General features: G+C 66.6%; 56 protein-coding genes and 1 pseudogene (2 of these 57 only partly in view). 36 read left to right on the top strand and 21 right to left on the bottom strand.

The annotated features are described in order from the left end of the window. On the top strand, positions 1-274 hold the final stretch of the coding sequence (gene uvrA / locus U4Y91_RS26545; RefSeq protein ID WP_321807573.1) for an excinuclease ABC subunit UvrA. 5,621 nt of this gene lie to the left of the window's left edge; the window shows 274 of its 5,895 coding nt (coding positions 5,622-5,895); the start codon falls outside the window, past its left edge; its stop codon occupies positions 272-274. 256 nt (positions 275-530) lie between these two features. Here uvrA and U4Y91_RS26540 read toward each other — a convergent pair whose 3' ends face one another. The 4 genes from U4Y91_RS26540 to U4Y91_RS26525 form a co-directional block, all read right to left on the bottom strand. Continuing rightward, positions 531-1,472, bottom strand: coding sequence for an amino acid ABC transporter substrate-binding protein (locus U4Y91_RS26540; protein ID WP_321807572.1), 942 nt, complete (start codon positions 1,470-1,472; stop codon positions 531-533). A gap of 13 nt (positions 1,473-1,485) precedes the next feature. Next, positions 1,486-2,793 carry a dicarboxylate/amino acid:cation symporter gene (locus U4Y91_RS26535; RefSeq protein ID WP_321807571.1) on the bottom strand — a complete coding sequence of 436 codons (1,308 nt, stop codon included), beginning with the start codon at positions 2,791-2,793 and terminating at the stop codon, positions 1,486-1,488. A gap of 222 nt (positions 2,794-3,015) precedes the next feature. Next, the gene (locus tag U4Y91_RS26530; protein WP_321807570.1) at positions 3,016-3,705 is read right to left on the bottom strand and encodes a glutathione S-transferase family protein; all 690 of its coding nucleotides are present in this window, start codon (positions 3,703-3,705) and stop codon (positions 3,016-3,018) included. Next, entirely contained in the window at positions 3,702-3,830 is a 129-nt protein-coding gene (locus U4Y91_RS26525) for a hypothetical protein (RefSeq protein WP_321807569.1), read from the bottom strand. The genes U4Y91_RS26530 and U4Y91_RS26525 overlap by 4 nt, the downstream gene beginning before the upstream one ends. A gap of 120 nt (positions 3,831-3,950) precedes the next feature. Between U4Y91_RS26525 and U4Y91_RS26520 the strand changes: the two genes are divergently transcribed. Next, positions 3,951-4,823, top strand: coding sequence for a LysR family transcriptional regulator (locus U4Y91_RS26520; RefSeq protein ID WP_321807568.1), 873 nt, complete (start codon positions 3,951-3,953; stop codon positions 4,821-4,823). 66 nt (positions 4,824-4,889) lie between these two features. Here U4Y91_RS26520 and U4Y91_RS26515 read toward each other — a convergent pair whose 3' ends face one another. Further along, positions 4,890-5,807, bottom strand: coding sequence for a LysR family transcriptional regulator (locus tag U4Y91_RS26515; protein WP_321807567.1), 918 nt, complete (start codon positions 5,805-5,807; stop codon positions 4,890-4,892). Between the two features lie 174 nt (positions 5,808-5,981). On the opposite strand from U4Y91_RS26515, the gene gltP reads away from it, so the two are divergent. The 10 genes from gltP to U4Y91_RS26465 all read left to right on the top strand — a co-directional run bounded on the left by gltP (position 5,982) and on the right by U4Y91_RS26465 (position 13,537). Then, complete coding sequence (gene gltP / locus U4Y91_RS26510) at positions 5,982-7,310, top strand: glutamate/aspartate:proton symporter GltP (protein WP_321807566.1); 1,329 nt, start codon at positions 5,982-5,984, stop codon at positions 7,308-7,310. A gap of 53 nt (positions 7,311-7,363) precedes the next feature. Then, on the top strand, positions 7,364-8,641 hold the full coding sequence (locus tag U4Y91_RS26505; protein ID WP_321807565.1) for an aminotransferase class V-fold PLP-dependent enzyme: 1,278 nt from the start codon (positions 7,364-7,366) through the stop codon (positions 8,639-8,641). Positions 8,642-8,817: 176 nt separating this feature from the next. Then, positions 8,818-9,567: an electron transfer flavoprotein subunit beta/FixA family protein gene (locus U4Y91_RS26500; RefSeq protein ID WP_321807564.1), complete on the top strand. Its 750-nt coding sequence runs from the start codon at positions 8,818-8,820 to the stop codon at positions 9,565-9,567. Between the two features lie 16 nt (positions 9,568-9,583). After that, positions 9,584-10,516: an electron transfer flavoprotein subunit alpha/FixB family protein gene (locus tag U4Y91_RS26495; RefSeq protein WP_321807563.1), complete on the top strand. Its 933-nt coding sequence runs from the start codon at positions 9,584-9,586 to the stop codon at positions 10,514-10,516. After that, positions 10,506-11,381 carry a CoA ester lyase gene (locus tag U4Y91_RS26490; protein ID WP_321807562.1) on the top strand — a complete coding sequence of 292 codons (876 nt, stop codon included), beginning with the start codon at positions 10,506-10,508 and terminating at the stop codon, positions 11,379-11,381. Before U4Y91_RS26495 ends, U4Y91_RS26490 begins: the two co-directional genes overlap by 11 nt. A gap of 529 nt (positions 11,382-11,910) precedes the next feature. Further along, the gene (locus tag U4Y91_RS26485; protein ID WP_321807589.1) at positions 11,911-12,195 is read left to right on the top strand and encodes a hypothetical protein; all 285 of its coding nucleotides are present in this window, start codon (positions 11,911-11,913) and stop codon (positions 12,193-12,195) included. A 46-nt stretch (positions 12,196-12,241) separates the two neighbouring features. After that, the gene (locus U4Y91_RS26480; protein WP_321807561.1) at positions 12,242-12,451 is read left to right on the top strand and encodes a hypothetical protein; all 210 of its coding nucleotides are present in this window, start codon (positions 12,242-12,244) and stop codon (positions 12,449-12,451) included. A gap of 33 nt (positions 12,452-12,484) precedes the next feature. Next, positions 12,485-12,697: a 30S ribosomal protein S21 gene (gene rpsU, locus U4Y91_RS26475; protein WP_321807560.1), complete on the top strand. Its 213-nt coding sequence runs from the start codon at positions 12,485-12,487 to the stop codon at positions 12,695-12,697. A gap of 194 nt (positions 12,698-12,891) precedes the next feature. Beyond that, complete coding sequence (locus U4Y91_RS26470) at positions 12,892-13,128, top strand: hypothetical protein (protein WP_321807559.1); 237 nt, start codon at positions 12,892-12,894, stop codon at positions 13,126-13,128. 91 nt (positions 13,129-13,219) lie between these two features. Continuing rightward, positions 13,220-13,537, top strand: coding sequence for a hypothetical protein (locus U4Y91_RS26465; protein WP_321807558.1), 318 nt, complete (start codon positions 13,220-13,222; stop codon positions 13,535-13,537). 54 nt (positions 13,538-13,591) lie between these two features. Here U4Y91_RS26465 and U4Y91_RS26460 read toward each other — a convergent pair whose 3' ends face one another. After that, positions 13,592-13,807 carry a hypothetical protein gene (locus U4Y91_RS26460; RefSeq protein ID WP_321807557.1) on the bottom strand — a complete coding sequence of 72 codons (216 nt, stop codon included), beginning with the start codon at positions 13,805-13,807 and terminating at the stop codon, positions 13,592-13,594. Between the two features lie 176 nt (positions 13,808-13,983). Here U4Y91_RS26460 and U4Y91_RS26455 point away from each other — a divergent pair, with 176 nt between their 5' ends. Beyond that, the gene (locus tag U4Y91_RS26455) at positions 13,984-14,295 is read left to right on the top strand and encodes a hypothetical protein (RefSeq protein ID WP_415750500.1); all 312 of its coding nucleotides are present in this window, start codon (positions 13,984-13,986) and stop codon (positions 14,293-14,295) included. A gap of 408 nt (positions 14,296-14,703) precedes the next feature. Beyond that, positions 14,704-15,039, top strand: coding sequence for a hypothetical protein (locus U4Y91_RS26450; RefSeq protein ID WP_124920949.1), 336 nt, complete (start codon positions 14,704-14,706; stop codon positions 15,037-15,039). 142 nt (positions 15,040-15,181) lie between these two features. Here the strand turns inward: U4Y91_RS26450 and U4Y91_RS26445 are convergent, their stop codons facing one another. After that, on the bottom strand, positions 15,182-16,087 hold the full coding sequence (locus tag U4Y91_RS26445; RefSeq protein WP_321807556.1) for a LysR family transcriptional regulator: 906 nt from the start codon (positions 16,085-16,087) through the stop codon (positions 15,182-15,184). 118 nt (positions 16,088-16,205) lie between these two features. Here U4Y91_RS26445 and U4Y91_RS26440 point away from each other — a divergent pair. The 3 genes and pseudogenes from U4Y91_RS26440 to U4Y91_RS26430 form a co-directional block, all read left to right on the top strand. Next, positions 16,206-16,787: pseudogene (locus tag U4Y91_RS26440) on the top strand (flavodoxin family protein); the annotation flags it as partial. Between the two features lie 80 nt (positions 16,788-16,867). Beyond that, complete coding sequence (locus tag U4Y91_RS26435) at positions 16,868-17,932, top strand: aldo/keto reductase (RefSeq protein ID WP_321807555.1); 1,065 nt, start codon at positions 16,868-16,870, stop codon at positions 17,930-17,932. A gap of 91 nt (positions 17,933-18,023) precedes the next feature. Continuing rightward, complete coding sequence (locus U4Y91_RS26430) at positions 18,024-19,469, top strand: DEAD/DEAH box helicase (protein WP_321807554.1); 1,446 nt, start codon at positions 18,024-18,026, stop codon at positions 19,467-19,469. A gap of 57 nt (positions 19,470-19,526) precedes the next feature. On the opposite strand, the gene U4Y91_RS26425 is transcribed toward U4Y91_RS26430, so the two are convergent. Then, complete coding sequence (locus tag U4Y91_RS26425) at positions 19,527-20,264, bottom strand: hypothetical protein (RefSeq protein ID WP_321807587.1); 738 nt, start codon at positions 20,262-20,264, stop codon at positions 19,527-19,529. 402 nt (positions 20,265-20,666) lie between these two features. Here U4Y91_RS26425 and U4Y91_RS26420 point away from each other — a divergent pair, with 402 nt between their 5' ends. Then, positions 20,667-20,966, top strand: coding sequence for a hypothetical protein (locus U4Y91_RS26420; RefSeq protein ID WP_321807553.1), 300 nt, complete (start codon positions 20,667-20,669; stop codon positions 20,964-20,966). Positions 20,967-21,088: 122 nt separating this feature from the next. Here the strand turns inward: U4Y91_RS26420 and U4Y91_RS26415 are convergent, their stop codons facing one another. Next, entirely contained in the window at positions 21,089-21,475 is a 387-nt protein-coding gene (locus tag U4Y91_RS26415; protein ID WP_321807552.1) for a hypothetical protein, read from the bottom strand. A 110-nt stretch (positions 21,476-21,585) separates the two neighbouring features. Between U4Y91_RS26415 and U4Y91_RS26410 the strand changes: the two genes are divergently transcribed. After that, the gene (locus tag U4Y91_RS26410; protein ID WP_321807551.1) at positions 21,586-22,188 is read left to right on the top strand and encodes a hypothetical protein; all 603 of its coding nucleotides are present in this window, start codon (positions 21,586-21,588) and stop codon (positions 22,186-22,188) included. Between the two features lie 210 nt (positions 22,189-22,398). On the opposite strand, the gene U4Y91_RS26405 is transcribed toward U4Y91_RS26410, so the two are convergent. The 11 genes from U4Y91_RS26405 to U4Y91_RS26355 form a co-directional block, all read right to left on the bottom strand. Next, positions 22,399-22,740 carry a cytochrome C oxidase subunit IV family protein gene (locus U4Y91_RS26405; protein WP_044846931.1) on the bottom strand — a complete coding sequence of 114 codons (342 nt, stop codon included), beginning with the start codon at positions 22,738-22,740 and terminating at the stop codon, positions 22,399-22,401. Between the two features lie 8 nt (positions 22,741-22,748). Then, a complete protein-coding gene (locus U4Y91_RS26400) occupies positions 22,749-23,456 on the bottom strand; it encodes a heme-copper oxidase subunit III family protein (protein ID WP_321807550.1) in 708 nt (235 codons plus the stop codon). Continuing rightward, positions 23,453-24,067 carry a cytochrome c oxidase subunit 3 gene (locus U4Y91_RS26395; protein ID WP_321807549.1) on the bottom strand — a complete coding sequence of 205 codons (615 nt, stop codon included), beginning with the start codon at positions 24,065-24,067 and terminating at the stop codon, positions 23,453-23,455. Before U4Y91_RS26395 ends, U4Y91_RS26400 begins: the two co-directional genes overlap by 4 nt. Next, the gene (gene ctaD, locus U4Y91_RS26390; protein WP_321807548.1) at positions 24,064-25,824 is read right to left on the bottom strand and encodes a cytochrome c oxidase subunit I; all 1,761 of its coding nucleotides are present in this window, start codon (positions 25,822-25,824) and stop codon (positions 24,064-24,066) included. The genes U4Y91_RS26395 and ctaD overlap by 4 nt, the downstream gene beginning before the upstream one ends. 13 nt (positions 25,825-25,837) lie before the next feature. After that, positions 25,838-26,992, bottom strand: a complete 1,155-nt coding sequence (locus U4Y91_RS26385) for a c-type cytochrome (protein WP_321807547.1) — start codon at positions 26,990-26,992, stop codon at positions 25,838-25,840. A 315-nt stretch (positions 26,993-27,307) separates the two neighbouring features. Beyond that, on the bottom strand, positions 27,308-27,820 hold the full coding sequence (locus U4Y91_RS26380; protein WP_321807586.1) for a hypothetical protein: 513 nt from the start codon (positions 27,818-27,820) through the stop codon (positions 27,308-27,310). A 415-nt stretch (positions 27,821-28,235) separates the two neighbouring features. Next, positions 28,236-28,745: a DUF1269 domain-containing protein gene (locus U4Y91_RS26375; protein WP_321807546.1), complete on the bottom strand. Its 510-nt coding sequence runs from the start codon at positions 28,743-28,745 to the stop codon at positions 28,236-28,238. A gap of 315 nt (positions 28,746-29,060) precedes the next feature. Next, positions 29,061-30,449, bottom strand: a complete 1,389-nt coding sequence (locus U4Y91_RS26370; RefSeq protein ID WP_321807585.1) for an MFS transporter — start codon at positions 30,447-30,449, stop codon at positions 29,061-29,063. 101 nt (positions 30,450-30,550) lie between these two features. Further along, positions 30,551-31,729: a CaiB/BaiF CoA-transferase family protein gene (locus U4Y91_RS26365; protein WP_321807545.1), complete on the bottom strand. Its 1,179-nt coding sequence runs from the start codon at positions 31,727-31,729 to the stop codon at positions 30,551-30,553. 14 nt (positions 31,730-31,743) lie between these two features. Then, the gene (locus U4Y91_RS26360) at positions 31,744-32,901 is read right to left on the bottom strand and encodes an acyl-CoA dehydrogenase family protein (protein WP_321807544.1); all 1,158 of its coding nucleotides are present in this window, start codon (positions 32,899-32,901) and stop codon (positions 31,744-31,746) included. Between the two features lie 31 nt (positions 32,902-32,932). After that, positions 32,933-33,790 (bottom strand): MaoC family dehydratase N-terminal domain-containing protein, encoded by an 858-nt coding sequence (locus U4Y91_RS26355; protein WP_415750499.1) that lies wholly within the window; start codon positions 33,788-33,790, stop codon positions 32,933-32,935. Positions 33,791-33,918: 128 nt separating this feature from the next. On the opposite strand from U4Y91_RS26355, the gene U4Y91_RS26350 reads away from it, so the two are divergent. After that, positions 33,919-34,869 (top strand): LysR substrate-binding domain-containing protein, encoded by a 951-nt coding sequence (locus U4Y91_RS26350; protein ID WP_321807542.1) that lies wholly within the window; start codon positions 33,919-33,921, stop codon positions 34,867-34,869. An 18-nt stretch (positions 34,870-34,887) separates the two neighbouring features. On the opposite strand, the gene U4Y91_RS26345 is transcribed toward U4Y91_RS26350, so the two are convergent. Continuing rightward, positions 34,888-35,820 carry a LysR substrate-binding domain-containing protein gene (locus tag U4Y91_RS26345; protein WP_044846919.1) on the bottom strand — a complete coding sequence of 311 codons (933 nt, stop codon included), beginning with the start codon at positions 35,818-35,820 and terminating at the stop codon, positions 34,888-34,890. A gap of 96 nt (positions 35,821-35,916) precedes the next feature. Between U4Y91_RS26345 and U4Y91_RS26340 the strand changes: the two genes are divergently transcribed. The 16 genes from U4Y91_RS26340 to U4Y91_RS26265 all read left to right on the top strand — a co-directional run. Beyond that, positions 35,917-36,453 carry a thiamine pyrophosphate-binding protein gene (locus U4Y91_RS26340; protein ID WP_044846918.1) on the top strand — a complete coding sequence of 179 codons (537 nt, stop codon included), beginning with the start codon at positions 35,917-35,919 and terminating at the stop codon, positions 36,451-36,453. Then, positions 36,453-37,046: a thiamine pyrophosphate-dependent enzyme gene (locus tag U4Y91_RS26335; protein ID WP_044846917.1), complete on the top strand. Its 594-nt coding sequence runs from the start codon at positions 36,453-36,455 to the stop codon at positions 37,044-37,046. Before U4Y91_RS26340 ends, U4Y91_RS26335 begins: the two co-directional genes overlap by 1 nt. Positions 37,047-37,183: 137 nt before the next feature. Beyond that, positions 37,184-38,662 carry an aldehyde dehydrogenase gene (locus U4Y91_RS26330; RefSeq protein ID WP_321807541.1) on the top strand — a complete coding sequence of 493 codons (1,479 nt, stop codon included), beginning with the start codon at positions 37,184-37,186 and terminating at the stop codon, positions 38,660-38,662. A 74-nt stretch (positions 38,663-38,736) separates the two neighbouring features. Next, positions 38,737-40,041 carry an MFS family transporter gene (locus U4Y91_RS26325; RefSeq protein ID WP_321807584.1) on the top strand — a complete coding sequence of 435 codons (1,305 nt, stop codon included), beginning with the start codon at positions 38,737-38,739 and terminating at the stop codon, positions 40,039-40,041. 523 nt (positions 40,042-40,564) lie between these two features. Further along, positions 40,565-41,527, top strand: coding sequence for a sigma-54 dependent transcriptional regulator (locus U4Y91_RS26320; protein ID WP_321807540.1), 963 nt, complete (start codon positions 40,565-40,567; stop codon positions 41,525-41,527). Between the two features lie 161 nt (positions 41,528-41,688). After that, positions 41,689-42,087 carry a DUF3467 domain-containing protein gene (locus tag U4Y91_RS26315; protein WP_321801916.1) on the top strand — a complete coding sequence of 133 codons (399 nt, stop codon included), beginning with the start codon at positions 41,689-41,691 and terminating at the stop codon, positions 42,085-42,087. A gap of 9 nt (positions 42,088-42,096) precedes the next feature. After that, the gene (locus U4Y91_RS26310) at positions 42,097-45,912 is read left to right on the top strand and encodes an N-acetylmuramoyl-L-alanine amidase (protein ID WP_321807539.1); all 3,816 of its coding nucleotides are present in this window, start codon (positions 42,097-42,099) and stop codon (positions 45,910-45,912) included. 69 nt (positions 45,913-45,981) lie between these two features. Further along, entirely contained in the window at positions 45,982-47,109 is a 1,128-nt protein-coding gene (locus tag U4Y91_RS26305; RefSeq protein WP_321807538.1) for a hypothetical protein, read from the top strand. Then, positions 47,106-47,369 carry a hypothetical protein gene (locus U4Y91_RS26300; RefSeq protein ID WP_321807537.1) on the top strand — a complete coding sequence of 88 codons (264 nt, stop codon included), beginning with the start codon at positions 47,106-47,108 and terminating at the stop codon, positions 47,367-47,369. Before U4Y91_RS26305 ends, U4Y91_RS26300 begins: the two co-directional genes overlap by 4 nt. Beyond that, positions 47,366-48,187 carry a hypothetical protein gene (locus U4Y91_RS26295; protein WP_321807536.1) on the top strand — a complete coding sequence of 274 codons (822 nt, stop codon included), beginning with the start codon at positions 47,366-47,368 and terminating at the stop codon, positions 48,185-48,187. Before U4Y91_RS26300 ends, U4Y91_RS26295 begins: the two co-directional genes overlap by 4 nt. Then, the gene (locus tag U4Y91_RS26290) at positions 48,184-49,656 is read left to right on the top strand and encodes a S8 family peptidase (RefSeq protein ID WP_321807535.1); all 1,473 of its coding nucleotides are present in this window, start codon (positions 48,184-48,186) and stop codon (positions 49,654-49,656) included. Before U4Y91_RS26295 ends, U4Y91_RS26290 begins: the two co-directional genes overlap by 4 nt. A gap of 58 nt (positions 49,657-49,714) precedes the next feature. Next, entirely contained in the window at positions 49,715-51,517 is a 1,803-nt protein-coding gene (locus tag U4Y91_RS26285; protein ID WP_321807534.1) for a hypothetical protein, read from the top strand. A 50-nt stretch (positions 51,518-51,567) separates the two neighbouring features. Continuing rightward, positions 51,568-52,620: a hypothetical protein gene (locus U4Y91_RS26280; protein ID WP_321807533.1), complete on the top strand. Its 1,053-nt coding sequence runs from the start codon at positions 51,568-51,570 to the stop codon at positions 52,618-52,620. A 33-nt stretch (positions 52,621-52,653) separates the two neighbouring features. Further along, positions 52,654-54,045 (top strand): hypothetical protein, encoded by a 1,392-nt coding sequence (locus tag U4Y91_RS26275; protein WP_321807532.1) that lies wholly within the window; start codon positions 52,654-52,656, stop codon positions 54,043-54,045. Between the two features lie 3 nt (positions 54,046-54,048). Next, positions 54,049-55,350 (top strand): hypothetical protein, encoded by a 1,302-nt coding sequence (locus tag U4Y91_RS26270; protein WP_321807531.1) that lies wholly within the window; start codon positions 54,049-54,051, stop codon positions 55,348-55,350. Positions 55,351-55,353: 3 nt separating this feature from the next. After that, positions 55,354-55,993 carry the 5' portion of a hypothetical protein gene (locus U4Y91_RS26265; protein ID WP_321807530.1) on the top strand. Its footprint extends 356 nt past the window's final position, so 640 of the gene's 996 nt are visible here — the first part of the coding sequence; its start codon is at positions 55,354-55,356; its stop codon lies off the right edge, out of view.

The raw sequence follows: 55,993 nt of genomic DNA, 5'->3' as shown, positions 1-55,993 counted from the left end.
GAAGCTGATCCGCGTGCTGCACCGGCTGGTCGACGGCGGGCATAGCGTCGTCGTGATCGAACACGACCTCGACGTGATCGCGGAAGCCGACTGGATCATCGATCTCGGTCCGGAAGGCGGCGTGGGCGGCGGCACGATCGTCGCGGCGGCGCCGCCGGAAGGGCTCGCGCAGGTGAAGGCGAGCCATACCGGGCACGCGCTGAAGCCCGTGCTGGCGCGAACGGCGGCGCAAGATGGTGAAGCGGAGCGGCAGGGAGAAGCGCGGGTCGGTTGAATGCGGTGCTGCCGGTGAGCGGCCCCGGTGTCTGGGCAGGCACCGGGGCCGCTTTTGCATTCGTCCGTGCGATCAGCCGGTACGACATCCCGTCAACCGGGCGCACGGCATGAACACATGGCTGCCCCGGATAGCGTGGCGGGATGCGTCGCGGCTGCCGCACAACGCCGGTGACGCCCGTGATGCCCGTGATGCCGCCGCATCACGCGCGACAGGAACGGCTCGTCCGGGTCGAGCGGAAGACGGCGGCGCCCTCTCATTCTCCCTTGACGCCGATCGTCTCGATGATGGTCTCCAGCTGCGGGCTCATCGGCAGGTTGAGGCTCATGCCCGACGGAAGCGGGCGCAGGAACCAGCGCTTGTACTGGCGCGTGATCTCGCCGTCGACGGCCAGCTCCTCGAACGTGCTCTTCACGACCTGCGCGAGCTGCGGGTCGTCCTTGCGGAACATGATGCCGTACGGGTCGTATGACAGGAAGTCGCCGACCACGTCGTACTGGCCGCCCTTGCCCGCATTCACGGCAATCAGGCCGTACAGCAGCACGTCGTCCGTCGCGAACGCATCGGCGCGGCCATTCGCGACGAGCGCGAAGCCCTGCGCATGGTCCGGCACCACCTGCAGCTGGATCCCGAGCCTGAACCGTGCGTCCAGGTCGCGCAGCGCCTTCTCGTTGGTCGTGCCGGCCGTCACCGCGACCTGCTTGCCCGCGAGATCGCGGAACGAGCGGATCGGCGAGCCGCGTTTCACCATCACCTTCGTGCCGGCCACGAAGATGATCGGCGAGAACGCCACGCGCTTCTGGCGCTCCAGGTTGCTCGTCGTGGAGCCGCATTCCAGGTCGACCGTGCCGCTGACCACCGCGTCGATGCGGTTCTCGGACGTGACCGGCACCCAGCGGATCGTCAGGTTCCGGTTGACCGCATCCTCGATCGACGACACGAGCGCCTTGCAGAGCTCGATCGAATAGCCGATCGGCTGGTTGCGCGCGTTCAGATACGAGAACGGGATCGACGCGTCGCGATAGCCGAGCGCGATCGTGCCGCTGCTGCGCACCTTCGCGAGCGTGCCGGTCAGTCGGGCCGGCGCGAACGGCTCGACGCGCGGCGGCGTGGACGGCGCATCTTCCGCGCGCGCGGTTGCACCCGCGGCAAGCAGGCCCGCGAGCGCGAGCGCACGCCAGAATCGCTGCATCTTCATCGCCGGGCCTCCGTCAAACGTCCGTCGGATGCGCAATCGTCGCTTCCTGTTCCGCTTCGATGCGCGCCACGTTGGCTTCGGCTTCCGCTTCCGACATGAGCTGGTTTTCCCACTTCGCGACCACCGCGCTCGCAATCGAGTTGCCCACCGCATTGGTGGCCGAGCGGCCCATGTCGAGGAACGTATCGACGCCCAGAATCAGCAGCAGCCCGGCCTCCGGAAGCCCGAACTGGTGCAGCGTGGCGGCGATCACGACGAGCGATGCGCGCGGCACGCCGGCCATTCCCTTCGACGTGAGCATCAGGACCAGCAGCATCGTGATCTGCGTGCCGATCGACAGGTGGATGTTGTACGCCTGCGCGATGAACAGCGACGCGAACGTGCAGTACATCATCGAGCCGTCGAGGTTGAACGAATAGCCCATCGGCATCACGAAGCTCGAAATCCTGCGTCGCACGCCGAACCGGTCGAGCGCATCGAGGATCTTCGGATACGCGGCTTCGGAGCTGGCCGTCGCGAACGACAGCATGAACGCTTCCTTGATCAGCACCAGCAACTTGAATACGCGCGGCCCGAGGAACAACAGCCCGGCACAGACGAGCAATGTCCAGAGCAGGAACAGGCTGACATAGAAGTCGCCCATGAACACCGCGAACTTCAGCAGCACCGACAGCCCGTTGACCGCGACGGTGGCGGCCATCGCGGCCATCACCGCGAGCGGCGCGAGCTTCATCACGTAGCCGGTGATCTTGAGCATCACGTGCGACAGCTGGTCGATCGCGGCGACGAGGATCTTGCCGCGCTCGCCGAGCGCGGCGAGCGCGACGCCGAAGAACATCGAGAACACGACGATCTGCAGGATTTCGTTGTTGCTCATCGCCTCGGCGAACGACCTCGGCACCATGTGGCCGACGAAATCCTTGAGCGTGAACTTGGAGGTCGCGAGGTTCGCCGATGCGCCGATGTCCGGCAGCGGCAGGCCGAGGTTCTCGCCGGGCCGCAGCAGGTTCGCCATGAACAGCCCGAGCAGCAGCGAGATCAGCGACGCGGTGACGAACCAGCCGATCGATTTCGCGAACACGCGCCCGACCGATGCCGCGTCGCCCATGTGCGCGATGCCGACGACGAGCGTCGAGAACACCAGCGGGCCGATCACCATCTTGATCAGCCGCAGGAACACGTCGGACACGAGCGAGATGTATCCGGCGATTTCGGTGGTGGCCTTTTTGTCGGGAAAGCTCGTGAAGATCATGTAGCCGATCAGGATGCCTGCCACCATCGCGACCAGGATCCAGACGGCTGCAGCATTTTTTTTCTGCATCGTGAGCCTCCCATGCACCGGTTCCGCAACCGGGGATGGAAGGACAATACAGGACCCGAACGGCGATGAACAGTGCAACCGGGGGCGGGTTTGTGCTAGCGCCGTGTCGCGACCGATCACGCGACGGCGATTGCGCCGGTGGCGCTTCGTGCCCGCGGCCGGTGCAACCCGATACGGGTCGCCAGCACGTAAGGCACGTAAGGTACGTAAAAGTGGTTCAGTTCAATCCCGGATGCGCAAAACGTGATCGCGGACACGCGTCGATAGCATCGAGCCGCGCTTGAGCAGGAAGTCCATCAGCAGCTGCGGATAGTCGGCCCGGACCGCTGCGCGCACGGACGGCCGTTCGGCGAGCCGTTGCCGCCATGCAGTGACCTTGGGCAGGCCCGCGAAGAACCCGAAGTCGTCGATCTGCTCGAACACGTCGAAGTAGCGAAACACCGGCCCGAATGCCGCGTCCACGATGCTGAAGTGCGCGCCGCCAAAATACGGGCCGGCGCCGAGCGTGTCTTCGAGCTGCTCGAATCGTGCGCGGATGTCACGGGTTGTCGCGGCCAGCGCCGTTTCGTCCGCAGCCGTGTAGAACCCCCACACGGCGTTCAGCAGTGCCGATGCGAACTCGACCCAGGCGCGATGCCGCGCCCGCTCGAGCGGCGCATCGGGATGCAGCCGCGGCGCGAGCGTCTCGTCGAGGTAGTCGCAGATCACGGCCGATTCGAAGATGGGCGTGCCATCGACGACCAGCACAGGGGTCTTGCCGAGCGGGGAAATCCTGCGAAACCAGTCCGGCTTGTTGCCCAGGTCGACGTCCGTCCGTTCGAACGGCACGCCTTTTTCGGTCAGCACGATGACTGCGCGCTGGACGTACGGGCAAAGCACGTGGCTGACGAGGTGGTATTGGGGCGTGCTCATGTCGTCGTCTCGCCGTGGCAGGCCACGTCAGGCGCGAAGCGCTGGCTGCGCCGGCCCAATGCCACGCGGAGCGGCAACGCGCCATAGGCGGCGGCATTGTCACTCGTCGAAATCGATTGATTCATATCGGCACCCGTTGGGAGAGTTGGCAAGGCGGCACCGAATTTGACATTGCGGAAGTGCTTGAGAAATACGCATGATTACAATGAAGGATTGCAGAAATGCAATGCACGGGGGATAACCGGATGTCGTACAAGCTCAGCGCAGCAGACCTCGAAACGATACTGGCGCTGTCCCGCTCGGGCACGCTGGTTCAGGCGGGCGAGCGACTGGACGTGGATGCGTCGACCGTGTTTCGCAACCTCAGGCGGATCGAGCGCGGCCTGCAGCAGCAGTTGTTCGAACGGACCCGCTCGGGCTATCGCGCGAAGGACATCGCGCTGGCGCTGGCCGAACACGCGGAGCAAGTGGAAGTGCAGGTCGAATCGGCCCGCTCGATCGCGCAACAAGCGCCCGAGCAAGTGGCGGGCACCGTGCGCATCACCACTACCGACACGATTCTGCACGGGCTGGTCGGGCCGGCGCTGAAGCAGCTGGAAGCCCTCCACCCGCGGCTTGCGTACGAGCTGAACACCGGCAACGAGATCGCCGACCTGGGGCGCCGCGATGCCGATATCGCGGTGCGTGCGACCAGGCAGCCACCGGAATATCTCGTGGGCAAGCATGTCGGGTCGATCGACGTGGCGCTTTTCGCGTCGAGGCACGACGCCGCCGCACGCTGCTATGAAGACGTCACGGCGGGCAAGGCACGCTGGATCGCGCCGGACGACGCGCTGCCGGGCCACCCGTCGGTCATCTGGCGCAAACGTCATTTCAGGAAAGTGGTGCCGCACTACAAGGTCAACAGCATCCTGACCGTGATGGAGCTGGTCGCCCTGGGCATGGGCGTCGGCATACTGCCGACGTTTCTGACACGCGGCCGCTCCGATCTCGTGCAATTGACCGATGTCCTGCCCGACTGTCAGACCGAGCTGTGGGTGCTGACCCACCGGGAGTCGCGACATCTGCTGCGGGTCTCGACCGTATTCAAATATCTGTCGACGACGCTGAAGATCTGACCCTGTGCGTCGGTGCGCACCGATGCGGGCGCATCGCGCCATGGGCCCGCCGGGTCGTTCGGGACCCTAATCATGCGCACCGGGGTCCAGCAGGCTCGTGCTGAAATCGCACGCCTGAACCGCCAGCCGGACGATCTCGGCGGTCAGCGAATGGGCGCGTTCCGCACGATGCAGCGCGACGTAGCGCACCGGCGGCAGCGCCGGCCGCGTGCGCACGATCTCCAGCGCCGCGCACGTGACCAGGTGCGCGACGCATGCCTTCGGCAGATAGCTGACGCCGAGCCCCGACAGCGTGAGGCCGATCTGCGCGATCAGGCTGTTGCTCGACAGCACGCGCTGCATCGCGACGCCATGTTCCTGCAGAAAGCGCGTGTACAGATGCCCCGTGCCCGACAGGGTCCCTTGCAGGATCAGCGGAAACTGCGCGACGTCCGTCAATGAAATCGCCGTCTTGCGCTTCGGCATGAACCCGGCCGCGCACATCCACGCATTGTCGACTTCGCCGACCACCGTCGCCGCGAACGATTCCGTCGCATGAATCTGCGGGACGACGATCAGGTCGATCGTGTCGGCCGCGAGACGATCGCGCAGCACCGCGGTCAGGTCCACCTCCGCCTCGACGTGCACGCGCGGATAGGCGGCCTGGATCGCCGCGATCAGGCGCGGCAGCCAGGTCAGCGCGGTCAGTTCGGTCACGCCGATCCGGACATGCCGCACCAGCGCTTCCTTCGAACTCATCCGCTCGACGACGCGGTCGCGCTGCTCGAGCAACGCCTTCGCGTGATCGAACAGTTCGGCGCCCTTGTCGGTGAGCCGGGCGCTGCGATGCGCGCGGTCGAACACCGTCAGGTCGAACGTGCGTTCGAGTTCCTGTATCCGTTTCGACACGGCCGATTGCGTCGTGTTGAGGCGTGTCGCCGCCGCGTCGAAGGAGCCGAGTCGCACGATCCAGTACAGCGCTTCCATCTGCTTGAACGTGAGCATCGCCGGGTACTCGATAGATGAGGAAAAGCGATATTTTCGCATATCAAAAAATCGCTTTTTTTACCTATTTCGGCTGCTTAAGGTTCTCCCGTCGCGTTGTTCGACGAGCGCGTTCGTCAGACAACGCGCCGCATCGTATCCAGCGTTCGACCGCCCCCCTTATTTGGAGACAGCATGGACACCGTCATTGAATCCCCGCCCGTCCCGGACGCAGCGCGCAAGCCGCGCATCGGCCTCGCGTGGCAGATCGTCATCGGGCTCGTCGTCGGCATCGCGACCGGGCTCGTGTTGAACCGGTTTCCGCAATTGCGCGACACGGCCGTGTCCGGGTTGCTGCAGCCGGCCGGCGACATCTTCATCAAGCTCGTGCGGATGATCGTCGTGCCGATCGTGTTCACGAGCATGGTGATCGGCATCGCGGGCGTCGGCGACGGCAAGTCGCTCGGCCGCATCGGCCTGAAGACGCTGCTCTATTTCGAGGTGGTCACGACGATCGCGATCGTGCTCGGGCTCGTGATCGGCAACGTGCTGCAGCCGGGCGTCGGAACCGACCTGTCGCAACTCGCGCACACGGACATTTCCCGCTACCAGCAAGCCACCCAACAGGTGCAGCAGGCGCATCACGGGCTGATGGCGCTGGTGCTCGGCATCATCCCGGACAACATCGTCGCGTCGATGGCGAAGGGCGACCTGCTGCCGGTGATCTTCTTCTCGCTGCTGTTCGGGCTCGGCCTGCAGACCGTGCCGGAAGAACACCGCAAGCCGGTGCTCGCGATGCTCAAGGGCGTCGCCGATGCGATGTTCAAGGTGACGAACATGGTGATGCGCTATGCGCCCGTCGGCGTGTGCGCGTTGATCGCGGTGACGGTCGCGAGCTTCGGCTTCGGGTCGCTGCTGCCGCTGCTGAAGCTGGTCGCCGTGACTTACTTCGCAATCCTGCTGTTCGCGATCGTCGTGCTCGGCCTGACCGCGCGGCTGTTCGGGTTCCGCATCCTCACGCTGCTGCGCGTGATCAAGGACGAGCTGATCATCGCGTTCTCGAGCTGCAGTTCGGCGACCGTGCTGCCGCAGCTGATGAAGAAGATGGAGGACTACGGCGTGCCGAAGAGCATCACGACCTTCGTGGTGCCGACCGGCTACACGTTCAACCTCGACGGCGCGTCGATCTATCTCGGCATCGGCACGCTGTTCGTCGCGCAGCTGTATGGCGTGCATCTCGGCTGGCAGCAACAGATCATGCTGACGCTGACCATGGTCGTCACGTCGAAGGGCGCCGCGGGCGTGCCCGGCTTCATGTTCGTGATCATGCTCGCCACGCTCGCGAGCGCGGGACTGCCGCTCGAAGGGCTGGCGTTCATCGCCGGCGTGGACCGGATCATGGACATGGGGCGCACCGCGCTGAACCTCGTCGGCAACGCGCTCGCGCCGCTCGTCATCGCGAAATGGGAAGGCCAGTACGACGCGGCCAAGGGCCGTGCATACCTCGAATCGCTGCACGGCTGAACGCCGCCATGCATGCATCGCACAACATTCTGAAGCAAACAGGAGCATCGAAGATGAGCAGTCCCCGCGGAGCACTTTTTCCCGACGCGTTGATGCAGCAGGTCAAGGCGCGCTTTCATCATGTCGATCACGATATCGACGGCCGCGCGCGGCTGTTCTTCGACAACGCGGGCGGATCGTTCCGGCTGAAGGCCGCGGTCGACGCATACGCGCGGATCGATGCGCTGCCCGACTGCCCGGAGCGCATCCACGAGCGTGCGCTCGATCTCCAGGCGATCCAGTCGCGCGGCGAGGACGACGTTCGCACGATCCTGAACGCGCGCGACGGCACCGTGTATGCGTCGCTGACGGCGTCGGGCGCGATGTTCGACATGGTGCGCGCGATCATGGAGAACGTGCCGGGCACCAATGCGGTGACGACCGTGCTCGAGCATCCGTCGTCGTACGATGCGATGACGTATTACGCGGAACGCACCGGCAAGACGCTGCGCATCGCGCCGAGCAATCCGCAGACCGGCGGCGTGGACGTCGATGCGATCGTGTCGCTGGTCGACGCCGATACCGCGCTGCTCAGCGTGATGTTCGCGTCGAACATCTCCGGCGCGAAATTCGACATCGAGACGATCGTCGCGCGTGCGCGGGAGAAGAAGCCGGACCTGTTCATCGTCGTCGATGCGGTCCAGCATGCGCCGCACGGCATCATCGACGTGCAGCGCATGCCGGTCGACGGCATCAACTTCGCGCCGTACAAGTTCTTCGGTTGCCGCGGGTCGGGCATCGCGTGGCTGTCGCCGCGCGCGGCCGCGTTGCCGCATCACCGGCTTGCCGCGAAGGAGCACGGCGTATGGGAACTGGGCAGCCCGGCGCCCGCGCAATTCGCGGTCGTGACGGCGATCGTCGATTACGTGAGCTGGATCGGCCGGTATTTCCGCGATTCGGACGATCGGCGCACGCTGTTCGTCGAGGGCATGCACCGGATCGAACGGCATGAGCGTGCGCTGCTGGCCGCGTTGCTCGACGGGTGTGAGGGTCGTCGCGGGCTGCGGTCGATCGACGGTGTCGAGGTCTACTGGGATCACGACGACCTGACGGAGCGCGACCTGATCGTCGGGATCGGCTTCGCGAACCTCGAACCGACGCAGGCGGTGCGGGAATACGAAAAGCATGGCGTGATCGTCTATGAGCGCGTTGCGTCGAGCCTGTATTCGGGGCGGATGCTGAAATCGTTCGGGCTCGGCGGCGCGGTGCGGATATCGCCGCTCCATTGCCATGCGCCCGACGATATCGCGCGATTCCTGGCGATTACCGCCACGCTGGCAGCGAACTGCTGATCGACGACACGGCCCGGATCATCCGGGCCGTGTCGCATGCCGCGCCGGAAAACGCGCGGCGCAATAGGTTCGGGCTATGACCGGCAGAGTCAATGGATAGTTGTCGCCGGCCGGGTTTGCGCGTGTAATGGCCTGCGAAACCGGATGATGCCAACGACTCGATGGAGGAGCAGCGCGTGAAGATCGTCGTAGCAGTGAAAAGAGTGGTCGATTACAACGTGAAGGTGCGCGTGAAGTCGGACAACACGGGCGTCGACATCGCGAACGTGAAGATGTCGATGAACCCGTTCGACGAAATCGCGGTGGAAGAAGCGGTGCGGCTGAAGGAAGCGGGTGTCGCGACCGAAGTGATCGCGGTGTCGGTCGGCGTCGCGCAAGCGCAGGAAACGCTGCGTACGGCGCTGGCGATCGGCGCGGATCGCGCGATCCTCGTCGAGTCGAATGACAGCGTCGAGCCGCTGGCCGTCGCGAAGATCCTGAAGGCGCTGGTCGACAAGGAACAGCCGCAACTCGTGATCCTGGGCAAGCAGGCGATCGACGACGATTCGAACCAGACGGGCCAGATGCTGGCTGCGCTGGCTGGCCTGCCGCAAGCGACGTTCGCGTCCAAGGTGACGATCGCCGACGGCCGTGCCACGGTGGCCCGTGAAGTAGACGGCGGCGCGGAAACGCTGTCGCTGTCGCTGCCGGCGGTCGTGACGACCGACCTGCGCCTGAACGAGCCGCGCTACGTGACGCTGCCGAACATCATGAAGGCGAAGAAGAAGCCGCTGGAAACGGTGAAGCCGGAAGACCTGGGCGTGGACGTCGCGCCGCGTCTGAAGACGCTGAAGGTGGCCGAGCCGCCGAAGCGCGCGGCCGGCGTGAAGGTGCCGGACGTGAAGACGCTGGTCGAGAAGCTGAAGACCGAAGCCAAGGTGCTGTAAGAGGGAGCGGAAAGAAATGACGATTCTGGTGATTGCAGAACACGACAACGCGTCGATCAAGGCCGCGACGCTGAATACGGTGGCAGCGGCGGCGAAGATCGGTGGCGACATCCACGTGCTGGTCGCGGGCCACAACGCGCAAGCGGCAGCCGATGCAGCAGCGAAGATCGCAGGTGTGTCGAAGGTGTTGCTGGCCGATGCGCCGCAACTCGAAGCGGGCCTTGCGGAAAACGTCGAGGCGACCGCGCTGAACATCGCGAAGGACTATTCGCACATCCTCGCGCCGGCGACTGCGTACGGCAAGAACATCGCACCGCGCATCGCCGCGAAGCTGGACGTCGCACAGATCTCGGACATCACGGCTGTTGACAGTGCTGACACGTTCGAGCGCCCGATCTACGCGGGCAACGCGATCGCGACGGTGCAGTCGAGTGACCCGATCAAGGTCATCACGGTGCGTGCGACAGGTTTCGATCCGGTGGCAGCGGAAGGCGGCAGCGCAGCGGTCGAGAAGATCGAAGCGGCGGCCGATACAGGCAAGTCGCAGTTCGTGAGCCGTGAAGTGACGAAGCTCGACCGTCCGGAACTGACGTCGGCGAGCATCATCGTGTCGGGCGGCCGTGGTCTGGGCAGCGGCGAGAACTACACGAAGGTGCTGGAGCCGCTGGCCGACAAGCTGAGCGCCGCACTCGGCGCATCGCGCGCGGCAGTCGATGCCGGCTACGTGCCGAACGATTATCAGGTCGGTCAGACCGGCAAGATCGTCGCACCGCAGCTGTACATCGCGGTCGGCATCTCGGGTGCGATCCAGCACCTGGCCGGCATGAAGGATTCGAAGGTGATCGTCGCGATCAACAAGGATCCCGACGCGCCGATCTTCAGCGTGGCCGACTACGGTCTCGTCGGCGATCTGTTCGAACGGGTTCCGGAGGTGGTCGATGCCGTCTGATGCCGCGATGCGCGCCGGCGGTGGCCGCGTGGCGCCGGCCCGGTCGTATTTGTTCGTGCCGGGGAGCAAGCCGGAGCGTTTCGACAAGGCGCTCGCAAGCGGCGCCGATGCGATCATCATCGATCTGGAGGATGCTGTCGAACCGGAGGCGAAAGTGGCAGCGCGCGATGCGATCGCGGCGTGGGTTTCGCCCGAGCATCCGGTGCTCGTGCGGATCAACGCGCGGAACACGCGGTGGTTCGAGGCCGATGCCGCGCTCGGCGCGTTGAAGGGCGTGGCCGGTATCGTGCTGCCGAAGGCCGAGCATGCCGACGACGTGTGCGCGGCCGTTGCGCTCGCGCGCCGGCGTGTGCCGGTCTATCCGTTGATCGAAAGCGCACGCGGCATGTGGAACGCGCTCGATGTTGCGAAAGCGCCGTACGTCGAGCGGTTGATGTTCGGCACGCTCGATTTCATCGCGGACATGGGCATGTCGGACGATGGCGTTTCGCTCAATCACTTCCGCTCGCAGCTCGCACTGATCTCGCGGGTGGCCGGGATCGAATCGCCGGTCGACGGCGTGACGCCGGATATCGATGACGGCGAGCGTATCGCGCGCGATGCATTCAATGGCAAGCAGCTGGGATTCGGCGCGAAGCTGTGCATCCATCCGAAGCAGATCGGCTTCGTGCACCAGTGCTTTCGACCGAGCGACGACGAAGCGCGCTGGGCGCGGCGGGTGCTCGATGCGATGCGCGATTCGAACGGCGGCGTGGTGACGGTCGACGGGAAGATGGTCGATCGACCGGTGCTGTTGCGCGCCGAGCGGATCGCCGCGCTGGCTGCAGCCGTCAACGCCGGATCGAACGCCGCCGCCGGCGAATGATCGGCGGCATGCGTTGCGCAGCCACGGCTGTCCAATATCGTCGGATCAATGAATGGATGCGTGCATGCCTCGGCGGCGCGCACCAGGCAGAGGTGCTTCTGTATTCGGTCGAGTTCCGGAAGATGGTGGACATGCAAAAGTCCGGTCGCCGGGAAGATGCTCGTCGACGACAGTGATCGGCGTGATCTTCATCTGGTCGACTCGCCACGTCGAAAGCGTCTCGATGAACGAGGGCACGACGGCATGGGATGAGCCGTGATCACGGTGCGACAAGGCACCTCGTCATCCGCCTCGTCGCGGTCGAAATTAAATGCACACCCGATCGACGATGCGCGTATGATGGTTTCGTTCGAGCCTCCGTTTGCTGTTTGACCGCTCGCCCTCCACCTGCCACCGTGTTGCGTCGCGCATTGCCTCGCGCGCAACGTTTGTCCCTTTCACCACGACCCGTCGCGCCATGCATCAGGCGATGCTGGCTGCCTACGCTCGTCCTTGCGAGTCGCCGAGAAGCGATCGCCAGGAGTTCATGATGAGCATGCATATCTACCGTGGATTCGAGATCTATCCACTGATTTACCCGCACGTGCCTGCGCTGGATGGCTTCCCGCACAACTACGAGGCCGGCTTCGATGCAGCGGTCAAGATTTGTCGTCGCGGCACCACCGACACGCTGACGCAGAGCCAGACTTTCAGGCTTCTCGGCGACGGCCCGTTCGACACTGCCGGTGACGCACGTCGTGCGTCACTGCGCTATGCCGAGAGCGTCATTGACGACAATCGCGAAAAGCTGGGCTTCTTTTCGAACGCCCTCTAGCACGACTCGCATGGCAACGTGACTTGCCATCAATTGGGAGGGCGAAATGATCGTCGACGAGCTTCTTGATCTGGTCAGGCGGTGCAAGGTCACTCGGAGCGACGCTGTCCTGCCCGCTGCGATGACCCATTCTGCGCGATGCCATCAACAAGAGCTGCAGATGTTCGCGGCGGTGCGCGCATTTTCAATCGGAGCCGGGTATTCGGAGTTCGAATCCGACGCGATAGCGAGCACCGTCATGACACGACTCGGCTAGTTTTTCCGTCGACCGTTTTCCAACAGGCGTTACATGACAACCATCACACTGAAGATCAACGAACCCATCGATGTCGCGCTGCGGCGATTCCGGCGCGGTATCGAGAAGACCGGGCTGATTCGCGAGTTGCGCAGTCGCACCAGCTACGAAAAGCCCACGACGGAGCGCAAGCGGAAAAAAGCCAGTGCCGTTGCCCGGCAGCGCTTGCGGGCGAAGCGCATGTTGCCGCCCCGCAAGATGTTCTAGAAGAACAGCGGGAACAACGTGCCGGCCGAGGGGGGCTTTGCGTCGCCATCCCGATCCCCGGCATGCGGTACGGCGGCCGGGCGACGCAGGCAGCATGCCGGCCGGCCGCCTCGCAGCGGCAAGAAGAATGATCGGTACGCCCGTCGCGCCGTGCAGCAAGCCAAGATGAAAATCATAATCAGAAGGCGGCAAACATGAGCTGGTACTGCGACGCGGAACGCGAGTTGGCCCATATCAGACGATCGGTCGGGCTGCTTGAGCAAGCGCAACACGCCTTCATCAACAGATCGTCCGTGAACGATCCCGCGTATTGGCGAGTCAAGCTCGACAAGCTCCGCACACAATCCGAGCGAAGCAAGGTCCTCGCAGTCCAGGTGGACGAGCTTCTGGTCCGTCTCGAACGCATTCAGGATTCGCGCTGCCGACAATAGGAACCTGCTCCTTCATCCTCATCGTGTTCCGGGTGCACGCGCATGGCAGGGAGCAGTCCACGGGAGTCGCATTCGAACTTCGGAGCAACACATGATTGACGCTAACCCAGGCAACACGTTTCGACACCTTCCACTCTCGCCCGAGCAAGACGCGGAAATCCGGCACTATATAAAGAAGAAGGCGCAAAAGGGCGAACAATGGGACACCCCCGAGTTGGCGATGATGCTCGCTGACATGCTTTCCCCACCGCCTAGCGACGACGAGCAGCCAGAGACTACCGTTGAAGAAGTGAAACTGGCCTGCGAATATGCATTGACTTCGATCGACGAAGCCATGGAACCCGTATCCGCAAGTGAAGAGCGACTCGCCGCAATGGAAGCCGAGGAAATGAAGCATCCCAGGCGGTAACGCAGCCACGATGCCCGACGCTCGAGCCACGGTTGCGCCACCGCCTTTTTGCCTTCAGCCAAATTGAGCGGCCAGCCATCCCTCCGCCCATTGCGTCGCATACGCAATCGCATCGTCGCGCGCATCGAAGCCGGCCAGATCGCCGCAGGAATGCACCTCTCTCTCACCTCCGTCCAGCAGCGTCGTGGTAATGCTCGCATGTGCGATGTACTCTCCATCGGCCCTGCGGGGCGGCGGATCGATCCGGAAGCGTGTCGTATTGAAGCGCATTGGCTCCTCCCTGTCTGGTTGTCGCGAGCGGGGCTTCTGCGGGGGCCGCGCGAGCAGAAGCGTCCGCCGTCGGGAAGTGCCGCGATCCGGCCGGCTTCATCATCCCGCCGTGGTCGCGCACGACTCGATCAAGTCGATGACTTCATCGGCAATGCGAACCGTTGGACCTCGTCGCGATGAAAATGGAAGAAACAACTCTGCTCATGAGTATTGATCACCGTTCGATACCCTATTACCTGATCCTCCGCGGTGGCTGGTCGACCTGTGTGCTGAACGCGGACCGTGTCGTGCTTCGCCGTGAAGCCAGTCCGCTGTTGCGTGCCTTTGCGCGAACTCACGGAGAATGGGCAAGTATTGACGACGTCGCATGGAACACCTTCTCCGATGCTGAAGGCCTTTCACTGATCGAGCGACGGGAGACGCGATGCTATGCGCTGGTCAAGGGAACGGAAACCGAGCACCAGTTGCGATTGTTGACGACCCTCTGACGTCAAGGTGCGGGTGAGTCTCGCACGGTCCGACGAACGGGAAGGCTGAAGTTCAGTGCCGTGTGCGGTATGGTCGTCGGGGTCTCGAGTATGCTCGCCGACGGTCGGGCAAATTCCCCTATAAACACCACGTTTCCAGCCGATTCATGGGCATGCCGGCAAGCGGCCTTCGACTCATGGCGCTATCCATGACGACGATGCCCCGTGCCGGACAGCATTGTTGCAGCACGTCGCGATATGCTGACGGGGTGGCAGGCTGGGTTCGCGCTGCGCCGAGGGCAGTCCGATTCGGCATGATGGGCGACGAAGTCAGCCTGCGAGGCCGCAGGAACGCGAATTGCACGGTGCTGGGCGTAGCCGAATTCGCGGCCGCGGAATCAAGCTGAAGCTGCGTCACTGGAGAAGTCGGTGAGCACCGAGAGAGAGCTTTTTGAACAATGGTGGTTCCGCGACACGCCGGTGGAATATCGCGCCGACCTGGCCTATCGCGTTCGGGACCAGGGCGGCTACGTCAGGGGAACACGTGCGGCGGCCGCCTGGGATGGATGGCAGGGGGCACGTCAGGGCCAGAACTGGATTCCGGCGGATCAGCACCGCCCGACGCGTCAGGATGCGGACTCGGCGTCTAATGTGTTGGCGTGGGATTCACGAGGATTTGCGGTCGTCGCTCGATTCGACGACGTCGCGCTGCTGCAGTCGGCGTACACGCACTGGATTCCTCTGCCGCCCGCGCCGAAGGATTAGCTGCGGCGTCACGACGCGAGGTCGCCGGTTACGGCGCAGCTTGCAGTGGCCCCATGTCGGCGGCCCGGCCAAATCGCATGAGCAGCCTCATCGGTTTCCCGGCCGCGGGCCATGCCCCCCGAGCCGATCCGCCGCGCCGCTCTCAGTCGAAATACGGTTCCAGCACCCGCTCGATCCAGTCCATGAACGCCCGAACGCGCGGCGACAGATTGCGCCGATGGGCCACGACGAGCCACGCGGCCAGCGGCTCCGGGCGCAGATCGGGCAGCACCTCCACCAGCGCGCCGCTTTCGATGTGAGCCGCGACCCCTGAATACCCGGCCTGGATCAAGCCGATGCCGGCCAGCCCGGCAGCGTGATAGGTCTGCACGCTGTTGACCTGCATCGCGCTCGGCAACGGCAGCGATGCATAGCCGTTGCCGTCCGGGTACTCCCATCCCGGATGACGCGCGCCGAGTGTCAGCGTGTAGTGGACCATCCGGTGTCCCTGGCCGAGCAGATCGTCGAGCGTATGCGGTACGCCGTATCGCGCCAGGTAGCCGGGGCTCGCCGCATTGATCATGCGCAGCCGGCCCAGCGGTCGCGCGATCAGCGTCTCGTCCACGATCGGGCCCAGACGGATCACGCAATCGAAGCCTTCCTGGACGAGATCGACACGCCGATCGGTGCTCGACAGCTCCAGTTCCAGCTCCGGATGCGCCGCCATCAGTTGCGGGAGTGCGGGAACCACGACACTGCGGGCCAGCTCGGTCGGCATGTCCACGCGCAATCTTCCCCGCAGTCGCGTGCCGTTGCCGGAGAACATCGATTGCAATTCCTGGACTTCGGCCAGCAGGTCCCGTGCGCGCGAATAGAACGCGCGTCCGTCCTCGGTCAGCTGCACGCTCCGCGTCGTCCGATGCAACAGTGCAACGCCCACGTCGCGCTCGAGTCGACGGATCACCATCGAGACACGTCCCTTCTGGATGCCCAGGCTTTCGGCCGCCCGCGTGAAGCTCGTCATTTCGGCGACACGGGCAAAGATCAACAGCGCATCGAGGTTTTGCATTGTTCACTCGGCGAGTAACAGAACGTTCAATCGGACGTCATTTATAACTCAATTGCGACTCAGTAGAGTGCTTTCCGATATCGTCTCCCGACGACCACCTGAACGAAAGGGCGCAACCATGACACAACACATCGCACCGGTTAAGACGGCCGTCGTCTACCACTCCGGCTATGGGCATACCCGGCGTATGGCAACGGCTGTCGCCGAGGGCGCGGGCGCCGTCCTCGTCGCAATCGACGCCGACGGAAACATCGCGCCGGACGCGTGGGACACGCTCGCGGGCGCCGACGCCATCCTGTTCGGCTCGCCGACCTACATGGGCGGCCCCAGCTGGCAGTTCAAGAAGTTCGCCGACGCATCGTCGAAGGCCTGGTTCGACGGCCGGTGGCGCAACAAGATCTTCGGCGGCTTCACCAATAGCGCGAGCGTCAACGGCGACAAGCTCAATACGCTCGAATACTTCGTGCTGCTCGCCGGGCAGCACGGCGGTGTCTGGGTGAGCATGGACATCAAGCCGGCGAACGTGAAGGCGTCGATGCGCGACGACCTGAATCGCATGGGCTCCTATCTCGCGCCGATGGCGCAGACGCCGGCCGACGCGTCGCCCGACGAGATGTCGCCCGGCGATCTCGAGACGGCACGCCGCTATGGCGCACGCGTCGCAACGATCGCCGGACAGTTTCGGGCAGGACACGCGCGCGAATCAGCTGACATCCCGGCGTGCGGGGCGCCTGACCGGACGCCACCGCATGCTTTCCAGCCGACCATGAGGAAACGGCCATGAAATACAAGCAACTGGGCCGCACCGGCCTGTATGTCTCCGAGCTGTGTCTCGGCACGATGACGCTGGGCGGCAATGCCGATGCCGGCATGTGGGCGTCGATCGGCGCGGTCGGCCAGGACGACGCGACCCGGCTGATTGCCCGCGCACTGGCCGAGGGCATCAACTTCATCGATACCGCCGACATCTATTCGTTCGGTCAATCGGAACGCCTCGTCGGACAGGCGCTCCGGGACCTCGGCGTCCCGCGCGGCGAGATCGTGCTGGCGACGAAGACGGCGGGCGTGATGGGCCCGAAGCCCAACGATCAGGGGGCGTCGCGCGGCCACATCATGGATTCCGTGCAGAGAAGCCTGGAACGGCTCCAGGTCGACCACATCGACCTCTACCAGATACACGCGAACGATCCCGTCACGCCGATCGAAGAGACGCTGCGGGCGCTCGACGATCTGACGCGGCAGGGGCTGGTTCGCCATGTCGGCGTCTCGAACTGGCGCGCCGGAAAGATCGGCAAGGCGCTCGGGCTCAGCCAGGCGCTCCATGCGACGCGCTTCGAGACGCTGCAGGCCTACTATTCGATCGCCGGACGCGACGTGGAGCACGAACTGGTGCCGCTCGCGATCGACGAGCAGATGGGCCTGCTCGTCTGGTCGCCGCTCGCCGGGGGACTGCTTTCGGGGAAGTTCGGCCCCGGGGCGCCGGCCGAGGCAGGCTCGCGGCGCAGCCATTTCGATTTTCCGCCGGTCGATCACGAGCGGGCCTGGCCGTGCGTTGCCGCGATGCGCGCTATCGCCGACGCGCGAGGTGTCTCGGTCGCGCGGATCGCGCTCGCGTGGTTGCTCGCCAAGCCGCATGTCACGAGCGTCATCATCGGCGCCAAACGGGTCGAACAGCTCGAAGACAATCTCGGCGCGGTCGAGGTCGCGCTGACCGGGGACGAACTCGCGCATCTTGATGCCGTCAGTGCGGTGCCTGCCGGCTATCCCGGCTGGATGATCGATCGTCAGGCGGCGGGCAGGCGGCCGCAGCCTTTCACGCGCGGCGCGTCGAAACAGGACCGGTGACGCCGCCTCACGCTGCCCGGCGATCGGCCCGCGCAATGCGGTCGCCGCGGCGGTAACGGCTAGAATTGCGGTTTTAGCCCGGAACACGTCCATGTCTTTTGCCTCGCTTGGCCTGATCGATCCCTTGCTGCGTAATCTGCAGGACCTCAATTACCAGACACCGACGCCGGTGCAGGCCAAGGCGATTCCCGCGGTGCTCGGTGGCAAGGACGTCATGGCTGCGGCGCAGACCGGCACCGGCAAGACGGCGGGTTTCGCGCTGCCGCTGTTGCAGCGGCTGGTGCAACACGGGCCGGCGGTGTCCAGCAACCGCGCGCGTGTCCTGGTGCTGGTGCCCACGCGTGAGCTGGCCGAACAGGTGCTGCAGAGCTTCATTGCGTACGGCAAGGGCCTCGATTTGCGGTTTCTGGCCGCCTACGGCGGTGTGAGCATCAACCCGCAGATGATGAAGCTGCGCAAGGGCGTGGATGTGCTCGTTGCCACGCCGGGCCGTCTGCTGGACCTCAACCGGCAGAACGCGGTGCAGTTCGATCAGGTGCAGGCGCTGGTGCTGGATGAAGCTGACCGGATGCTCGACCTGGGCTTTGCGCGCGAACTCGACGCCGTCTTTGCTGCATTGCCCGCCCGGCGCCAGACGCTGCTGTTCTCCGCCACGTTTACCGACGATATTCGCGCGATGGCGGCGACCATTCTGCACAGCCCGGTCGATATCAGCGTCAGCCCGCCCAACGTCACGGCCAGCAAGATCAAGCAGTGGGTGGTGCCGGTGGACAAGCGCAACAAGCCCGACCTCTTCATGCACCTGGTGGCCGAGAACAACTGGGACCACGCGCTGGTGTTCGTCAAGACCCGCAATGGCGTGGATTACCTGGCGGCGATGCTGGATGAAGCGGGCTACGCGGTCGACACCATCCACGGCGACAAGCCGCAGCCCGCGCGCCTGCGTGCGCTGGAGCGCTTCAAGACGGGCGAAGTGCAGATGCTGGTCGCGACCGATGTGGCGGCGCGCGGGCTGGATATCGACGACCTGCCGCTGGTGATCAACGTGGATCTGCCGATCGTGGCGCAAGACTACGTGCACCGTATTGGCCGTACCGGCCGCGCGGGAGCCAGCGGCGTGGCGGTGTCGCTGGTGTGTGCCGATGAAGCACCGCAGCTGGCCGCGATCGAAGCGCTGATCCGGCAGACGCTGCGCCGTGAAGAGGAGCCGGGTTTCGAAGCCGAACACCGCGTGCCGGAAACCAGCGCGACGGGGCAGATCATCAAGAAGCCCAAAAAGCCGAAGAAGCCCAAGGTGCCGCAGGGTGGGGCGGGTGCCATGCCGGCGGCCGGCAAGAAGCCGAAGCCGCAAGGTGGAGACGGCAAGCGCAAGGCCGAGGGGCGGCGTGCCGGCGCCCCGGGTAAGGGGGCCAGCGTGCTGAGCGGTAGTCCGTTCAGCGTGCAAAAGCCTCGCGGCAAACCCGCCGGCAAGGCGGCTGCGGCTTCACGCAAGCCGGCCGGGAAACCCGCTGGTGGTCGCGGCAAACGTCAACCCTGATCCCCGAGGATGGGGCGTGCCGGCCGCCGCTGCTCCGCCGGATCTTCCCGATCTTCGTCATGCATTCTGCAATCTTCGACGTTCAAGGCGGTTGCGCAACAGGCCCGCGATCAACGCGCTGATGATCAGGCACACGTAGAGGGTGACGAGGTGGTGACGCCACGCGTCAAGGGCGAGCTGGTGTGAAACCAGTTTCGGATCGGGGGACAGAAACAGGGCGCCCTTTGCCTCGACGACGCGCATCATATGGACAAAGCCTGCTGCGGAGAGCAATGGCAACAGGGCGACGAGTGCCAGCAGCGCGGGTTTGACGCGGCATGCCCACGGATGGTGACGCAAGCGGAACCACAGTCCGAGACATCCGTGTATCCAGCCGGGCGCGAGCAGTGCCAGTTGAAGGCCCTGTGTGCCGCTGGTGAGCAGCACGGTGACGACACGCACGTAGTCAGGCTCGAAGCCATAGAGCGAGGAGGCGAGCCGGGTTGTCACCGCGTGGCGGATCAGCAGCAGCGGCAGGCTGAGGCCTGCCCAGAGGCGGAGCCATTCGGCGGGCGGCAGTGCCCAGTGGCGACGCCCGTATATCGTGTGCAACGCCAACGCAAAATGAAGCGAAGCTGCACCGTACAGCACGAACGTCCCCGGTGCGCTGCGCCAGAGCCGCAACGCCAACACGAGACCGCGTCCGGCAAGTTCGAGTGACCAGATTCCGAGTGCGTGATTGATCAGGTGCAGAAAGAGATAGGTCAGCAGCACCACGCCCGATCCGAGTTGAAAACCGCGCAGCACGGATTGCATCCGGACTTTCGATTCACGGTGCGGTGTGCGCACCGGGGGCGATTCCTGTTTGGTATCCGATGCATGGGCCGTGTCGATGATGTCCATAGTGGTCACCCGGTTCGTGTTTCCTGCAATACCGTGAGCACACGACGGTTATTCCCGGATTCGACGGGGACTGCCGGGGGAAGGCAATCCGAGGGGCGACCGCGCTCGACGCGCGCGCACGTTGCAGCGGCGTTTGGCGAACGCTCAAACCGACTCATGAGCGGCGCTTTGCGAATGAGGCTCGACTTCTTCAGCCGCCATCGACGACGAATCTCGATCCGGCGGGATTTCTCGACCTTGATCGAAAGTTATTCGCAAGGCATGGGTTTGATTTCGGGCGATCAGGGTATTTTTGATTTTTGACGTCTGCGATTTTTGCCTGTCGCCAGTCGTCAAAAATATTCTTTCGACCGATCGCACGATCCGCTTCGATTTATTGCCGAACCATACCCTAAAAAATCCGGGCCATCCGATTTTGGCCGTGCCGACCCTGTCGGCGTCTGCGCCGGCACCGCCGGTTTGACGCTCAGCCCCGCCAGACGGCGTGACGCGAAGGAAGAGACGGGAGATCGCTCGGCAAACCGCGCAGATTTTCAGGCACTGATCGGTGCATCAATGCCCGATGCTGTCGGCGTTTCGTCTGAGAAAATCAATGCTCGATATTATCCAGAATGACCGGGAATTTGCCTATTCAGCATAGGAAAGTTTCGCAATATGCATTGCGAACTGCGACCCCTTTAGTATTTACTGCCGAAATGTAAAAAGACGTGACCCGTCAATAAGTGCCAGAATCCAAGTCAGAACAATCCCGCATACACCGTATCAGCAGAAATTGCGCCCGGTCCGACCCTTCTCTCAGCCCATTTAGCGCTCGTTACGTCCTTTGCATTTCGTAACAAGTCGGGTTGATTCGTCAGGGCTCGCTGTTTTAAATTTTGCCCGTCGCCCAGCAGCATCCGGCAGTCGGGCGACCTTTCAATCTGCAAGTCACGCATGCCGGATACCGGGTGGTCAGCCACCCGACACTGCAAGTCTGCACGCCGTGCGGGCTTGATCAAGTGGTCGAACTCGTGATGGGTATCGGTTCGACTGCATTCAGCCTGTTGCGACCCGACGCACCGGAATGGGCTCACCACGTTGTTCATGTCATGCCGAACTGGAGCCAGCTTGATAGCGGAATCCATGATCGAATTTTGATGTTTGCGTCGCAATCCTAAATGTGTATCGACGGAATTCACCCAGATTCACGACGGTACAACTTAACTTTGCGCACCGCGCCGATAAAGGACAGAAAATGGAATTCGTACGAATGGGAATCGTCTATGTTCATCTCATTGCCTGCTGTGTCGCGATTGGTCTCGTGCTGACCAGTGACATTGCGATGGTCAGGCAACTGCTGGATACCGACGCGCCTACCGATCCTGCCCAGGTTCATCTGGCCAGCCTGCAGCGCACCGTCACGTGGGCGCTGACGATTCTCTGGATCACCGGCATCGCGATCATTGCGTTCGATATGCGGACCCAGGGTCTCCGGTATCTCGGCAATCCCAAGCTGCAGGCCAAGATCGGCATCGTCGCGTTGCTGACCTTCAACGGTATCGCGTTGCACTCCGCGGTCCTGCCGGCATTGCGGAAAGCGGGATCCTTGCTGAAGCTTTCCTTCGAACGGCGCATGGTTGCCATTTTCGCGGGCGTGATTTCCGCCGTCTCGTGGTTCTATGCGGCAATGCTTGGCGTCGGGCGCCCGTTGAGCTGGAAGTATTCCCTGATCCAGATCCTGGCGGCTTACCCGGCACTGATCGCCGGTGGCATCGCCACCATGTTCTTCATCACGGCAGTGGCGAAATCCAGGACGTCCGTGGAACGACGCAATACCGAAAAGGTGGCGGCTTACTGATCGCCGCCCTCCGGGGGGATGCGCGCTGCTCTCAGCAGTGCGCATCCTCTCGTCGCACATGTCTGCGTGCTGGCCAGCGTTTAATTCCACGTGTTCGGCTGCACGCGAGCACGCGCCAGGCGCGCGTTGTCCCCATCCCCCTCCTCGAGCCGAGCCGGATCGTACGTGATCCGAAGCGTTGGTCGCCGGAAGAACGAACCGGTGACGCGATCAATGAAAGAAGAGCGCCCGCATGCCGAACGTGTGATGCGCCTCGGCCGCCATCAGCACCATGAGCACCAGCAGGCACAGCGGCGGTATCAGGATCGCGTACACCAGCGCCAGCCGCTCCCACATCATGTGCATGAAGATCGACACGATCAGCCCGGCCTTGGCGATCATGAGCACGACGATCAGCACCCAGCGCACCACGCCTTGCACCTTGAAGTAGTCGACCAGGTACGACAACGTGCTCAGGACGAACAGCAGGCCCCAGATTTTCAGGTAGATGCCGATCGGGTGCTGCTGGCCGTGCGCGGCGTCGGGTCGATCGGCGGGATCGGTGTGGTCCATGGCCTGCCTCACCACAAATAGAACAGCGCGAAGATGAACACCCACACCAGGTCGACGAAGTGCCAGTACAGGCCGGCGATCTCGACGATCTGGAAGTTGCCGTGCTCGGTGAACCCCGGCTGCAGGATCTTGCGTGCGATCAGCAGCAGGTAGATCACGCCGCAGGTCACGTGAAAGCCGTGGAACCCGGTGATCATGAAGAAGCATGCGCCGAACTGCGTGGCGCCCAGCGGGTTGCCCCACGGACGGATGCCTTCATGGAGGATCAGCTTGGTCCATTCGAAGGCCTGCATCGACACGAAGGTCACGCCGAGCAGCGCGGTCGCCAGCAACAACGCGGCGGCGCGCCGGGCATTGCGCCGATAGCCGAAATTCACGGCCATCGCCATGGTGCCGCTGCTGGTGATCAGCGTGAACGTCATGATCGCGATCAGCAGCAAGGGCACTTCGACGCCTGCCACGGTGAGCCCGAACACCTTGGACGGGTCGGGCCACGGCGCCGTGGTCGACATGCGCACCGACATGTAGCCGATCAGGAAGCTGCTGAACACGAAGGTGTCCGACAGCAGGAAGATCCACATCATCGCCTTGCCCCACGGCACCTTGAAGGCTTCGCGGTCGGCCGACCAGTCCGTGACGATGCCGCGCCAGCCGTCAGGCCCGGCGTCGGCGGGCGGGGTGGCGGCGGATTCGGGCGGGAGCGGGGGCGAGGTCATGGCGCGGCTCCATACAGCGGTCCGCAGATGGCGGCGACAACCGCGGGGGTGAGCCACCACATTGCCGCCAGCAGCACGAGCCAGACCGCCAGCAGGAAATGCCAGTAGAGGGCGCACAGAGAAATGGCGCGCTGCGCGCGGAACGGATCCGCACGCCGGCGTTGCGCGATCGTCACGGCCCAGGCCGCCAGCCCGCCCAGCACGTGCAGTCCGTGCAGGCCGGTGAGCAGGTAGAGGAAGCTGTTGGAAGGATTGACGGTGACCGTCTGCCCGGCCGCCGACAGCATGCGCCAGGCGGTCAGTTGCCCGATCACGAACACGGCGGCCAGCACGCCGCCGCCCACCAGCCACGCCACGCGATGCCCGGTCAGCTGCCGGGCACGCTGCATGGCGACGCTGGCCAGCGCGAGCGCGCCGGTGTTCCACCACAGCAGCGCCGGATGCGGGATCGGCTGCCAGTCGGGCTCGCGCATGCGCATGCCGTAGGCGAGCAGCAGCAATGAAAACAAGGCCGTTGCCACGGCCATGAACACGATCAGGCCGACGCGGCTCGCATTCGGCAAGACGGGCGGCGGCGTGTCGGGAACGAAGGCGCGCGGCAACGTGGTCATTTGCGTGCCTCGCCGGGTTGAAGCGTCGGGTGGGCCGGTTCCTGCTCCGGCGCCGTCGCGGGCGGCTGATTTTGCGGGACGAAGTCGTCCTCCTGTCCCGGCGGGCTGTATTCGTAGGCCCAACGGTAGACGACCGGCTGCGTGGCACCCCAGTTGCCGTGTACCGGCGGCGTTTGCGGCGTCTGCCATTCCAGCGTGGTGGCCCGCCACGGGTTGCCGTCGGCACGCTTGCCGCGCACGAGGCTCCACGCCAGGTTGTACAGGAACAGCAACTGTGCCACCCCCACGATCAGCGCGACGACGGTGATGAACGTGTTGAGCGTCTGCGCCGAATGCGGAATGAAGCTGTAGCCCTCGTACGCGTAATACCGCCGCGGCATGCCGAGGATGCCGAGATAGTGCATCGGGAAGTAGATCGCGTACGTGCCGAGGAAGGTGATCCAGAAGTGCGCGCGCCCGAGCCTGTCGTCGAGCATGCGGCCCGTCACCTTCGGATACCAGTGGTAAAGGCCGCCGAACACCACCAGGATCGGCGACACGGCCATCACCATATGGAAGTGCGCGACCACGAAGTACGTGTTCGACAGCGGAATGTCCACGCTCACGTTGCCGAGATAGAGCCCGGTCAGCCCGCCCAGCACGAAGGTGCTGATGAAGCCGATGGCAAACAGCATCGGCACGGTCAGGTGGATATCGCCGCGCCACAGCGTCAGCACCCAGTTGTAGACCTTGAGGGCGGTCGGGATGGCGATGATGAGCGTGGTGGTGGCAAAGAAGAAACCGAAGTACGGATCCATGCCGGCGACGAACATGTGGTGCGCCCAGACCACGAAGCTCAGTGCGCCGATGATGACGATGGCCCAGACCATCATCCGGTAGCCGAAGATGCTCTTGCGCGCGTGGGTGCTGATGAGGTCCGACGCGATGCCGAAGGCCGGCAGTGCGACGATGTAGACCTCCGGATGCCCGAAGAACCAGAACAGGTGCTGGAACAGCAGCGGGCTGCCGCCGGCGTGCTTGAGCGACTGCCCCATCGACACCACGGCCGGTATGAAGAAACTGGTGCCGAGCGTCCGGTCGAGCAGCATCATCACCGCCGACACGAACAGCGCCGGAAACGCCAGCAGCGCCATGATGGTCGCGATGAAGATGCCCCACACCGTAAGCGGCATGCGCATCAGCGTCATGCCGCGCGTGCGCGCCTGCAGCGTGGTGGTGACGTAGTTCAGGCCGCCCATGGTCGCCGCGACGATGAAGATCGCCAGCGACACGAGCATCAGCACGATGCCCCATTCGACGCCCGGCGTGCCGGGCAGGATGGCCTGGGGCGGATACAGCGTCCAGCCCGCGCCGGTCGGCCCGCCCGGCACGAAGAAGCTCGCCGCCAGCACCAGCACGGCCACCAGGTAGACCCAGTAGCTCAGCATGTTGAGAAACGGGAACACCATGTCGCGCGCGCCCAGCATCAGCGGGATCAGGTAGTTGCCGAAGCCGCCCAGGAACAGCGCGGTCAGCAGGTAGATCACCATGATCATCCCGTGCATGGTGACGAACTGGTAATAGTGGTTGGCGTCGATGAAGCTGAACTTGCCGGGAAAGCCGAGCTGCAACCGCATCAGGTCCGACAGGACGAGGCCGACCAGGCCGATGGCGATGGCCGTCAGCGCATACTGCACGGCGATGACCTTGTGGTCCTGGCTCCAGACATAGCGCGTCCAGAAACTTTTCGGGGTGTGGTCGAGGTGCGCGTAGGGCATTGCGTCTGCTCCGCTAGGGTTGGCGGTTGGCCGTGCTGCCGGCAGCCGGGCCGCCTTGCGATTCGATGTAGGTCACCAGCGCGGTCAGCTCCTGATCGCTCAGGTCGAAATGCGGCATGATGGGTGAATAGCCCTTCACGACGCGGGCCGCCGGATCGCGGATGAAGGCGCGCAGATAGGCCTCGTCCACCTTCGCGGTGCTGCCGTCGGCCATCGTTTCGGTCTTGCCGTACAGGCCTTTCCACGTGGGGCCCACGCGCGGGCTGCCGTCCACGGTATGGCAGGCGAAACAGCCCTTGGCCGCGGCGAGCGCCTTGCCCTGGTCGGCAAGCGCCTGGGCGCTGCCGCCTGGCGTTGCCGCCGCGGCCTGCACCTTGGCCTGCTGCCGCTGCGCGAAGGTGGTCTGCTGCGCGAGCCAGCGCGAGAACGAGGCTTCGTCTTCCACCACCACCACGCCGCGCATGCTGGCGTGCCCGATCCCGCAGAGCTGCGCGCACAGGATGTCGTAACGTCCCGCCTTGGTCGGCGTGAACCAGAAGGTCGTCACCATGCCGGGCACCATGTTCATGCGCGCACGGAACGGCGGTACATAGAAGTCGTGCAGCACGTCGAGCGATCGTGTCAGGACCTGGATCGGCCGGTTCAGCGGCAGGTGGACCTCGGGCGTTTCGATCAGGTGGTTGTCGCGGCCGTTGGGGTCGGCGGGGTTCAGGCCGAACGGGTTGTCGCTGCTGACGAAGCGCACGTCCGTCGTGCCCAGCTTGCCGCCGGGGCCGGCGAAGCGGAAGCGCCATTGCCATTGCCGGCCGAGCACCTCCATCTGCAGCACGTTGTGCGGCGGCCGGATGTAGTCCGCGTAGACGAACAGACCGGGTGCCAGCAACGCCGCCACGCCGACGGCGGTCAGGCCGATCAGCCACCATTCGAGCCGCCTGTTGTGCGGCTCGTAGGCCGCGCGATGCCCGCCGCGATGGCGGTAGCGCATCAGCGCGATCGCGATGAACAGGTTGATGGCGATGAAGAATGCGCCGGTGATGACGAGCGTGATCGTCAGCATGTCGTCCATGCGCACCCAGTTCGACGCGATCGGCGTGATCCACCAGGGACTGGCAAAGTGAAACCCCACCGCCAATGCGATGATCACGATCAGGGCAATCGCAAGCACCATGAGCCGCCTCGCCGCGCGTCACTCGCCGGAGCCGCCAACCGGCGCTCCTGGCATCGTCGTGCCGCCTTGCCGCATTTCGTGTGATTGTTTGCCGGCAATGCACCAGGACCGATTCGCCAAGCGTCGTCGGCGGCGCTAAAGAAAAGGTAGTCTGCTCCCTTGCATCGTGCAAGGCGGCGCAACGGGAAGGAGCGAAGCACCCCATACCCGCATCGCACCACTGACGGCGCCGCCTGCCGCGACGACAAGCAAAACGGCCGCCTCCGGCATGGGTTGTCGAGGCAGCCGTCTCGCGCGGCGCGAAGCAACGGCACGTCAGTGCATCGCGTTCCGCTTGCGCCGTTCGAGCATGCCGTAGACGACGGCGGTGACCACGCCGAACAGCAGGTTGGCCAGCAACGGTCCGGATCCCCGCTCCGAGATGAACCATGGGAACACGGCGGTCATCACGTAGAAGTTCCATACGTACGCGACGATCCCGAAAGCCAGCCCGATGACGGCCTCCATGCCGACGCTCGAATCGAAGCGGAACGGCGCCATGATCGCGGCGAGGATCATCCCCATGATGGCGCCGAGCACGTAGTGCAACAGCAGTGCCATTCCCACGATGCTGAAGCTGAACACCGACATCTGTTCGAGCGCGCCACGGCCCATCACCATCGCCGCGATCTTGTGGGTCGGCTGCCACGGACTTTCATCGAGCACCATGGTCGACCAGAAGAATTCGAGCACGATCACCAGGGCGCCGCCCGCAAGCCCGGCCACGGCCGCGGCGAGCCAGTCCGGCATGCGCCGTTGCCAATGGTGCGATTGAATGTGCAGTTCCATACGACCTCCTTGCTGACGGTTCAGCTTCGGCACTCGGGTTCAGCACGCGCCACGCGCGTCGGAAATTCGTCGGCTATTCGATTCAGAATGGCAGATATGGGGGGCAACGCAAGGTGCAAAAACCCTGCGCGTCGTATGGCAGTTCGGCGTTCCGTTCTGGATCAGCGTGCGGCGGGTGTCGGCGGCGCGACAGGGGAACGGAGGCCGTGGCGTTGCGCGGTCACGGGCATCTGACTGGATGCAACGCCAAAAGGACAGGGAGGCCGTCACGAATGGTCCTCGTGCCGGCGTGCCAGGGTAAAGTAAGTACTCCGACAAATCTTCAGTGTGGACGGATGCCGATTTCACCCTTGCCTGCTGCCGACCCGCTCGATGCGGGGCGGCCCCAGGCGCCGTGCATGCCGGTTTCCGCGTGTCAGGGAAAAACCGGTGACGTAGGCTCGCCGCCCTCCAGATCCGCCTTCGGAAAATGCTGGGCGATCATCTGCTCGATTTCCTGCTCTCGCAATGCCGGCACGTCGGCCATGATCAGGATCTGGCCTTCCTTGATCGCCTCCCGAAATCGCTCGAGTCGCGCGTTCGGCTCGGCGATGCCGATCATCGCGGCCGTCCACGCCCCGAAGCCCGCACCCGCCACCGTCAATGCGACGACGGCGCCGCCTGCGATCACGAGCTCGGCAGGCGGGAACACAAGCGCGATGAGGCCGATCAGCGCGCCCGTCGCGCCGCCGAGTGCGACGCCACGCTCCAGCGCGTGCACGACATCGCTGCTTTGCAGCAAGGACGCTTCGGGTAACTCTTCGAGCGTGACACTGTGGTTGGCGAGGACATGGATATGGCGCCAGATGATGCGCGCGCGCAGCAAGTCATCCACGATCGCCTTCGCCATCTGCGTGTCGGGTACGAGGAAATAGAGGCGCCTCATGTCGGCCCCCTTTTTCAGTCAGGAATAGCTTCTATTTTATGTCAGCATCGGCGGCGCGCTACGTGAGCGTATGTGCGCGTATGTGCGTCACAGGCATATGGACGGGGCGGACCTTCGCGCGCCACGGCGAGCTTGAACCTTGCTGTCTGACGCGCGATTGTCGCGGCAGTGCAGTCGTTCAACATGCGGGTGCGCTTGAAGAAGGGGCGAACGCGGAGATCAGAGGAAATCCACGCGGAACCCTTGCTTGTCCGGGCCGTCGCACCGCCGCTCGCCGCGAGCGCTGAATGTTCGCCGCGGCCCGCCCGCCGGCAATCAGGCTTGCCTGACGCCGGAGTGGACCGCGGCGTCTTCCGCGTCGTGCGTCCCCGGCGCGACTTCCTCCAGCGCCTGCCGTCCGGTTTCGACGCGCAGCAGCCCGATCGCGACACACAGCACGCCGAGCGTCGCGCTGACCATCGCGATCACGCCCGATACGCCGAACGCCTGGTAAAGCGCCAGGGCCAGCGCTGGCGTGCCGATCGACGACATCCGTCCGCACATTCCCGCGACACCGGTGCCGCGCAGCCGCACTTCGGTCGGGAACAGTTCGGGAATGTAGCCGAACAGCCCGAGCGTCGTGATCGTGTAGATCGCGCTGACGAGACAGAAGCCGACCACGATGATCGCGGTGGTATCTCGCAGCGACACATACAGCCAGCCGAGCGCGATGCTGAGAATCGACGCGATCACGATGCCCTTGGCCCGCCCGATCCGATCCGCGATCAGATAGCCGATCAACCCGCCGACCGGCGAGCCGATCGACATCAGGAACACGAACCCGAGCGACTTGACGACGGACAATCCCTCCGTGACGAAGAACGTCGGCAGCCACGCAATGAAGCCGTAGAGCCCGACGTTCACACCGATCGCGGTCAACGCCGCGACGATCGTCCGGCCCCGCATCCCCTTCGAAAACAGCACGCCGAGCGGCACCTTGCCGACATGCAGGTCGACGGTGCGCCGCACGGGCGGCAGCGTGCCGACCTGCCGGCCGACCTCCTGCTCGATCGCGGCGAGCGTCGCCTCGGCCTCGTCGAGCCGCCCGACCGATTCGAGCCAGCGCGGCGACTCCGGCATCCGTTTGCGCATGAACCAGACGACCAGCGCGCCGACGCCAGCCAACGCGAACATGTACCGCCAGCCGAGATAGGGAATGATCCAGTACCCCGCGGCCAGCGCCGCGAAGAGCCCGCTGTTGGTGATGATCGCGAGCAGCGACACCCACTTGCCGCGCGTCTCGGGCGGCACGAACTCGGCGAGCGTCCCGGCCGCAACGACCAGTTCCGCGCCCAGCCCGATCCCCATGATGAAACGCAGCACGATCAGCCATTCGATATCGGGCGCGAAACATGCGGCGATTGAAGCCAGCCCGAACACCGCCAGATTGAGCTGATACGAATAGCGCCGCCCGAGCCGGTCGCCGACGTAACCCGCGACGAACGCCCCGATCATCATCCCGACGAACGTCGACGACACGAACATCGCGCCATGTCGCAGGTCGGTGAATCCCTCCTTGACCATCGCCGCGACCGAGCCGTTGGCGAGATAGATATCGAACGCGTCGAGGAACGCGCCGCCGGCGATCAGTCCGAGAATCTTCCAGTGAAACCTTGAAATCGGCAGCCGGTCGAGCCGGCCGGCGGCATTGACGGTGTTCGCCATGATGTCTCCAGTCATGTGGCGCTCTCGCGTCCGTGGCCGGACGCGGAGACGCTTCGAAACGTGGGTGAGGGGCGCGCTTCGATCAGCGCGGCAAGGCCCGGTCAGACGGCACCGGATGCGTGCAACGTGTGAATCTGTTCATCGGCATAGCCGAGCTCGCGCAGCACGGCGTCGGTATGCTGGCCGAGCGCCGGCACCGGGTCCATGCGCGGATCGTCGCCCGGCGCGACGCCGGGCGGCAGCAGGGCGGGAATCTCGCCGGCGGGCGTGTCGACCCGCGTCCAGCGATGCCGCGCGGCGAGTTGCGCATGCGTCCAGACGCCGTGCATGTCGTTCATCCGCGCGTTCGCGATGCCGGCCTGCTCGAGCCGGTCGATCACGTCGGCGGACGTCAGCGTCGAGAACGCATGGACGATGATGGCCGCAAGTGCGTCGCGATTCGCGACGCGGCGGCTGTTCGACCCGAAGCGCTCGTCGGCCGCCAGCTCGGGCATGCCGATCACGGTCTCGCAAAAGCGCTTCCATTCGCGCTCGTTCTGCAGGCCCAGCATCACGGTGTTGCCGTCGCCGACCCTGAACGGGCCGTACGGAAAGATCGTCGCGTGCGATGCGCCGGCCTGCCGCGGCGGCGACTGGCCGTCGATCGCGTAGTAGAGCGGATAGCTCATCCACTCGACCATGCTTTCGAGCATCGACACGTCGATGTGCCGGCCGCGCCCGGTGCGTCCGCGCTCGATCAGCGCGGCGAGGATGTTCGTATATGCATACATGCCGGCGGCGATATCGGCGATCGAGCAGCCGGCCTTGGCCGGCTCGCCGTCGGCGCCGGTAATGCTGAGGAATCCGGATTCACTTTGAATCAGCAGGTCGTACGCCTTCTTGTCGCGGAACGGCCCGTCGAGCCCGTAGCCGGAAATGTCGCAGACGATCAGCCGCGGATAGCGCTCGCGCAGCGTGTCGTAGTCGAGACCCAGCCGCTGCGTCGCGCCGGGTGCGAGGTTCTGCACGAACACGTCGGCATCCGCGAGCAGCTTGTGCACGACCTCGAGCGCCGCGGGCTGCTTGACGTCGAGCGTGAGGCTTTCCTTCGAGCGGTTGGTCCACACGAAGTGCGACGCGAGCCCCGACACGCGTTCGTCGTAGCCGCGCGCGAAATCGCCGACGCCCGGCCGTTCGACCTTGATCACGCGCGCGCCGAGATCGGCGAGCTGGCGCGTGCAGAACGGCGCGGCGATCGCATGCTCGAACGTGACGACCTTGATGCCTTCCAGTGGGCGCATGTTCGTCACTCCCGTCAGAACGAACGCGGCAGGCCGAGGATGTGCTCGGCGACGTACGACAGGATCAGGTTCGTCGAGATCGGCGCGACCTGGTACAGGCGCGTTTCGCGGAACTTGCGCTCGACGTCGTATTCGCACGCGAAGCCGAAGCCGCCATGGAACTGCAGGCACGCGTTCGCGGCTTCCCACGACGCATCGGCCGCGAGCAGCTTCGCCATGTTCGCCTGCGCGCCGCACGTCTCGTGCGCGTCGAACCGGCGCGCGGCCTCGAAGCGCATCAGGCTCGCCGCCTCGACGTTGACGAACGAGCGGGCGATCGGGAACTGCACGCCCTGGTTCTGGCCGATCGGGCGGCCGAACACGACGCGATCCTTCACGTACTGCGACACCTTGTCGACGAACCAGTAGCCGTCGCCGATGCATTCGGCCGCGATCAGCGTGCGCTCGGCGTTCAGTCCGTCGAGGATGTACCTGAAGCCGCGACCTTCCTCGCCGATCAGGTTCTCGGCGGGAATCTCGAGGTTGTCGAAGAACAGCTCGTTGGTCTCGTGGTTCACCATGTTCGGGATCGGGCGCACCGTCATCCCGTTGCCGATCGCGTGATGCAGGTCGACGATGAAGATCGACATTCCTTCCGACTTCTTCTGCACGTCCGACAGCGGCGTGGTGCGCGCGAGCAGGATCATCAGGTCGGAGTGCTGCACGCGCGAGATCCACACCTTCTGGCCATTGATCACGTAGCGATCGCCCTTGCGTACCGCCGTCGTCTTGATTTTGGTCGTGTCGGTGCCGGTGGTCGGTTCGGTCACGCCCATCGACTGCAGGCGCAACTCGCCGCTCGCGATCTTCGGCAGATAGCGCTGCTTCTGCTCGGTCGAGCCGTGGCGCAGCAGCGTGCCCATGTTGTACATCTGGCCGTGACACGCGCCGGAGTTGCCGCCCGCACGGTTGATTTCCTCCATGATCACCGATGCCTCGGTCAAGCCGAGGCCCGAGCCGCCGTATTCCTGCGGAATCAGCGCGGCGAGCCAGCCGGCTTTCGTCAGCGCATCGACGAACGCTTCGGGATAGCCGCGTTCCTCGTCGATCTTGCGGAAATATTCGGCGGAAAATTCGCCGCACAGGTCGCGAACGGCTTCGCGAATGTCTTGGTACGCGTCGGTCGGATTCATGTTTCGTATCGGGGAATGCCTGGAATGGGCGCTATGCGAGGGTCGCGGTCGCGGACATGGTCAGCCAGCCGTCGTGATCTTTTGCCCAGAGGTCGACGGTCTTGCCGTCGTCGGCGAGGCGGCCGCACACGCTGAAGGTGTCGCCGAGGAAGGTCGGCCGCACCGCGCGATACGCGTATTCGACGATCGTCGCGCCGGGCAGCGAGCGCGTCACGAGGTCGAGCAGCAGCGTCGAGATCAGCGGGCCGTGCACGACGAGGTCCGGATAACCTTCGACGTCGCGCACGTAGGTGCGGTCGTAGTGAATGCGATGGCCGTTGAAGGTCAGCGCGGAATAGCGGAACAGCATGACTTCGTCGGGCGTGATGTCGCGCTGCCATTGCGCGGCGTCGGGCGCGGCCTTCGGCGGGGGCGCGGCGGCGCCGGGCGCGGCCGCGCCGCGATAGACGATGTCGTGTTCCTCGCGGATCGCGACTTCACCCGCGGATTCGATCACGTGCTCGACGGTGACGAAGCCGAGCGTGCCGGTGCGGCCTTCCTTGCGTTCGACGGACAGCACGCGCGACGTGCGCGTCGCGATCGCGCCGATCGTCAGCGGGCGTTCGAACGTCAGCCGGCCGCCGGCCCACATGCGCCGCGGCAGCCCGAGATCCGGCAGGAAGCCGCCCTTGCGCGGATGGCCGTCCGGGCCGAGCTCGGCCTGCTGCGCGATCGACCAGAAATACAGCCAGTGCCAGGCGGGCAGCAACGCGTCGCCCACGGCGGGAACGACCGGATGGTCGAGCGTGGCCGCGAAGGCGACCGCACGTTCGGCGCTGATCAGGTCGGTCGCGACCTGTTGGGCATCGTCGCTGGCATGCGACCGGGGAGCATTCACTGTCACCTCCATCGCCGGGCGGGCCGGCTGTTCTGACTTGGCATGAAGTGACTTTAGGTGAAGCGCAGGCGCGGCGGAAATACCGTTTGAATGTACCGGTCATAGGGGTATCCTATGGCTTTCGCATCGACCGAACCGCCATGGACATCCGCCAGCTCCGTTACTTCGTCAGCATCGTGGAATACGGGAGCCTCGGGAAAGCGGCCGAAAAACTGTTCGTCGCGCAGCCGTCGCTGAGCCAGCAGATCGCGAAGCTCGAGGGCGACATCGGCGTCACGCTGCTGGTGCGCAGCCCGCAGGGCGTGAAGCCGACCGCGGCCGGGCAGGCGCTGTACCGCCATGCGCGGCTCGTGCTCCGGCAGATGGAGCAGCTGCGCCAGGAAGTGCGGGAAGGCGCAGGCAGCGAGTCGGGCACGGTCGCGGTGGGTTTCCCGACCACGATGACGTCGATCCTCGCGGTGCCGCTGTTCGAGCGCGTGAGGGCGCGTTATCCGGGCATCCGGCTGCAGTACATCGAGAGCATGAGCGGCTTCATCAACGAGCTGCTGGCGAACGGGCGGCTCGACCTCGCGATCCTGTTCCGCGAATCCAACACGACCGGCATCACCGCGATGCCGCTGTTCGACGAGGTGCTGCACCTGCTCGGCGAGCCGGGCGGCGCGGTGCCGTCGCGCGCGCGGACCTGCCCGCTCGCGTCGCTCGCCGGCGTGCCGCTCGTCGCGCCGGGCGTGCAGAACGGGCTGCGCCTGCTGCTCGAACGAACGTTCGCGCGCGAGGAGGTGCCGCTCAACATCATCGCGGATATCGACTCGCTGCCGACCATGATCTCGCTCGCGCAGTCGGGTCTCGCGTGCACGATCCTGCCGGCGTCCGCGCTGGCGTCGCGCGAGCCGTCCAGCCGGCCGAAGATGCGCCGGATCGTCGAGCCGGAGATCCGCCGGCCCGCGAGCCTGTGCTGGTCGAACACGTCTCCCGTCAATTCTGCCGCGCTCGCCGTGCGGCAAGCGATCGTCGAGTTGATCGGCGAACTGGCCGCAAGCGGCGCGTGGACGGGCATCACGCTGCGCGAAGGCGAATCCGCGCCGTCGTGACGGGCGACCTGCGCGGGTTCAGTCAGCGAGCCAGTGCGCGGACGGCCAGTCGCCGCGTTCGACCGCGGCGCGCATCTCGTCGACGAGCAGCGCGGTAACCGCCCGCACGGCCGCCGCGATCCGGCGTGTATTCGGCAACGCCAGCACGATCGTGCGCTGCAGCCCCGGATCGGACAGCGGCGCCGCGCGCAGCGCATCCCGCGCGATATCTTCCGTGACCGCGATGCTGGGCAGAATCGTGAAGCCGTGCCCGCGCGCGACGAGACTCTTCTGCACGCTCATCGCATTCGTTTCCGCAACGACGTCGAGCGTCGCGCCGGCGCCCGGGCGCGCCTGCTCCAGCATGTTGCGGATGCCGTGCGGCGCGCTCGGCAGGATCATCGGCCATGCGGCGATGTCCGCGAGCGCGAGCGGCCGGTCGGGCGCGAGGTCCGACGAGCGGGGCCCGACGACGCACAGGCTCTCGCCGAGCAGCGGCTGCACCTGGATGGTCGGCGTGGCTTTCGGGTTGTACAGCAGCGTCGCGTCGATTTCCCCGGCTTCGAGCCAGTCGCGCAAATGGCCGGCGTAGCCGACCGACACCCGCAGGCTGACCGACGGATGCCGCGCCTTCACGGCGGTCAGCAGCGGGCTGGCCAGCAGGTCGGCCGTGCTCGGCAGCAGGCCGATCGTCACGATGCCGGAGATCCGCGCGTCCGACGGCTGGATTTCCGCCCGCGCGCGGTCGAGCTCGAGCAGCGCGCGCCGCGCATGCTCGACCAGGATCTCGCCGGATTCCGTCAGCTCCATCCCGTATCGACCGCGCTCGAACAGCGCGATCCCGACGTCCTCCTCCAGCAGCTTCAACTGGCGTGACACGGCGGGCTGCACGATGTGCAGCACGTCGGCTGCCCGCGTGACGCTGCCGGTTTCCGCGACGGCCAGCAGCGCGCGCAATTGCTTGATGTCCATGCCGAATCGTGATCCGTGTATCAGGAAACTCTATTTCTGCGTGAGAGTAATCGCATTTTATGATTCCTGAAACAACTTCGTGAAGGAGCGCAACCGATGAGTACCGCAACGGGACATGAGCCGGCATGGCAGACGTCCATCTTTTCCGTTCTGAAGGCCGGCGGCGTGAAGCAGATCGCCTACGTGCCGGACGCCGGACATACGCAGGTGATCCGCAGCGCGATCGCGGACGATGAAATCGCAGCCATCGCGCTGACCACCGAGGAGGAAGGCGTGGCGCTGACGAGCGGTGCATGGCTCGGCGGCCAGCGCGCGGTGCTGCTGATGCAGAGCAGCGGCGTTGGCAATTGCGTGAACATGTTCTCGCTGTTACGCAGTTGCAATTTTCCGTTCTTCACGCTGGTGACGATGCGCGGCGAATACGCGGAATTCAATCCGTGGCAGGGTCCGATGGGCAAGACGACGCAGGCCGCGCTCGAACTGATGGGCATCACGGTGCTGCGCGCGGACCGCCCGGAGGACGTCGAGGAAATCGTCAGTGCGGGGTTCGACGCCGCCTTCGAAGCCGGCGAGCAGGTTGCCGTGCTGCTGTCGCAGAGCCTGATCGGTCGCAAGAAGTGGGAGCGGAAATAATGAGCGAGCAACAAAACCAGACCATCGAGCGCCGTGCGTTCGTCCGGAACTTGCTGGCCGGCGCGCCGGACGCGCTCGTCGTCAGCGGCCTCGGTTCGGCCTCGTATGACGTGTTCGCGGCGGGCGATCGCGTCGGCAATTTCTATCTGTGGGGCGCGATGGGCGGCGCGGCGGCGCTCGGTCTCGGCCTCGCGCTCGCGCAGCCGGAGAAGCCGGTCATCGTCGTGACCGGCGACGGCGAACAGCTGATGGGGATCGGCGCGCTCGGGACGATCGGAGCGAAGCAGCCGAACAACCTGACGATCGTCGTGCTCGATAACGGTCATTACGGCGAAACCGGCATGCAGCAGAGCCATTCGAGCCTCGGCACCGATCTCGTTGCGGTCGCGAAGGGCTTCGGGCTCGCCGATTCGTTCGCGGTACGCGACGCGCGCGACTACACGCAGATCGTCGAGCGCGTGAATGCGCGCAGCGGGCCGGTGTTTGCCCAGGTTCACATCCGCGCGGACGAGCCGCCGCGCGCGCTGCCGCCGCGCGACGGCGTGTACGTGAAGAACCGCTTCCGCGAAGCACTCGGTTACGCGCCGTTCTGAGCGCGCTTCACACGCCGTCGTTCGACGCAATCTCGTCGTTCCCGTCGAACGGCGGCGACCGCCGTGCCGGGACCGCTGCCGAATGCGTGCATCCGGTAGCGGTCCGGGCGATTCACACCGATTTCAGCGAGCCGGACATGCAACGCTACCTTCACTTGATCGACGGCGAACGGCACGAGCCCGACAGCCGTCAATGGTTCAACACAGACAATCCGTTTACCGGCCAGCCGTGGGCCGAGCTGGCGCGCGGCAACGAGGCCGATGCGGATGTCGCGGTGCGCGCCGCGCATCGTGCGTTCGTCGCCGGCGCATGGCGCGAGATGTCCGCGACCGCGCGCGGCCAGCTGCTGTGCCGGCTCGCCGACCGCATCGCCGAGCACGCCGAGCGCCTCGCCGCGATCGAGGTGCGCGACAACGGCAAGCTGTACGCGGAGATGCGCGGTCAGCTCACGTATCTGCCGCAGTGGTATCGCTATTACGGCGGCCTCGCGGACAAGATCCAGGGCGACGTGATCCCGCTCGACAAGCCTGGCTACTTCAATTTCACGCGACGCGAGCCGCTCGGCGTGGTCGCGATCATCACGCCGTGGAATTCGCCGCTGATGCTGCTCGCGTGGAAGCTCGCGCCCGCGCTCGCGGCCGGCTGCACGGCGGTGATCAAGCCGTCCGAGTTCACGTCGGCGTCGACGCTCGAGTTCGTCGAGTTGCTGCACGAGGTCGGCTTTCCGCGCGGCGTGGTCAACGTCGTGACCGGCTTCGGCAACGAAGTCGGCAGTGCGCTGGTCGCGCATCCGCTGGTGCGCAAGGTGACGTTCACCGGCGCCGATTCGACCGGGCGCCGCATCAACGAGCAGGCCGCGCGCGACTTCAAGCACGTGAGCCTCGAACTCGGCGGCAAGTCGCCAAACATCGTGTTCGACGATGCGAATCTCGACGATGCGGTGAACGGCGCGGTATCGGGCATCTTCGCCGCGACCGGCCAGACCTGCATCGCGGGCTCGCGGCTGCTCGTGCAAGCGCGAGTCCACGACGAGGTCGTCGAACGCGTGGTCGCGCTCGCACGCACCGCGCGGATGGGCGACCCGATGGATGCGGGCACGCAGGTCGGCCCCGTCACGACGCGGGCGCAATACGACAAGGTGCTGAGCTACATCGACATTGCACGCAACGAAGGTGCGCAGCTCGCGCTCGGCGGCCACGCGGCGGCGCGTGCCGAATGCGGCAACGGCTGGTTCGTCGAGCCGACGATCTTCACCGGCGTGCGCAACGACATGCGCATCGCGCAGGAAGAGGTATTCGGGCCGGTGCTGTCGGTGATCCGCTTCGATACGGAAGAGGAGGCCGTCGCGCTCGCGAACGACGTGCGCTTCGGGCTCGGCGCGGGCGTGTGGACGCGCGACATCGGCCGCGCGTTCCGGATGGCCGAGCGCATCGAGTCGGGCACCGTGTGGGTGAACACGTATCGCGCGGTGAGCTTCATGTCGCCGTTCGGCGGTTACAAGGATTCGGGGCTCGGACGCGAGAACGGCATCGGCGCGATCGACGAATACCTGCAGACGAAGAGCGTGTGGATCAACACGGGCGCGCCGACGGGGAATCCGTTCGTGATGCGCTAGCAGCGGTACGCAAATCCTCCCGACGCGGCATCAGACCGGACCGCGGGACAACATGGATCTGGAGACACCAAGCAATGGAAACCAATACCCTGCGGCCGAACGCGGTCGGCGCGCCAGCGGATTCCCGGCGACGCATTCGGGCGATCGTCGGCGCTTCGTCGGGCAACCTGGTCGAGTGGTTCGATTTCTTCGTCTATTCGTTCTGCTCGTTGTACTTTGCGCATGCGTTCTTTCCTGCCGGTGACAGGACGACGCAGCTGCTCAATGTGGCCGGCGTGTTCGCGACCGGCTTTCTGATGCGCCCGGTCGGCGGCTGGCTGTTCGGGCGCATCGGCGATCGCCATGGCCGCAAGCGGGCGATGGTCCTGTCGGTGCTGATGATGTGCGGCGGGTCGCTGGCGATCGCCGTGCTGCCGACGTACGCGCAAGTCGGCGCGCTCGCGCCGGCGCTGCTGCTCGCCGCGCGTTGCATGCAGGGGCTATCGGTCGGCGGGGAATATGGCACCAGCGCGACCTACATGAGCGAGATCGCCGAGCCGGGACGGCGCGGCTTTTTCGCGTCGTTCCAGTACGTGACCGTGATCGGCGGGCAGGTGCTCGCCCTGGTCGTGGTAGTCGCGCTTCAGCAGTGGCTTTCGCACGATCAGCTGATCGCATGGGGTTGGCGCATTCCGTTTGCGCTGGGTGCACTCGGCGCGGTTGTCGCGATGAGGTTGCGTCGTTCGCTCGACGAGACCACGACCGCGCATGCGCGCAACCGGGCCGATGCGGGCACGCTGAAAGGACTGCGCGGGCACGGCCGGGCCGTGGTAACGGTACTGGGTTTCACTGCCGGTGGCTCGCTGGTGTTCTACACGTTTACGACCTACATGCAGAAGTACCTCGTCAACACCGTCGGAATGCAGGCGAAGACCGCGAGTGCAATCATGACCGCCGCGCTCGTCGTGTTCATGGTGATGCAGCCGGCGTTCGGCGCGCTGTCCGACCGGATCGGGCGCCGGGCGTCGATGCTGATGTTCGGCGTCGGCGCAACGGTCGGCACGGTTCCGGTGATGGTGGCGCTGAAGTCCGTCCACGATCCACTGTGGGCTTTCGTCCTGATTCTCGCCGCGCTGGCGGTCGTGAGCCTGTACACCTCGATCAGCGGTCTCGTGAAAGCCGAGATGTTTCCGGCGGAAGTGCGGACGCTCGGTGTCGGGTTGCCTTACGCGATTGCCAATGCGGCATTCGGCGGGTCGGCGGAGTATGCGGCGCTTTCGTTGAAGGCAGCCGGTATCGAATCCGCATTCTTTTGGTACGTGAGTGCACTGGGTGCGATTGCCGCGCTCGCGTCGTTCCGGATGCGGGACCCGGCGACCGACGGCTATCTGCGCGATTGACGATGGCAGCGTACGCGAATGCGTCAGCGAGGCGGCAGGCTGCGGGTTCGGGTTTCGACGCTCGGGCAGTTCATGCCGATCGAGCGGCACGGAAACCCGACGCGGCTCGCCGTCTCCGCGCGCATCAGACGCGTGCGCCACATCCTCACCGCAACCGACGTACGCGACTGGCGAAGTCACCGATCCCGCTTCGTGAACGACACGCATTCTCCGAATTCCGCGACGGGCTTTCCGTTCGTCATCCCGATTGCGGATGAATTGATGAAAATGCGTGAAATGACATATTTGTTATTGCGTAGTCGGCAGGTTGTACGAATCCCGATATTGAAACTACACTGGTTATCGGCCGGCGCCGTGACACGCGGCTCTCCATTCAACACGCATCACAGTACTAATTAAACGCGTGCCGACAATCGCCATAGAGGATGCTTGCCTTGTTCCTCAACATCCAACGGGGGAAGTGGCGATGAAAATCGGGGCTGCGCGTCATCCGTCAACGGTTTGTTAGCCGAGCGGCGCGCGCATGAGCACGACCGGAGGCATTCACGCGACGTCACTCGGGCTGCACGGCTCGAGCCCGGCGATGACCGACCTGCGCCGCTATCTGGCGAAGGTCGCGCGCACCGATACGACAGTGCTCGTGACCGGCGAAACCGGCACCGGCAAGGAGCGCGTCGCCAGCGCCGTCCATCGCCTCAGCACCCGGACCGACAAGCCGTTCATCGCGGTGAACTGCGCCGCGGTGCCCGACAGCCTGTTCGAATCCGAGATGTTCGGCCACGAGCGCGGCGCGTTCACCAGCGCCCAGCACGCGTTTCCCGGCCGCTTCGTCGAGGCCGACGGCGGCACGCTGTTCCTCGACGAAGTCAGCGAGATGCCGGTCGCCGTCCAGGCGAAGCTGCTGCGCCTGCTCGAGGACCGCACGGTGATGCCGGTCGGCTCGCTGCGCCGGCGCCCGGTCGATGTCCGGATCGTGGCGGCGAGCAACGAACGACTGGAGGACCTGGTCGAGGAACGCCGTTTCCGTGCCGACCTGTTCTATCGCCTGAACGTCGCGCGCATCGAGATACCGCCGCTGCGCGAACGGCCGGAGGACATCGCGCCGATCGTCGATCACTTCGTCGCCGAACACAACCTGCAGCGGGCGATGCGGGTGGGGCGGCCCGATCCGGCGCTGCTCGAATGCATGCGGCATTACCGGTGGCCGGGCAACGTGCGTGAGTTGCGCAACCTGGTCGAAGCGTTGTTCATCGATGCGCCCGAAGGGCGCCCGTTCGGGCTGGGCGACCTGCCGCCGGCATTCCGGCGCCTGTTCCTGCAGGATTTTTCGGCCGGTGAGCATGAGCGCGAGCGGCTGGTCTCGGTGCTGCGCCAGACCAACTGGAACAAGATGGAAGCGGCGCGCCAGATGAACTGGTCGCGCATGACGCTGTACCGCAAGCTGGCCAAGTACAACCTGGACGCCGGCAACACTGCATCGGTGTGACAGCCGGGCTGTCACATGGTACAGCCCGGCAGCGTTCCCGAATCCCGCTCCGGCCGGGAAATTCCACGGCAAATCATGCGCTTGCGCCGGCCCGCCCGCGTTGGCCCGCTCCTTGCGAAGCAGAACGGACAGACCGCCCGTCGCCATGCAAGGAGGCCGTCGTGCACGTCATCGAGCCAAGCCAGGACGCCCCGCCGGAGCCGGCCCAGCCGGCCGGCCAGCCACGGCCGCTGCTCGCCAGTTATGCGAACTATTTCGAGGTCGGGCACAACGCGTTCGAGTTCCTGATCGATGCCGGGCAGGTCGAGCCGCAGTCCGGCAACGTCCAGTTGATGAGCCGCGTCGCGATCAGCCCGGTGCATGCGAAGCTGCTGGCGCAACTGCTGGCGCGCGCGATCGCCCAGTTCGAAGCGACGCACCACGAAATCCCCGACATCGGCGACCCGGAACCGGATCTGGAGATGCTTCCCCCGCAGGAATTCGAACGGCGCGCGATCGATGCGCGCAGCAAGCCGATGCTCGGCGGCCGTCACGACGAGCCCGATCAAAACCAGAGCTGAGGACACGACATGGCAGCGCAACTCCATCCCAACCGCATGGTCCTGACCGACCGCTTCCCGATGCTGGGCTTCACGATTCGCGTCGGCCACGCGCCGTGCGTCGCGGAACTGGTGATCGCCACCGATCCCGCGCTGTTCACGCGCAAGGACGGGCGCACGTCGTCGACGTTCTATACCAGCCGCGAGGACGGCCTGCTGGCGATCCCGCGCGGCGAAGCGGTGTTCATGGTGCCGCCGGCGGTGCTGGCGCGCTTCGCGGGCGCGAGCCGGATGTGGTTCGGCCTCGCCACCGCGGCGTCGCCCGCTGCCGATGCGTGGACGGTCGACGTCCTGCCGAATGCCGACAGTCCGTACGTGTCGCTGTCGGGGCTCAGCGACCGGGGATTGCGCCGGGTCCGCGTGTTCCCGACGCGCGGCACCGCCGCCGTCAGGAGTCCGCTGCTGAACTGGGCGGGCGACGCCACGCGGCCGGGCGCGACCGCCGTGCCGGCGCCGGCCGCACCGGGCGCCGCCCCCGCCGCGCCGCAGCCGGCCGTCGAGGGCGCTGCGCCGCACCACGACGTCCATTACGACGACGGCTTCGGTCCGCTTCCGCCGCTCAATGCCGCAACGCCGGGCGCCGCGACGCCCGCCGCGCCGGCGCCAGCGTCGGCCCCGGCCGCGCGCCCGGCATCCGCCGTCGCACCGGCACCCACCATCGCACCGGCACCCGTGTCGCAGGGGATGAGCGACGACGCCGGGTTCCGCCTCGCGGGCGAACGCCGCGGCTTTACCTGGCCGCGGCCGCGCAAGCTCTCGACCGTCGAGCGGGCCGCGCTGCGCGCGATACTGAGCGCGAATCCGGCCACCGCGTCGCTGATGCTGCTGCTGCCGGTCGCGATGCGCAACGGCCTGTCGGTCTCGATCGGCGCGGGTGCGGGCGCCGGCCTGGAATCCGGGGGCGCGGGCGCGGTCGGCCTCATCTTCGACGCCAATGGCGACGACATCGGCGTCTTCGTGTCGGGCGAGCTCGACTTCGGCTACATCGTGTCGGCGAGCCTCACCGGCCAGATCAGCCTGCTGCGCGGCCATATCGACGATTTCGCGGGCACCGGCACGACGGTCGGCGTGATGGTCGGCGAAAGCCCGGCCGGCGGCATCTCGGCGCTGTTCAATGCCCGCGGCGAATTCGTCGGCGTCACGCTGTCGGCCGGCGTCAGCGCCGGCAGCCCGGTGAGCGTCTTCGTCGGCGTCTCGCGCGCCGCGGCGGGCACGATCGCCACCGCGTCGTCGTCGTCGTCGCTCGCGTGGTCGCGCGGCCTGAGCGCCGACCCGGAGGCCTACGGCATCGATACGCCACCCTACAGCGACGACGATGCGGCCGCCGAGCCGTCCGCGACGGCCAGTGCGCTGGCGCTGGGCGCGCGCGAGAACAGTCTCGTCACGCGCACGGCCGCCAGCCCGAATTTCGACGAGGGGCGCGGCAGCAAGACGATCGACCGCATCATCATCCACATCGCCGACGTACCGACCGTCCAGCAGGTGGTGAATACCTTCACCAATGCGTCGTCGAAGGTGAGTTCGCATTACCTGGTCGGGCAGGCGGGCGAAGTCGTCCAGTTCGTCTCCGAGGCCGACACGGCGTGGCACTGCAAGGGCTCGAACCAGCGCAGCATCGGCATCGAACACATCGCGGTGAAGCGCGGCGGCGCCGACTACCCGCGTCGCAACGGCACGGTCCAGCATTTCGATGCGCTGGCGCCGACCCAGCTCCAGTACGAAACCTCGGCGGCGCTGGTCGCGTCGCTGTGCGACAAGTATCAGCTGCCGATCAACCGCACGACGATCATGGGCCATCGCGAGGCCGACACCTCGACCGGCCATACCGCGTGCCCCGACGGAAACTGGGACTGGGACTACTTCATGCGGCTGGTCACCAGCCGCACCTGCCAGCCGCAGGCGGCCGGCCAGGCGCTGGGGCTCGCCGCGCGCGGCCTCGGCGACGACATTCCGCTCGATCCCGGCGTCGGCGGCCTGTCGATCGGCACCGACGCGCTGGAGATCGGCGACATCATTCTCAGCACCACCGGCAATCCCGGCTCCGGCGCCATTCGTGCCGGCTCGGGTGCGGAGGTCAGCCACGCGATGCTCTATGTCGGTCAGGGCGGGCAGGTGATCGAGGCGATTCCCGGCGGGGTCCAGTTGCGCCCGCTCGCGGACGCGCTGGCCGACGCGCGCCTCGCGGTCGCGTTCCGGGTGCCGGGCCTGACCGATACGCAGCAGCGGCAGGTTGCCGATGCCGCCGCGCGCTACCTCGATCGCGGTTTCAACTACGTCGGGCTGGTCCGCTGCGGCAGTTACCTGATCGACCGCCACGCGTGCGACCTGCTGTCGGGCGACGCGGCGGAGCGCTGCCGCCGCTTCGTCGGCCGCATCGAGCTCGGCGAAGGCGCCGACACCGACAACTTCTTCTGCTCGCAGTTGGTCGCCCAGTCCTTCCAGGACGCGGGCAGGCCGATCGTCAGCGTGCCGCCGCACTGGGTGCCGCCGGGCGATCTCGCCAGCCTGTCGACCGGCACGATGGCCCCCGGAACGCTCGCGTATGTCGGCCATCTGAAGGCGCCGATCCCGAGCCGCGGCTTCTTCGGCACGAGCCAGGCGCTGTCGGTCGCCTCGGGCGCCGCGCGCGCGCTGGGCGCCGACGACTGGTCGGTGAACTGGGACGAGGTGCAACTGACCCCGCAGCCCACCGACATGGGCTGCTGGGCGACGGCCGCGTCGATGGTGATCGGCTGGCGCGACAACCAGAGCGTCGATCCGACGCTGCTCGCGCGCTGCATCAGCCTCGAGCGCCAGATGCGCGATGGTCTGGCGCCGGCCGAGGTGGCGGGGTTCGCCGGGGTGTCGACGCTCACGGTCGAACCCAATGCGTGCTTCGCGCCCGAAGGCTTTCGGCGGCTGCTGGAGGCGAACGGGCCGATCTGGGTCGCCGAAGTCGTGCGCGCGCCGGTCAACTTCTTCCATGCGGTGGTGGTGACGGGCATGTATCGCAGCGGCGACGCGTATTTCGTGCGGATCACCGATCCGCTGGACCGGGTGGTCGGCACGCCGGGCCATCCCGGCGCGCGGACCCTGCCGCCGACCCACTCGACCGGCAGCCGCTACATCATGACCTACGAGGATTTCGTGTCGGAATACGAGGCGGCGGCCGGCATCGGCGTGATCCAGCTGATGCATTCGGGCGGCACGTTCGGCCACACGATCAATCGCGGCAGCGCGGCGGGCGCGGGCTACGCGCTCGGCGTCGAGCCGCCGGCCGCGGGCGGCGAGTTCGGTTTCGGCGTGAGCCTGACCCGGCGCACCGAGAGTCGCGACGGGCGCAGCTACGATCTCGCGCAGCTCGCCGGGCTGGTCCAGCCCGCCAATGCGCTGGCGGGCGGCGCCGGCCAGCCGCGCATGGCCGGCCAGCGCATCACCCTCGACGACTGGCCGTACATCGACGGGCCGAGCGGCCGCACATCGGCGCCGGTGTCGATCGACTGGGCGTGGCAGGGCGGCGCGGTCGGCGACGTGACGATTGCCGCGGACCACGGCCAGATGCTCGACGGCTGGAGCGCGTTCGTGCGCGCGGATATCGGCCGCGGTTCCGGCACCCCCGAACGGGCGAGCGTCAGGCTGCGCATCACCACCACGTTCCGGCATGCCGGCGAGGAGGACCAGGTCGGCGTGACCGAGGTGGCGCTGAACGGCGACGGCCGCTTCCAGACCGTGCACGGCGCCGACGGCGCGCCGCCGCTTCCGGCCAGCGGCACGCAGCCCGCGCCGCGCGAACTGCAACCCGCCTGACCCCGAGGGATACGCGCGATGGCTCGCCACATTCCCCCACCGCCACCCCGCGGCGCGATCACGCCCGCGGTGGCCCTTGCTCGCGACGCGTTCGGCCGCGAGATCGTCGACGGGTCCGGATCGGGCGACCCGGGCAGGCAGGACGGCGCGTTGCCGCAAGCGATGCCGGCCGGCGGCGCGGCGCCCGCGGCCCCGGGCGGGTCGGCGCCCCCCAGGGAGAAGGCGACGGACGCCATCGGCCGGCGTGCGGCGGCGCTCGCCGATGCGATCGACTTTCCGACCTTCGTCGCGAGCCTCGTGCATGGCACGTACGACGCGATCGTCGACAGCTCGATCAAGCAGGTCGAGAGTTTCGCCGACCTGGTCGGCGCGGTGGCCAAGCCGCTGGACCAGTTCACGCAGGAGAACGTGACCGACGGGCAGGCGCGCGCGTGGCTGGTCGAGCAGTATCCGCACGACGTGACGCTGACGCAGGACGGCGGCGACTACCGCCTCGCGCCGGTGGCCCGGCCCGGCGACGACGATGCGGCCCCCACGCCCGCGTGGCTCGCCGATTTCGGCGCGGCCGACAGCGCGTTCGATACCCAGACGCTCGAATCGGTGGTGCTGCCCCGCGCCCGCGAGCGCGTCGCGCAGCATCGGTTGTCGACGCTGTCGACGATGGTGCTGCTGGGCATGCAGCGGGTCGTGGTCAAGGACGGGACGATCGCGGCGAGCCTCAATTTCCAGGCCAAGGCGCGCGACCGCGCCGCCGTGCAGTATGCGACGTCGAACGACCCGTCGTCGGGGCAGACGACCTGGGGCGGACGGGGAACGTCGGGCGATGTCGTCACCACGGTCTCGACCGTTGCGGTCAATGCGCAAACCGACACCGATCTCAAGGCGACGCTGACCGGGAAGGTGAGCATCAATTTCGCATCGGAGACGCTGCCGCTCGACCGTTTCGTCGACGAGGCGTCGCGCAATCTGCTGGAGCGGCACAGCCGGCCGGCGGCGCGGATCGCGCCGCCGGCGGCGCCGGCCGCCCAGCCTGCGGCGCCGCTCGCGGCGCCCGTTCCCGCCGCGACGCAGGCGCCCGCCGCCGTGCCGGCGGTGCCGGCAGCGCCGGCCGCGTCCGCCGCCCCGTCGGCCCCGTCGGCCTCGTCGGCCCCGACGGCCGCGTCGGCACCCGCATCCACACGAGGAGAACCCACATGATTGCGCCGCGGCCGCTGGGCGAGACGCTGGGCGCCTTCGCCGACGTTGCCGGACAGCTGGCCGCGGGCGCGGCGCAAGGGCTGCGGGTGCGCTCGATGGCGATGGAACTGCCGCTCGACCTGCGCATCGCGCGGGGCGCCGACGGCATCGAGCTGGTCGGCGACCTGCCGCAGTTCCTGACCCGCACGGCCTTCGATGCGGAGCCGGCGCGGCTCGCGATCGTCCTCGAAGCCGTGCCGGTCGACGGAGCGGTGCGATGAACAGCAACGCCAGCCTGCGCCTCGAGGATTTCATCCAGGCCGTGCAGAGCCAGCTCGACAACGCGCAGGCGGCGATGGCGATCAAGGCGCGCAACCTCAACCTGCCGCTGACCTTCGCGATCAAGGACGTCAACCTCGATCTGCGCGCCCATGTCGAATTCGTCGAAAGCGAGGTGTGGATTCGTCCCGCCGGCCCGGGCGACACCGACAGCAGCACCTTCCATCTCGTCTTCACGACCATCACGCGGCCGGCAATCGAGGAGAACGCGATCGCGCTGTCCGAGGACAGCAAGGACCAGCCGCTCGACGCGCTGGGCGACGAGCTCTCGGCCGAGGACCGCAAGCGGCTGGAATGGGCCGGCGTGCGCACGGTCCGGCAATTTCGGCAGGCGGAGCAGCGCGACATGGTGCATGCGATCGGCCGCGTCACCAACCTGTCCGTGGACCGGCTGCGCCGCGCGCTCGACCGGGCGTCCGCGCCGAGCGTCGAGCGGATCGAGCCCGTGGCGCCCGCCACCGACGCGCAGCCCGATGCGGCGCCGCTGCTGCGCGTGATCGGACGCAATCTCGTCAACGGCACGCACGCGCCGCTGGTGCGGATCGGCAATCGCCCGGTCGCGGTGCTGCAATCGGCGGACGACGAACTGCTGCTCGCGCCCGGCCGCGACCAGTGGGCCGGCGAACTCGCCGTCTCGCCGACGAGCCGCCATGCCGCCGCGCTGGCATTCGACCTGAGCGCATTCGCGCCGCCGCCGGCGCCCGCGGCCAGGCCCATGACCCTGGCCGCCGTGCCCGGTCACGAGGAGGCGCGGCCATGACGATCCATGCACTCGGCACGCCGTGGGCATCGCCCGGCGAGCGTCAGTTCAGCCTGCCGACCAGCCTGCTCGTCAAGCTGGCGCTCGGCGAAGCGCCCGAGCACGTGCCGTCGATCCGCGACGTGACGCGCGGCGCGCTGGCCGCCGCGCAATGCATCGACGGCGGCCCGGTCGACCGCATCGTGGTTGCGTTCGCCGGCCGTTTTCTCGCGGTGCGCCCGTTCAGCGCGGCGGCCGGGCGCTGGGTGCCCGGGCACGCGCACCTCGGCTACGACGCGATCGAACAGACGACCGGCATGGCCCGTACGCTGCTGCTGCGCGTGCCGGCGGGCACGCCGATCGGCGCGCTGTGCGACTCGCTCGCCCAGCTCGCGACCGTGGAAAGCGTGACGCCCAACTACGTGGCGACGGTCCCGATGGACGCGCCCGGCCGCCTGGCGCCGGTGCCGCCGGCCGCGCGGGTTGCGCAGGATGCGCGCGCGCTGGTGCGCATGGCCGATGCGCACGCGATCGAGCCGGGCGACAGCGGCGTCACGGTCGGTCTGATCGACAGCGGCATCGCGCGCCAGCATCCCGAATTCGCTCATGCCTTCCGCGCGGGCGCCGATACGGTGCGGCTCGAGCCCGGCGACTTGTCGCCCGGCGTGCAGTTGCTGAGCGGTCACGGCCACCGCGGCGATTTTCCCGAGGACCGCTTCGTCGGTCACGGCATGGGCTGCGCGGGCATCATCGCCGCCGAAGGCGTGGCGATGCCGCGCGGGCTCGGCGGCGACTGCCGCATCCTGCCGATGCGCGCGCTGGCGGCCGCCCGCCTGCCGGGCAAGGCGCATGCGATCGGGCTCGGCGCGATCGCCGACCTCGATCGCGCGCTCAAGCTCGCGGTCGACCTCGGCGCGAAGGTGATCAACATGAGCTTCGGCACCGACGACGCGACGATCGCCGCCAACCGCCCGAAACCGCACGCCGACACGGTCGCGTATGCCGCCGCGCGCGGCTGCATCCTCGTGGCCGCGAGCGGCAACAACGGCGGCGTGACCCGCTACTGGCCCGCCGCCTATCCGCAGGTGATCGCGGTCGGCGCCGTCGGCGACGACGGCCGGCCGACCCCGTTCTCGACGCGCGGCCCGCACGTCGCGCTGTGCGCCCCGGGCGAACGGGTGCTGACGAGCGCGATCGAGGCCTATCAGCTCGCGACCGGCACCAGTTTCGCCGCGCCGTTCGTCGCGGGCGCCGCGGCGCTGCTCGTCGCGTACGCGCAGCGCCGCGCCTATCCGCTTGACGGCGCGACGGTACGCGACCTGGTCGTCGCCACCGCGCGCCCGTTCGCGCCCGGCGTGGCTGATGGCTGCGGCGCCGGCATTCTCGACGCGGCGGCGGCGCTGCAGGCGCTGTCCGGCCGCATCGACGCGTACGAAGCGGCGGGCGACGACGGTTGCGCGGGCAAGGACGGCCGTGCCGACGACGGCTGACTGGCGCACGGGATCCCGCTCACTCCCCCGAACCGACCGGATTTCAAGGAGAAGTTAAATGTTTCATGTCAACAATCAAGTCCGCTTCCTCGACCTCGTCGACCTCGAGACCCGGGCACGCGACGGGCTGGTCGATATCGTCAACCGGCTCGAGTCGCTGAAGCGGCCGCCGGTTGCCGCCGAGCGGGAGCAGCTCGCGCTGTGCAAGGCCATCCTCGCGGTCGTCTACGACACGAAGCCGTCCGACGGCGTGCCGCAGGTGTGCGATCCGCTGTTCGTCGCCACCCGCGAACTGCTCGCCAGCAAGTCGCTGGTCAACCCGCCGTTGCTTTCCGAGGTCAGCGGCCAGCTCGTGTTCGACGCGGGCGACGTGAGCGGCGCCAATGGTGCGAACGGTGCGAACGGCTCGGACCCGGAGGCCGTGTCGATCACGCTCGTCGCGCTGGTGCTCGGCATCCTCGCGGTGGACGGGGCCACGCCGCCGCCCGTGAAGGTCGAGGATGGCCGGACCGTGCCGGACGGCGACAACGTGCTGATGAACGCCTTTACCCGCCAGTTCTTCGCGGCGGTGGGCGAAGCCAATTCGTACGGAGGGCTCGCGCAGCGGGTGCTGGCGCTGCTGTGCATCGAGGGCGATCCCGACGGCCGCGGCGGCGAGCAGCCGGGCGTGGTCACCACCGAATTCGCGCGCGTGATGCGTGGCCTGCAGGCCCGCAAGATCCAGGCCGACGAGCCGCAGCTGCGCCGCCGCATCAACGAGGAGCTGAACACCGTCCAGAACATCGGCGGCGAGGACGCGATCGCCGATCTCGGCATCGACCTGCCGAACCTCGAGGATCTGGAGGACGCGAACATCGTCGCCGACAACGTGCGCGTGATGGGCCCGATGATCGTCGCCGCGATGTTCGACGAGCTCAAGGTGTTCCAGGTGGTCGACCGCATCGTCGAGCAGTTCCAGCACGGCACGCTGCCGATCGGCCCGGGCAATGCCGGCAAGCTGCTCTACCGCTACTGGCGCGAAACGCCGAACCGCATCTCCGAGCAGGAGCGCAAGAACTTCGCGGCCATCACGCTCGGCGTGCCGGGCGGCGATCCGAATACGGCCGGCAACCGCGAGTTCAACGACCTGTGGATCCGCTTCGTGTCGTCGGTGTCGTCGTTCGTGCGCCAGACCGAAGTCGACTCGCTGCTGCGCGCGAGCGTGCCGAACCCGATCAACCACCAGCAGGTGCGCAAGGCCGCCCGCGATCTCGCCGGCAACCTGTCGCTGCACGGCTACGGCATGGCGCATTACGCGGCGCGCGAGATCCAGTCGCAGGTCAAGTTCATGATCGACCTGCTGCAGGACCCCGAGATCCGCGGCTGCTACGGCGCGAAGGACATGTGGCAGGTGATCGACCAGGTCGCGACCTACGACCTGGGCGGCGCGCGCACCAGCTCGCGCTATCGCACGCTCGCGACCTGCGGCACGATCATCACCGCGTGGCTGGCCAACAACGTCGATCGCGTCAACAAGGCGACCGGCCCGCTGCTCAGCATCGACCAGATCGCCAATCCGGACGTCTCGTCGAACCACAAGTCGACCGTCGACCCTACCGACTACGACCTGGTCAATGCGTGCGAGCTGTGGCTGGCCGATACCGCGACCACCGATACGCAGATCGAGCAGTTCTCGCAGCCGCGCGAGGCGCCGCAGATGACCTCGAAGCCGGTGCCGATCCCGGCGATGGCGCGCGAGATGCTGGACGGCGTCGGCGACATCGGCGCCGGCGTCGGCCTCGGCGCGGGCGTGCCGGTGAAGGCGGGCTACGGTGTCGGCACGCACAACGGCGCGAGCTACTACTCGAACCGTCCGCACTGAAGCGGCGTCGCGTGCGCTGCGCCATTTTCGAACCCTGCCGGAGCCGAGCCATGCCCCTGACCTCAATCCGCGAACCGGTCGTCGCCCGGGTCGAACGCCGCCTGAAAAGCGCCGCGCGAAGCCTCGGCACCGCCGATCCATTCGCGCCGTCGCGCGACCTGTTCCTGCGCACCTTCGGCGACGGCGCCGACGATCTGCGGTTCCGCGACAACGCGCTGATGCCGATGGCGGTGCCGTTCGAGCCCAGCTTCTCGGAAAGCCAGCCGGGCAAGCTGCGCTTCACGATCGAGCCGTTGCCGCCGGAGGCGTCGGCGATCGACCGGCGCGACGCGTCGACCCGTGAAATGCGCAAGCTGATCCGCGACTTCATCGGCCGCGAGGCGCTGCACTGGTTCGATCAGGCGAGCGAGCCGTTCCGGGGCTTCGCGCGGCCGGGCGGCAACCTCGACTACGGCGCGTTCTTCGGCTCCAGCTACGACCGCGACGGGCTCTATGCGTCCAAGGTGTACTACGAGCTGCCCGGCGACGCCGGCACGATCGAGAACCTGCCGCGCGACCTGGCCGGCATCGTCCAGGCCGCGCTGCGGATGGTGCCGGGGCTCAAGCCGCTCTTCACCACGATGGCGGCCCAGCGCGATCTCGGTGGCCAGCGGCTCACGTTCGCGTGCACGCAGGCGCTGCGGCTCGCCGATCTGCAGCCGGTCATGGATGCGCTCGGCATCGGCCATCGGCTTCCCGGCATCATGCAGCTCCTGGGGCTGGTGCTCGGCGGGCGCTTCGACCTGCCGCCGCATGGCGCGCTGCTCGCGTTCGGGCTCGGCCCGGACGGGCCGGATTTCGAGCTCTACGTGCTGCTGTCGGCGATCCCCGACGTGCCGCCCGCGTTCCTCAGCCTGCTGACGATGGGGCTCGCCGAGCGTCCGCGCGGATTGCAGGCGCTCGAGCGCTGGATGGGCGCGTTCACGCCGGAGGACGCGCACTGGCCGGGCCGCTTCTCGATCATCAGCCTGCGCACGGACGCGGCCTGCCCGGCGCGGGTGAGTCTCTACCTGCGCCCCATCGAGTTCGAACTGCAGGCGGACGCGCCCGCCCAGGCCAACTGAACCGCTTCGTCACGCGTTTCCCGCGAGGTCGCCATGTTCCCGCAAGCTGCCCGTTCCACGCCGATCGCGCCGCCGCCGCCGCGCGCCGCCGCGGCCGCTCCGCGTCACACGCCGCCGGTGCCCGCCGACGAGGTGCGCCACGGCGTCGCGCAGATGTTGACCCGGTCGCAGGCGTTCAACGCGATGCCCGACGCCGATCGCCGCGACATCGCGCGCAACACCGCGTTGATCGCCGATTACCTCGCGCGGCCCGAAGGGTTCGCCGGCCACGAGATTCCGGGCGGGGTGGGCACCGCGCCGGCGCGCGCGCTCGACGACAACACGGATCATTCCGCGCACGAGGCGGATTTCTCGACGCACAACCAGGCCGTCGACAGCATCGGTAAGTCCAGGTTCACCGCGGCGGCCGCGCACGAGGGCGCGGCGGTCGCGGGCGAGCTGCTGAACCAGGTCAAGTTCCCGACCTTCGTCGCGAGCCTGATCAGCGGCGTGTTCCAGTCGATCACGCACAGCTCGATCGAGCAGATGAAGGCGTATCAGGAAATGATCGCGCAGGTGGCGAAATCGCTCGGCCAGTTCGCCGACGAACACGTGACCGAGAACCAGGCGCGCGATCATATGGTCGGCCAGTTTCCCGACCTGTTCGAGATCGGCATGGACGACAGTGGCGATACGCCGAGCCCGCGCGTGCAGGTGCGCGACGGGGTCGACCCCGACGCAGCGTCGAAGACCGTGCGCGCCCGCCTGCAGATGGGCGACGGCGATACCTTCGACCTGTCGGACGAGGCCTCCGAGCTGGCGATCGTCAACCGCTTCAAGATGCAGCTCGCCAAGCAGCGCCAGCAGATGCTGGCGTCGATCGTGCTGATGGGCATCAACCGCATCGTCGTCACCGACGGCAAGATTTCCGCGAAGATCATCTACGACGTGCGCGCGCAGGACACGCTTTCCAAGCAGCGCAGCGCCACCGCGGTCGACCTCGCCCGCGACAAGGACGGCAACGTCCAGTCGACCTACGCCGGCAAGGGCACCTACGATCGCGGCGGCAAGTACGACTCCAGCAACGACAAGGACAACGGCCGCCAGTACAGCGCCGACTACTACGCGAAGGGCGACTACGAATACGAGAACAAGCCGATCATCACTGCGTCGACGGCCGCGTCGGAAACCAGCAACGCGGCGATGCAGACCAAGATCCAGCTGTCCGGCGCGGTCGACGTCAATTTCAAGAGCGACTACCTGCCGCTCGACAAGATGGCGACGCCGCAGATGATCGCCACCATCACCGGCAACGCGACGCCCGCCGATCCGAACGTGCTGCCCAGCCCGAAAACGCCGCCGGCAGCGTCGGCCCCCGCTGCGGCTCCAGCCCCGGCGGCGGCGCCGGCCGCCGCGCCGGCGCCGGCTGCGGCCAGGGGAAACTGAGCCATGCGCCTGCCCGCTCCCCCCGACGCGCTCCACCCGGTGCGGCCGCCCACGAGCGCCGCCGCGTTCGACGCGACGCGGCCCGAGGTGCGCCGCCTGCTCACCGCGATTCCGTCGTTCCTCGACCTGCCCGACGACGAGCGCCGCCGCATCGCCGCCGATACGGTGCGGGTGCTCGCCTACCTGGCCGATCCGAACGGCGTGCATGCCGAGATCGCCGAGCGCGAGGCGAACGGCGAACTGCCGCCCACCGGCCTCGCGCACCCGATCGCGCCGCCGCGTCCGGCGCCGGCCGCCGCGGCGCTGGCCGACGATCCCGTCACCGCGACCAAGCGCCAGCTCGCGCAGGATCCCGGCTTCGCCGGCAAGGACTTCCAGGCCGGCGCGGTGAAGCAGGGCGTCGAGCAGTTCGGCCAGATGGTGCAGAAGGTCGATTTTCCGAAATTCGTAGGAGGCCTGATCAAGAACGTGTTCCAGGCGATCGTCGAAAGCTCGATCGAGCAGATGCGCGCGTATGGCGAGCTGATCGCCAATGTCGCCAAGACCACCGCCCAGTTCATGAGCGACAACATCAGCGAGGGCGCCGGCCGCGACTATCTCGCCGATTCGTTCCCCGACGTGCTGTCGGTGCAGGCGCAGGACGGCGCCGACGCGTTCGACGCGGACAGCGCCGGCGCGGCCGCGGCAGCGGCCCCGACGCGGCTGGTGGCGCAGGGCGACAACGCGCAGCAGCGGCTTGCCGAGATCAGCCGGAACTACAACCTCGAGCCGCCCGTGACCGACCTGTCCGACGACAAGTCGGAACTGCGCCTCGTCACCGCCGCGCGCCTGCAGATGGCGAAGCAGCGCCAGCAGCTGCTGTCGTCGATGGTCATGCTCGGCATCAACCGCATCGTCGTCACCGACGGGTCGATCAACGCCAAGGTGGTGTTCGACATGCGCGCCAGCGACACGGCGAAACGCACCTACACCGCGTCGATGCACGACCGCGAGAGCCAGAAATACAAGGAATCGCTCAACGCCCATTACGGCAGCTGGTACACGCCGTATTCGGCCGACGCCGCGTTCGAGGGGCAGCAGGAACATGTGGCCACCGTCGGGTCGGCGCTCGACGACACCAGCGAATCGAAGGCCGAGGTGAAGGCGAAGCTGTCGGGCGAGGTTCGCGTCAACTTCAAGAGCGACTACCTGCCGCTCGACAAGATGGCGACGCCCGAGATGATGTCGGTGATCCAGGGCAACTCGACGCCGTACAACCCCAACAAGCCGGCCCCCGCCGCCGGCGTGCCGGCCGGGCAGCACTGAATCATGGCGCGCGTGCTCATCGTCCCGCCGGCGGATGCCGGGCTCGCGGCGGCCATCCGGTCGGGGGAGCGGCTCGTCGAGCGCGCGACCGCGCACGGCCTCGCGTTCGCGCTCGACGAGCTCGGCGACATCGCGATTCCCGATCCCGTTGCCGCGCGCGTCGACAAGGCGCAGTTGCGGGCGCTCGCGTCGCTCTATCTGGCGGCCGACCTCGAGCCCGCGGGCGTGATCCCTGCGGTCGAGGCGCTCGCCGGACTGTCGGCGAGCGGCGCCGTCGGCGTCGATCTCGGCGGCGCGGAGCCGCTGGTCGCCAACTGGTGGTGTCACCGCGCCGAGAAGCTCGCGGCCGGCGAGCGCGCGGCGTTCTATGCGCGGCTGTTCGGCACCGCGTACGGCCCGGCGGCCGCGGATGCCGAGCGCAACGTCCAGTTCGAGGAATGCATGCTCGTGCTTTGCGAGGCGCTCTACAAACTCGACGAGACGCCCGGTGCCGACCCGGGCGGGGATCCCGGGCGCCAGGCGCGGGTCCGCAACGCCGCACGCGCGCTCGCGCAGAATCTCGGCGCCGCCTGTACCGGCGTGACCGCGTTCATGGCCGGCGAGATCGTCGGCATGCTCAGGGACGCGTTCGCGATCCTCGGCC

This window comes from Burkholderia sp. BCC1993, from assembly GCF_905339865.1.
Lineage (GTDB): Bacteria > Pseudomonadota > Gammaproteobacteria > Burkholderiales > Burkholderiaceae > Burkholderia.
This window is presented reverse-complemented; position numbering and strand designations above follow the sequence as displayed.

Bases quoted from the DNA above. Each gene is read 5' to 3' on its own strand.
- U4Y91_RS26275 (WP_321807532.1), top strand. From the start codon at position 52,654: ATGTTCCCGCAAGCTGCCCGTTCCACGCCGATCGCGCCGCCGCCGCCG.
- U4Y91_RS26290 (WP_321807535.1), top strand. From the start codon at position 48,184: ATGACGATCCATGCACTCGGCACGCCGTGGGCATCGCCCGGCGAGCGT.
- U4Y91_RS26540 (WP_321807572.1), bottom strand. From the start codon at position 1,472: ATGAAGATGCAGCGATTCTGGCGTGCGCTCGCGCTCGCGGGCCTGCTT.
- U4Y91_RS26465 (WP_321807558.1), top strand. From the start codon at position 13,220: ATGATTGACGCTAACCCAGGCAACACGTTTCGACACCTTCCACTCTCG.
- rpsU (WP_321807560.1), top strand. From the start codon at position 12,485: ATGACAACCATCACACTGAAGATCAACGAACCCATCGATGTCGCGCTG.
- U4Y91_RS26445 (WP_321807556.1), bottom strand. From the start codon at position 16,087: ATGCAAAACCTCGATGCGCTGTTGATCTTTGCCCGTGTCGCCGAAATG.
- U4Y91_RS26495 (WP_321807563.1), top strand. From the start codon at position 9,584: ATGACGATTCTGGTGATTGCAGAACACGACAACGCGTCGATCAAGGCC.
- U4Y91_RS26515 (WP_321807567.1), bottom strand. From the start codon at position 5,807: ATGCTCACGTTCAAGCAGATGGAAGCGCTGTACTGGATCGTGCGACTC.
- U4Y91_RS26355 (WP_415750499.1), bottom strand. From the start codon at position 33,790: ATGGAGGTGACAGTGAATGCTCCCCGGTCGCATGCCAGCGACGATGCC.
- U4Y91_RS26405 (WP_044846931.1), bottom strand. From the start codon at position 22,740: ATGGACCACACCGATCCCGCCGATCGACCCGACGCCGCGCACGGCCAG.
- U4Y91_RS26415 (WP_321807552.1), bottom strand. From the start codon at position 21,475: ATGGATTCCGCTATCAAGCTGGCTCCAGTTCGGCATGACATGAACAAC.
- U4Y91_RS26280 (WP_321807533.1), top strand. From the start codon at position 51,568: ATGCCCCTGACCTCAATCCGCGAACCGGTCGTCGCCCGGGTCGAACGC.
- U4Y91_RS26385 (WP_321807547.1), bottom strand. From the start codon at position 26,992: ATGGTGCTTGCGATTGCCCTGATCGTGATCATCGCATTGGCGGTGGGG.
- U4Y91_RS26535 (WP_321807571.1), bottom strand. From the start codon at position 2,793: ATGCAGAAAAAAAATGCTGCAGCCGTCTGGATCCTGGTCGCGATGGTG.
- U4Y91_RS26295 (WP_321807536.1), top strand. From the start codon at position 47,366: ATGAACAGCAACGCCAGCCTGCGCCTCGAGGATTTCATCCAGGCCGTG.
- U4Y91_RS26435 (WP_321807555.1), top strand. From the start codon at position 16,868: ATGAAATACAAGCAACTGGGCCGCACCGGCCTGTATGTCTCCGAGCTG.
- U4Y91_RS26330 (WP_321807541.1), top strand. From the start codon at position 37,184: ATGCAACGCTACCTTCACTTGATCGACGGCGAACGGCACGAGCCCGAC.
- U4Y91_RS26400 (WP_321807550.1), bottom strand. From the start codon at position 23,456: ATGACCTCGCCCCCGCTCCCGCCCGAATCCGCCGCCACCCCGCCCGCC.
- U4Y91_RS26380 (WP_321807586.1), bottom strand. From the start codon at position 27,820: ATGGAACTGCACATTCAATCGCACCATTGGCAACGGCGCATGCCGGAC.
- U4Y91_RS26470 (WP_321807559.1), top strand. From the start codon at position 12,892: ATGAGCTGGTACTGCGACGCGGAACGCGAGTTGGCCCATATCAGACGA.
- U4Y91_RS26285 (WP_321807534.1), top strand. From the start codon at position 49,715: ATGTTTCATGTCAACAATCAAGTCCGCTTCCTCGACCTCGTCGACCTC.
- U4Y91_RS26525 (WP_321807569.1), bottom strand. From the start codon at position 3,830: ATGAATCAATCGATTTCGACGAGTGACAATGCCGCCGCCTATGGCGCG.
- gltP (WP_321807566.1), top strand. From the start codon at position 5,982: ATGGACACCGTCATTGAATCCCCGCCCGTCCCGGACGCAGCGCGCAAG.
- U4Y91_RS26455 (WP_415750500.1), top strand. From the start codon at position 13,984: ATGAAAATGGAAGAAACAACTCTGCTCATGAGTATTGATCACCGTTCG.
- U4Y91_RS26310 (WP_321807539.1), top strand. From the start codon at position 42,097: ATGGCAGCGCAACTCCATCCCAACCGCATGGTCCTGACCGACCGCTTC.
- U4Y91_RS26460 (WP_321807557.1), bottom strand. From the start codon at position 13,807: ATGCGCTTCAATACGACACGCTTCCGGATCGATCCGCCGCCCCGCAGG.
- U4Y91_RS26340 (WP_044846918.1), top strand. From the start codon at position 35,917: ATGAGTACCGCAACGGGACATGAGCCGGCATGGCAGACGTCCATCTTT.
- ctaD (WP_321807548.1), bottom strand. From the start codon at position 25,824: ATGCCCTACGCGCACCTCGACCACACCCCGAAAAGTTTCTGGACGCGC.
- U4Y91_RS26430 (WP_321807554.1), top strand. From the start codon at position 18,024: ATGTCTTTTGCCTCGCTTGGCCTGATCGATCCCTTGCTGCGTAATCTG.
- U4Y91_RS26300 (WP_321807537.1), top strand. From the start codon at position 47,106: ATGATTGCGCCGCGGCCGCTGGGCGAGACGCTGGGCGCCTTCGCCGAC.
- U4Y91_RS26370 (WP_321807585.1), bottom strand. From the start codon at position 30,449: ATGGCGAACACCGTCAATGCCGCCGGCCGGCTCGACCGGCTGCCGATT.
- U4Y91_RS26335 (WP_044846917.1), top strand. From the start codon at position 36,453: ATGAGCGAGCAACAAAACCAGACCATCGAGCGCCGTGCGTTCGTCCGG.
- U4Y91_RS26485 (WP_321807589.1), top strand. From the start codon at position 11,911: ATGAGCATGCATATCTACCGTGGATTCGAGATCTATCCACTGATTTAC.
- U4Y91_RS26365 (WP_321807545.1), bottom strand. From the start codon at position 31,729: ATGCGCCCACTGGAAGGCATCAAGGTCGTCACGTTCGAGCATGCGATC.
- U4Y91_RS26480 (WP_321807561.1), top strand. From the start codon at position 12,242: ATGATCGTCGACGAGCTTCTTGATCTGGTCAGGCGGTGCAAGGTCACT.
- U4Y91_RS26360 (WP_321807544.1), bottom strand. From the start codon at position 32,901: ATGAATCCGACCGACGCGTACCAAGACATTCGCGAAGCCGTTCGCGAC.
- U4Y91_RS26530 (WP_321807570.1), bottom strand. From the start codon at position 3,705: ATGAGCACGCCCCAATACCACCTCGTCAGCCACGTGCTTTGCCCGTAC.
- U4Y91_RS26425 (WP_321807587.1), bottom strand. From the start codon at position 20,264: ATGCAATCCGTGCTGCGCGGTTTTCAACTCGGATCGGGCGTGGTGCTG.
- U4Y91_RS26520 (WP_321807568.1), top strand. From the start codon at position 3,951: ATGTCGTACAAGCTCAGCGCAGCAGACCTCGAAACGATACTGGCGCTG.
- U4Y91_RS26410 (WP_321807551.1), top strand. From the start codon at position 21,586: ATGGAATTCGTACGAATGGGAATCGTCTATGTTCATCTCATTGCCTGC.
- U4Y91_RS26270 (WP_321807531.1), top strand. From the start codon at position 54,049: ATGCGCCTGCCCGCTCCCCCCGACGCGCTCCACCCGGTGCGGCCGCCC.
- U4Y91_RS26395 (WP_321807549.1), bottom strand. From the start codon at position 24,067: ATGACCACGTTGCCGCGCGCCTTCGTTCCCGACACGCCGCCGCCCGTC.
- U4Y91_RS26375 (WP_321807546.1), bottom strand. From the start codon at position 28,745: ATGAGGCGCCTCTATTTCCTCGTACCCGACACGCAGATGGCGAAGGCG.
- U4Y91_RS26325 (WP_321807584.1), top strand. From the start codon at position 38,737: ATGGAAACCAATACCCTGCGGCCGAACGCGGTCGGCGCGCCAGCGGAT.
- U4Y91_RS26345 (WP_044846919.1), bottom strand. From the start codon at position 35,820: ATGGACATCAAGCAATTGCGCGCGCTGCTGGCCGTCGCGGAAACCGGC.
- U4Y91_RS26320 (WP_321807540.1), top strand. From the start codon at position 40,565: ATGAGCACGACCGGAGGCATTCACGCGACGTCACTCGGGCTGCACGGC.
- U4Y91_RS26350 (WP_321807542.1), top strand. From the start codon at position 33,919: ATGGACATCCGCCAGCTCCGTTACTTCGTCAGCATCGTGGAATACGGG.
- U4Y91_RS26505 (WP_321807565.1), top strand. From the start codon at position 7,364: ATGAGCAGTCCCCGCGGAGCACTTTTTCCCGACGCGTTGATGCAGCAG.
- U4Y91_RS26490 (WP_321807562.1), top strand. From the start codon at position 10,506: ATGCCGTCTGATGCCGCGATGCGCGCCGGCGGTGGCCGCGTGGCGCCG.